At 61.2% G+C, this 57,671-nt stretch carries 47 protein-coding genes (2 of these 47 only partly in view); 15 read left to right on the top strand and 32 right to left on the bottom strand.

Features of this window, described 5'->3' with window-relative positions; genetic code table 11:
* The 3 genes from H4I99_RS21110 to H4I99_RS21100 form a co-directional block, all read right to left on the bottom strand.
* A protein-coding gene (locus tag H4I99_RS21110; protein WP_163901646.1) for a CynX/NimT family MFS transporter crosses the window boundary here: on the bottom strand, positions 1-819 show its 5' portion. It extends 465 nt beyond the left edge of the window; only the first 819 of its 1,284 coding nucleotides appear in the window; its start codon is at positions 817-819; its stop codon lies beyond the left edge, outside the window.
* Complete coding sequence (locus H4I99_RS21105; protein WP_163901644.1) at positions 819-1,493, bottom strand: FadR/GntR family transcriptional regulator; 675 nt, start codon at positions 1,491-1,493, stop codon at positions 819-821. Before H4I99_RS21105 ends, H4I99_RS21110 begins: the two co-directional genes overlap by 1 nt.
* A 72-nt stretch (positions 1,494-1,565) precedes the next feature.
* On the bottom strand, positions 1,566-2,498 hold the full coding sequence (locus tag H4I99_RS21100; protein WP_163901642.1) for a LysR family transcriptional regulator: 933 nt from the start codon (positions 2,496-2,498) through the stop codon (positions 1,566-1,568).
* A 106-nt stretch (positions 2,499-2,604) separates the two neighbouring features.
* Between H4I99_RS21100 and H4I99_RS21095 the strand changes: the two genes are divergently transcribed.
* Positions 2,605-3,783 (top strand): acyl-CoA dehydrogenase, encoded by a 1,179-nt coding sequence (locus tag H4I99_RS21095; protein ID WP_425314400.1) that lies wholly within the window; start codon positions 2,605-2,607, stop codon positions 3,781-3,783.
* A gap of 100 nt (positions 3,784-3,883) precedes the next feature.
* On the opposite strand, the gene H4I99_RS21090 is transcribed toward H4I99_RS21095, so the two are convergent.
* Entirely contained in the window at positions 3,884-4,273 is a 390-nt protein-coding gene (locus tag H4I99_RS21090; protein WP_163901640.1) for a hypothetical protein, read from the bottom strand.
* Between the two features lie 258 nt (positions 4,274-4,531).
* On the opposite strand from H4I99_RS21090, the gene H4I99_RS21085 reads away from it, so the two are divergent.
* Positions 4,532-4,927 carry a response regulator gene (locus H4I99_RS21085; RefSeq protein ID WP_163901638.1) on the top strand — a complete coding sequence of 132 codons (396 nt, stop codon included), beginning with the start codon at positions 4,532-4,534 and terminating at the stop codon, positions 4,925-4,927.
* 15 nt (positions 4,928-4,942) lie between these two features.
* Here H4I99_RS21085 and H4I99_RS21080 read toward each other — a convergent pair whose 3' ends face one another.
* Positions 4,943-5,569 (bottom strand): riboflavin synthase subunit alpha, encoded by a 627-nt coding sequence (locus H4I99_RS21080; RefSeq protein WP_163901636.1) that lies wholly within the window; start codon positions 5,567-5,569, stop codon positions 4,943-4,945.
* Positions 5,570-5,789: 220 nt separating this feature from the next.
* Here H4I99_RS21080 and H4I99_RS21075 point away from each other — a divergent pair, with 220 nt between their 5' ends.
* On the top strand, positions 5,790-6,482 hold the full coding sequence (locus tag H4I99_RS21075; RefSeq protein WP_163901634.1) for a phosphoribosyltransferase: 693 nt from the start codon (positions 5,790-5,792) through the stop codon (positions 6,480-6,482).
* Between the two features lie 108 nt (positions 6,483-6,590).
* The gene (locus H4I99_RS21070; RefSeq protein WP_163901632.1) at positions 6,591-7,514 is read left to right on the top strand and encodes a 1-phosphofructokinase family hexose kinase; all 924 of its coding nucleotides are present in this window, start codon (positions 6,591-6,593) and stop codon (positions 7,512-7,514) included.
* Positions 7,515-7,595: 81 nt separating this feature from the next.
* Here H4I99_RS21070 and ppsA read toward each other — a convergent pair whose 3' ends face one another.
* A complete protein-coding gene (gene ppsA, locus H4I99_RS21065; protein WP_163901630.1) occupies positions 7,596-9,989 on the bottom strand; it encodes a phosphoenolpyruvate synthase in 2,394 nt (797 codons plus the stop codon).
* 333 nt (positions 9,990-10,322) lie between these two features.
* Here ppsA and exbB point away from each other — a divergent pair, with 333 nt between their 5' ends.
* From exbB to H4I99_RS21045, 4 genes are all read left to right on the top strand, one after another.
* On the top strand, positions 10,323-11,471 hold the full coding sequence (gene exbB / locus H4I99_RS21060) for a tonB-system energizer ExbB (protein WP_425314397.1): 1,149 nt from the start codon (positions 10,323-10,325) through the stop codon (positions 11,469-11,471).
* A gap of 5 nt (positions 11,472-11,476) precedes the next feature.
* On the top strand, positions 11,477-11,968 hold the full coding sequence (gene exbD / locus H4I99_RS21055) for a TonB system transport protein ExbD (protein ID WP_163901628.1): 492 nt from the start codon (positions 11,477-11,479) through the stop codon (positions 11,966-11,968).
* Positions 11,965-12,909, top strand: coding sequence for an energy transducer TonB (locus tag H4I99_RS21050; protein WP_163901626.1), 945 nt, complete (start codon positions 11,965-11,967; stop codon positions 12,907-12,909). Before exbD ends, H4I99_RS21050 begins: the two co-directional genes overlap by 4 nt.
* A gap of 68 nt (positions 12,910-12,977) precedes the next feature.
* Positions 12,978-13,436 (top strand): hypothetical protein, encoded by a 459-nt coding sequence (locus tag H4I99_RS21045; RefSeq protein ID WP_163901624.1) that lies wholly within the window; start codon positions 12,978-12,980, stop codon positions 13,434-13,436.
* Between the two features lie 86 nt (positions 13,437-13,522).
* Here the strand turns inward: H4I99_RS21045 and H4I99_RS21040 are convergent, their stop codons facing one another.
* From H4I99_RS21040 to H4I99_RS21030, 3 genes are all read right to left on the bottom strand, one after another.
* Positions 13,523-15,064 (bottom strand): bifunctional aminoglycoside phosphotransferase/ATP-binding protein, encoded by a 1,542-nt coding sequence (locus H4I99_RS21040; protein WP_163901622.1) that lies wholly within the window; start codon positions 15,062-15,064, stop codon positions 13,523-13,525.
* A 175-nt stretch (positions 15,065-15,239) separates the two neighbouring features.
* Positions 15,240-16,781 carry an L-piperidine-6-carboxylate dehydrogenase gene (gene amaB / locus H4I99_RS21035; protein WP_163901620.1) on the bottom strand — a complete coding sequence of 514 codons (1,542 nt, stop codon included), beginning with the start codon at positions 16,779-16,781 and terminating at the stop codon, positions 15,240-15,242.
* Positions 16,782-16,844: 63 nt separating this feature from the next.
* Positions 16,845-18,128 (bottom strand): NAD(P)/FAD-dependent oxidoreductase, encoded by a 1,284-nt coding sequence (locus H4I99_RS21030; protein ID WP_163901618.1) that lies wholly within the window; start codon positions 18,126-18,128, stop codon positions 16,845-16,847.
* Between the two features lie 205 nt (positions 18,129-18,333).
* Here H4I99_RS21030 and H4I99_RS21025 point away from each other — a divergent pair, with 205 nt between their 5' ends.
* A complete protein-coding gene (locus tag H4I99_RS21025) occupies positions 18,334-19,233 on the top strand; it encodes a LysR family transcriptional regulator (protein WP_163901616.1) in 900 nt (299 codons plus the stop codon).
* A 71-nt stretch (positions 19,234-19,304) separates the two neighbouring features.
* Here the strand turns inward: H4I99_RS21025 and H4I99_RS21020 are convergent, their stop codons facing one another.
* The 9 genes from H4I99_RS21020 to H4I99_RS20980 form a co-directional block, all read right to left on the bottom strand.
* Complete coding sequence (locus tag H4I99_RS21020) at positions 19,305-19,712, bottom strand: DUF3307 domain-containing protein (RefSeq protein ID WP_244625218.1); 408 nt, start codon at positions 19,710-19,712, stop codon at positions 19,305-19,307.
* Positions 19,713-19,883: 171 nt separating this feature from the next.
* On the bottom strand, positions 19,884-22,808 hold the full coding sequence (locus H4I99_RS21015) for an aminotransferase (protein ID WP_164490837.1): 2,925 nt from the start codon (positions 22,806-22,808) through the stop codon (positions 19,884-19,886).
* Positions 22,809-22,917: 109 nt separating this feature from the next.
* Entirely contained in the window at positions 22,918-23,802 is an 885-nt protein-coding gene (purU, locus tag H4I99_RS21010; protein ID WP_163901614.1) for a formyltetrahydrofolate deformylase, read from the bottom strand.
* Between the two features lie 126 nt (positions 23,803-23,928).
* On the bottom strand, positions 23,929-25,236 hold the full coding sequence (glnT, locus tag H4I99_RS21005) for a type III glutamate--ammonia ligase (protein WP_163901612.1): 1,308 nt from the start codon (positions 25,234-25,236) through the stop codon (positions 23,929-23,931).
* A 63-nt stretch (positions 25,237-25,299) separates the two neighbouring features.
* Positions 25,300-26,628, bottom strand: coding sequence for an FMN-binding glutamate synthase family protein (locus H4I99_RS21000; RefSeq protein WP_163901610.1), 1,329 nt, complete (start codon positions 26,626-26,628; stop codon positions 25,300-25,302).
* A gap of 14 nt (positions 26,629-26,642) precedes the next feature.
* Positions 26,643-27,329 (bottom strand): GltB/FmdC/FwdC-like GXGXG domain-containing protein, encoded by a 687-nt coding sequence (locus H4I99_RS20995; RefSeq protein WP_163901608.1) that lies wholly within the window; start codon positions 27,327-27,329, stop codon positions 26,643-26,645.
* A 3-nt stretch (positions 27,330-27,332) separates the two neighbouring features.
* Positions 27,333-28,238, bottom strand: a complete 906-nt coding sequence (locus tag H4I99_RS20990; protein WP_163901606.1) for a class II glutamine amidotransferase — start codon at positions 28,236-28,238, stop codon at positions 27,333-27,335.
* A 128-nt stretch (positions 28,239-28,366) separates the two neighbouring features.
* Positions 28,367-29,326, bottom strand: a complete 960-nt coding sequence (locus tag H4I99_RS20985) for a GlxA family transcriptional regulator (RefSeq protein ID WP_163901604.1) — start codon at positions 29,324-29,326, stop codon at positions 28,367-28,369.
* Positions 29,327-29,423: 97 nt separating this feature from the next.
* On the bottom strand, positions 29,424-31,376 hold the full coding sequence (locus H4I99_RS20980) for a GumC family protein (RefSeq protein WP_163901602.1): 1,953 nt from the start codon (positions 31,374-31,376) through the stop codon (positions 29,424-29,426).
* Between the two features lie 400 nt (positions 31,377-31,776).
* On the opposite strand from H4I99_RS20980, the gene H4I99_RS20975 reads away from it, so the two are divergent.
* The 4 genes from H4I99_RS20975 (at position 31,777) to H4I99_RS20960 (ending at position 37,569) form a co-directional block, all read left to right on the top strand.
* The gene (locus H4I99_RS20975) at positions 31,777-32,964 is read left to right on the top strand and encodes a glycosyltransferase family 4 protein (RefSeq protein WP_163901600.1); all 1,188 of its coding nucleotides are present in this window, start codon (positions 31,777-31,779) and stop codon (positions 32,962-32,964) included.
* Between the two features lie 19 nt (positions 32,965-32,983).
* Positions 32,984-34,099, top strand: coding sequence for a GumK N-terminal domain-containing glycosyltransferase (locus H4I99_RS20970; RefSeq protein ID WP_163901598.1), 1,116 nt, complete (start codon positions 32,984-32,986; stop codon positions 34,097-34,099).
* 89 nt (positions 34,100-34,188) lie between these two features.
* Positions 34,189-35,748, top strand: coding sequence for a lipopolysaccharide biosynthesis protein (locus H4I99_RS20965; RefSeq protein WP_244625216.1), 1,560 nt, complete (start codon positions 34,189-34,191; stop codon positions 35,746-35,748).
* Positions 35,749-35,778: 30 nt separating this feature from the next.
* Positions 35,779-37,569 carry an alpha/beta fold hydrolase gene (locus tag H4I99_RS20960; RefSeq protein WP_244625214.1) on the top strand — a complete coding sequence of 597 codons (1,791 nt, stop codon included), beginning with the start codon at positions 35,779-35,781 and terminating at the stop codon, positions 37,567-37,569.
* Here the strand turns inward: H4I99_RS20960 and H4I99_RS20955 are convergent.
* The 7 genes from H4I99_RS20955 to epmA all read right to left on the bottom strand — a co-directional run bounded on the left by H4I99_RS20955 (position 37,559) and on the right by epmA (position 45,697).
* Positions 37,559-40,021, bottom strand: coding sequence for a glycosyl hydrolase 2 galactose-binding domain-containing protein (locus H4I99_RS20955; RefSeq protein WP_163905896.1), 2,463 nt, complete (start codon positions 40,019-40,021; stop codon positions 37,559-37,561). The two genes, H4I99_RS20960 and H4I99_RS20955, sit on opposite strands and share 11 nt — an antisense overlap.
* A gap of 64 nt (positions 40,022-40,085) precedes the next feature.
* Positions 40,086-41,051 carry a DUF1839 family protein gene (locus H4I99_RS20950; protein WP_521705699.1) on the bottom strand — a complete coding sequence of 322 codons (966 nt, stop codon included), beginning with the start codon at positions 41,049-41,051 and terminating at the stop codon, positions 40,086-40,088.
* Between the two features lie 8 nt (positions 41,052-41,059).
* A complete protein-coding gene (locus tag H4I99_RS20945; protein WP_163901594.1) occupies positions 41,060-41,968 on the bottom strand; it encodes an amino acid--[acyl-carrier-protein] ligase in 909 nt (302 codons plus the stop codon).
* Between the two features lie 5 nt (positions 41,969-41,973).
* Positions 41,974-43,155: an acyl-CoA dehydrogenase family protein gene (locus H4I99_RS20940; protein ID WP_163901592.1), complete on the bottom strand. Its 1,182-nt coding sequence runs from the start codon at positions 43,153-43,155 to the stop codon at positions 41,974-41,976.
* Positions 43,155-43,406 carry an acyl carrier protein gene (locus H4I99_RS20935; RefSeq protein ID WP_099059314.1) on the bottom strand — a complete coding sequence of 84 codons (252 nt, stop codon included), beginning with the start codon at positions 43,404-43,406 and terminating at the stop codon, positions 43,155-43,157. Before H4I99_RS20935 ends, H4I99_RS20940 begins: the two co-directional genes overlap by 1 nt.
* Positions 43,407-43,574: 168 nt before the next feature.
* Positions 43,575-44,636: a lysine-2,3-aminomutase-like protein gene (locus H4I99_RS20930; protein ID WP_163901590.1), complete on the bottom strand. Its 1,062-nt coding sequence runs from the start codon at positions 44,634-44,636 to the stop codon at positions 43,575-43,577.
* On the bottom strand, positions 44,633-45,697 hold the full coding sequence (gene epmA / locus H4I99_RS20925) for an EF-P lysine aminoacylase EpmA (protein ID WP_163901588.1): 1,065 nt from the start codon (positions 45,695-45,697) through the stop codon (positions 44,633-44,635). Before epmA ends, H4I99_RS20930 begins: the two co-directional genes overlap by 4 nt.
* A gap of 141 nt (positions 45,698-45,838) precedes the next feature.
* Between epmA and efp the strand changes: the two genes are divergently transcribed.
* Entirely contained in the window at positions 45,839-46,408 is a 570-nt protein-coding gene (gene efp, locus H4I99_RS20920; RefSeq protein ID WP_163901586.1) for an elongation factor P, read from the top strand.
* Between the two features lie 120 nt (positions 46,409-46,528).
* Here efp and H4I99_RS20915 read toward each other — a convergent pair whose 3' ends face one another.
* Positions 46,529-48,013: an NAD-dependent succinate-semialdehyde dehydrogenase gene (locus tag H4I99_RS20915; protein WP_163901584.1), complete on the bottom strand. Its 1,485-nt coding sequence runs from the start codon at positions 48,011-48,013 to the stop codon at positions 46,529-46,531.
* Entirely contained in the window at positions 48,010-49,296 is a 1,287-nt protein-coding gene (locus tag H4I99_RS20910; protein WP_163901582.1) for a 4-aminobutyrate--2-oxoglutarate transaminase, read from the bottom strand. Before H4I99_RS20910 ends, H4I99_RS20915 begins: the two co-directional genes overlap by 4 nt.
* 156 nt (positions 49,297-49,452) lie before the next feature.
* Between H4I99_RS20910 and H4I99_RS20905 the strand changes: the two genes are divergently transcribed.
* Positions 49,453-50,286: a MerR family transcriptional regulator gene (locus tag H4I99_RS20905; protein WP_163901580.1), complete on the top strand. Its 834-nt coding sequence runs from the start codon at positions 49,453-49,455 to the stop codon at positions 50,284-50,286.
* A gap of 104 nt (positions 50,287-50,390) precedes the next feature.
* Here the strand turns inward: H4I99_RS20905 and H4I99_RS20900 are convergent, their stop codons facing one another.
* The 5 genes from H4I99_RS20900 to H4I99_RS20880 all read right to left on the bottom strand — a co-directional run.
* A complete protein-coding gene (locus H4I99_RS20900; protein WP_163905892.1) occupies positions 50,391-51,797 on the bottom strand; it encodes an efflux transporter outer membrane subunit in 1,407 nt (468 codons plus the stop codon).
* A gap of 130 nt (positions 51,798-51,927) precedes the next feature.
* On the bottom strand, positions 51,928-55,041 hold the full coding sequence (locus tag H4I99_RS20895; protein WP_163901578.1) for an efflux RND transporter permease subunit: 3,114 nt from the start codon (positions 55,039-55,041) through the stop codon (positions 51,928-51,930).
* Positions 55,042-55,085: 44 nt separating this feature from the next.
* Positions 55,086-56,297: an efflux RND transporter periplasmic adaptor subunit gene (locus H4I99_RS20890; protein WP_163901576.1), complete on the bottom strand. Its 1,212-nt coding sequence runs from the start codon at positions 56,295-56,297 to the stop codon at positions 55,086-55,088.
* 173 nt (positions 56,298-56,470) lie between these two features.
* The gene (locus H4I99_RS20885) at positions 56,471-57,139 is read right to left on the bottom strand and encodes a TetR/AcrR family transcriptional regulator (RefSeq protein WP_281357668.1); all 669 of its coding nucleotides are present in this window, start codon (positions 57,137-57,139) and stop codon (positions 56,471-56,473) included.
* A gap of 7 nt (positions 57,140-57,146) precedes the next feature.
* A protein-coding gene (locus H4I99_RS20880; protein ID WP_163901574.1) for a phosphoribosylaminoimidazolesuccinocarboxamide synthase crosses the window boundary here: on the bottom strand, positions 57,147-57,671 show its 3' portion. The gene runs 426 nt beyond the window's last position; 525 of the gene's 951 nt are visible here — the last part of the coding sequence; its start codon lies off the right edge, out of view — the gene reads right to left on this strand; it ends in the stop codon at positions 57,147-57,149.

Below are 57,671 nucleotides of genomic sequence, written 5' to 3'. Positions count from 1 at the left end.
TGCGGTCACCCCGTCGATGCCACGTTCGCGCAGGATGGGGACCAGCCAGCCGAAGACGCAATAGGCGAGCGCCGATTGCAGCCCCATGAACAGCGTGACCTGCCAGGCTAGCCTGTCGCGCCAGAGACCTTCGATGCGGATGCCGCTGCCCTTGGCGGGTTTGGCGCTTCGCAATGCCTGCGGCAGCCAGATCAGTGCCACCACGAAGGCGGGCAGGGCCCAGAAGGCAAGCGCCGCGCCGAGCGAGCCGCCCAAGGCTTTTTCCACCGGTAGGCTCAAGCCCGCAGCACCTGCGGCCCCGGCACAGAGCGCCATGGTGTAGAAGCCGGTCATCAGCGCCGTGCGATCGGGAAAATCCCGCTTGACCAGACCCGGCAGGAGGACATTGCCGATAGCGATGCAGGCGCCGGCAAGGGCGGTGCCGAAGAAGAGCAGCGGAAGCGAGGAAAGGCCCCGTAAGGCGGTTCCGGTTGCCAGCAGGAAGACGGCGAGGAGTAGGGTTCTTTCCGCACCGATCCTCTGGGCAAGGCGAGGCGCCAGCGGAGAGAAGAGACCGAGGCAGATGACGGGAATAGTGGTGAGCAGGCTGGTGCCGAAGGCGGAAAGCCCGAGTTCGGAACGGATTTCAGGCAGCAGGGCCGATGCACTGGAGAAAACCGGGCGAAGGTTGAAGGCAATCAGTACGAGGCTGACGGCCAGCAGCCAGCGAGTGGCCGGACCTGTGGTCTCGCTGACGGGGGTAGCGAAAGGCGCGTCCTCGGCGTCGATCAGAAGCTCGTCCGCGAGGTCGAGCGTATGGCTATCGGCGTTGTCGGTCATCAGTCGTCCCGCCGGTCGAGATAGGCGAAGACCGGGGCCATGAAACGGCGCACGGCGGCGTCCGCCTCGTCGGGTTCGCCGGTTTCGATCGCATCGACGATTGCCATGTGCGCGGCCATGTCGGGTTCGGGCAGGTCGCCCATAGTCGTGGCCTCGATAGTTTCGGCGATGGTGGCGGAGAAGAAGTCGTAGAGCTCGACCATGGCCCGATTGTTGGAGGCAGCGACGACGGCCCGGTGGAAGGCGAAATCACGCGCGATGAAGGCGGCGCGGTCGCCCTTGTCCGAGTTGCCGCGCTGGGCGAGCAGGGCGCGCAGGCGGACGATGGTTGTGGCGTTGGCGCGAAGTGCGGCAAGGCGGGCTGCCTCGACATCGAGGGCGCAGCGTGCCTCGAAGCGATCGCGCAGGCTGGCGCGCCGAGCGAGATCCAGCGCGCCATCGGTTTCCACAAGGGAGCGCACATAGGTTCCTGAACCGTGGCGCACGTCGAGAAGTCCCTGCGAAGCCAGAACCCGAACGGCCTCGCGAATGGTGCCACGGCTGACGCCGAGCGTTTCCGAAAGGGAAGCTTCGTTGGGAACGCGGGAGCCGACCGCCCAGCGACCGCTGCGGATTTCCGCGCGCAGCGCTTCGGCAGCGGTATCGGCGAGACTGGTTTTTTGAAGTGCCTTCATTGCATGATGATTAAGTCATCGGATGACTTTGGTCAAGTTTGCGATTTCGGGATATCTGCAGAGGCTTCTAAATCAGAATGTCGATTTGCTCCGACCGGCCTGACGGGAGTTGAACTCGCGTACCTGTTCCAGAAGCCATTGCGAAAAGGCAGTGGCGGGTGGGTAGGCCATCTTCGAAAGGGGCCTGACAAGGTAATAGGCGCTGGCGCTCCTGACCTCATGGTTCCAGGCGCGAACCAGTTGGCCGCTGGAAAGCTCGGGTTCGATCAGGAACGTCGGGACAAGGGCGATGCCGAGACCGGCGAGGCAGGCCTGCACCACGTTGGAAATCTGTTCGAAGCGCATGCCGCCACCGCGGCCGTTTGGTATGTCCAGACTTGCGAACCAGTGCTCCCAGGCGCGGGGTCGCGACGCGAGATCGAAGAGCGGCATGGAGAGCAGGTCTTGCGCATTCGTGACCGGGTGATCGCGCAGAAAGGCGGGGCTGCAGACGGGTGCCACCATCTCCTGCATCAGGAACTGGCAATCGGTGCCGGGCCAGTTCGGATCACCGATATGAATGGCGGCGTCCAGCCCGGAGCTTTCGAAATCGAACTGCCCGATGCGGGTGGCGAAATCGATGATGATAGAGGGATTGCGGGCGAGGAAATCGGGTATGCGCGGCATCAGCCAACGGGTGCCGAACGTCGGCAGCATCGCAAGGCGCAGATGGGTGTCGCCCGCCTTGGCCATTGCCTCCAGCGAAAGCGTACGGATCGTCGCCAGCGCGTCGCCGATGCCCTTGGCGTAATCGCGGCCGATGGGCGTCAATTGGACGCCGCGATTGTTGCGCTCGAAGAGCTTGACGCCGAGCTGATCTTCCAGAAGGGATATTTGCCGGCTGATGGCCCCTTGCGTCAGCGCCAGTTCGTTGGCTGCGGCGGAAAAGCTTCCAAGCTTGGCCACGGAATCGAAGGCCGCGAGCGCGCTGGTGGAGGGCAGGAAACGGCGTTGATGGGTCAGCATCCGATATGAATAGACCTGATGGCAGCATGAGTAAACATGGCTTGCGCAAGGGGCCGGATTCGTCAATCTGGCCTAAAATCTAAAGAGGATATGAGTGATGAGCGATATGCGGCCTTTTTCCTGGAGCGATCCTTTCCTGATGGCGGAGGTTCTTTCCGAAGACGAGCGGATGATCCAGTCGGCGGCAGCGTCCTTTGCCGAAAGCGAGCTTTTGCCGCGCGTGAACGAGGCATATCTCGGGGAAACGGTCGAGCCGGAAATCTTCCGCCTCATGGGGCAGGCCGGTTTGCTCGGCCTGACGCTGCCGGAAAAATACGGCGCAGCCGGTGCGAACTATGTCTCCTACGGCCTCGTTGCCCGTGAAGTCGAGCGCATCGATTCCGGCTATCGCTCGATGATGAGCGTCCAGTCCTCGCTGGTCATCCATCCGATCTATGCCTATGGCTCCGAAGAGCAGAAGGACAAATATCTCCCCGGCCTCGTTTCTGGCGAACTGATCGGTTGCTTCGGCTTGACCGAGCCGGATGCCGGCTCCGATCCGGGCGGCATGAAGACACGCGCCGAAAAGATCGAAGGCGGCTATCGCCTGCGCGGCTCCAAGATGTGGATTTCCAACGCGCCGATCGCCGATGTCTTCGTGGTTTGGGCGAAGTCGGAAGCGCATGGTGGCGAGATCCGCGGCTTCGTACTGGAAAAGGGAATGAAGGGCCTGTCTGCTCCGAAGATCGGCGGCAAGCTTTCCCTGCGTGCCTCGGTGACCGGCGAGATCGTGCTCGATGGTGTCGAGGTCGGTGAGGACGCATTGCTGCCGGGAGTTTCAGGCCTCAAGGGGCCGTTCGGCTGCCTCAACCGCGCCCGCTACGGCATTTCCTGGGGTGTGCTTGGCGCGGCGGAAGATTGCTGGTTCCGTGCCCGTCAGTACGGTCTCGACCGCAAGCAGTTCGGCAAGCCGCTGGCCGGAACGCAGCTTTACCAGAAGAAGCTTGCCGACATGCAGACGGAAATCACGCTTGGCCTTTTTGCCTCGCTACGCGTCGGTCGGCTGATGGACGAGCACCAGTTCGCGCCGGAAATGATCTCGCTCGTCAAGCGCAACAATTGCGGCAAGGCGCTGGATATCGCCCGCATGGCCCGCGACATGCACGGAGGCAATGGTATCCAGATCGAATACCATGTCATGCGCCACGCCCAGAACCTCGAGACGGTCAATACCTATGAGGGGACCCATGACGTGCATGCGCTGATCCTGGGTCGCGCCCAGACCGGCATTCAGGCGTTCTTCTGAGTCTTCTGCCGACTGCCCGTCGGATCGTATCTCATGCAAAAGGCCCATCCGATGATGGGCCTTTTGTTTTTCCTGCTTCACCCTAAGCGTTCGAACTGCCTCAATGCCGTCCGGTCCGTCCGGGGGTGGAGGAATAGGTCGCGGACACCGGATCGCTGGCCGGGAAGGAATCTTCCAGACCTTCTTCGAGCTGGGTTTCCAGTTCTTCGGCATCCTGCGAGCGGCGCGCGCTCAGCACGGCATCCGACAAACCTGTCTCATCCGTTCCGAGACGGTCGTGCACGGCGGACCGGTCGTCGGCGCCAGCAAACGAACCGACCTCAAGCAGGAATGCCCGGGCCTTTTCCAGCGCGTTATGGCGATTGATACCGTTCACTTCGGTCTGCTTCATGTGAACCGAAACGATCTCGCCTCCATCGCAGACGAATTCGACCGTGAAGCCCGGTTTGCGGCCCGCATCTTCATGAACCTGTGTACTTATGACCTGCATCGCCTTTCTCCCTTCTGGAGCGCCTCGGCGAAAATGGAAACGCCGAAGCGGCTCTCATCGTTGTGAAGATATTCCGGAGTTAAACCTAGGAGCTTTTCCGGAAGAACTTTTCCCAAGAACTACAACGTTTGAAGGTCCTCAATGTTCCGAGGAGAGAAGCTTGGAAAAGAAGGGATTCATTAACCAAAAACGACATGAATTTATGGAAAACCGAACAATACCGGGCGAACTGCGTTCTGTCGCAAAAGGAGACAAACGATGCAGCTAAACGCAGAAGCACTAGAGGCCGATACTGTCCTGATTGTCGAGGACGATGTGTTGATTTCCATGGACGCCGCTGAAAGCGTTGCCCGCGCGGGCGTGAACGTGATGACCGTGGAAACGGTGGCAGATGCACTCGATGTGCTGGATCACGAGCGGATCTCGGCGGCTATCCTCGATTTCCATGTCCGCGATGGCGCCGTCACACCTGTCGTGGAGCGATTGCAGCGATCGGGCGTTCCCTTCCGCATCGTGTCGGGTTCGCCGCTGTCGGAAATTGCGGCAAAAGGCATTCCGCTTCACCTCTGTGCGCAAAAGCCGGCGGATTATCTGAAGGTTCTGATTTCGCTGATCGGCGACCGGCCCTGGTTCTCCCTGAGGGCCAGTCACTAGGGATCGGCGTGAGGATCAGGCCGGACGGCGCTGATCCAGGAGACGGGTCAGAGTCCGCTCCACTACGTCGACCATCACCATGGTCTGGTGATCGACCTCGATGTTCAGTTCGTCGCCCGGCTTGTAGCGCGGGAATGTGGTCTGGCGCAGCGTTTCGGGAATGAGGTTGATGGTGAACTCGTTCCGGTCTGCATCGGCAACTGTCAGGCTTGCGCCGTTGACCGCGAGAAAACCACGCGGAAAGACGTATTTCGCCCATTCCTCCGGAACGGCAAAGCGGATGAAGGCGCCGGGCATTTCCATCTTCGCATCCACCAGCTTCGCGGTCGTCGCGATATGACCGGCGATGGCGTGTCCACCGTTCTCATCGGTCGGCTTGGCCGAGCGCTCGATGTTGACGTCATCGCCCTGATGCAGTGTGCCGAGATTGGTGCGCGAGAGGGTCGCATCCATGGCGTCGAAGGTCACGGTGTTGCCGCTGATCGAGGTTGCCGAGAGGCAGACGCCTTCCACCGAAACGCTGCCGCCGATCTGCAGGTCCTCGAGCAGGTGTTCGGGAAGTTCGACGGAGAGCGTGGTGTAACCGTCATGTCGGATGATGTCGGTGACGGGGGCCACGGTCTGAACGATACCGGTATACATTGCCAATCCTGTGTGTTTCCTCGGCACGACCGCCGGAACTTTCGCGAAATCCTCACAAACGTAATGTCTGCTCGCTCAAAGACAACTGCGAAATCGGGACGCTGCGTCAAGATTTTCTGAACGGTCCCGTTGGAGCCCTTTGCGAATTGCAAATCGGGGCCTGCTTTGCGATGAAGCGAAAGAAGGCCCGGCGACCGAACCACATGGAAGGACATCTCCGATGCAGCCCCACGACTTTTGGCAGGACATTCATGCGGCCCGCAGTTTCGATCCTTCCGGGCCGCATGAGGCGCGCTTTCCAGCTACGCTCGACGATGGCCGGCAGATGCTCCTGCCGATACGCGCGCTTGCGGACGGGCGGTACGGGATTGCCTCACTGATAGTCAATCAGGCAAGCTTTGCCGTGTTGCGCGCCCTTGCCGGAGATCTCGCCACCAAGCTCGAAGCCTATCGGCCGGAAGTTATAGTCGGACTTCCGACGCTCGGCCTGACACTTGCCGCTGCCGTTGCTGAGGCCCTCGGGCATACGCGTTATGTGCCGCTCGGGACCTCGCGCAAGTTCTGGTACGAGGACGAGTTGTCCGTTCCGCTGACCTCGATCACCACGCCGAACCAGCAGAAGCGGCTTTATGTTGATCCCCGCATGTTGCCTCTCATCCAGGGGGGCCGGGTCGTGCTGATCGACGACGTGATGTCGAGCGGCGCTTCCATGGCTGCGGGGCTTTCCCTGCTTGCGGCGGTCGGCGTCGAGCCGGTTGCGGTCGGGGCGGCCATGCTGCAGACGGACCGCTGGCGAAGCGCCATAGCGGCGGTTGGTGCTCAATGGCCCGAGCGCGTGGTCGGTGCATTCTCGACGCCGCTTCTGGTTCGAAGCGGCGATGGCGGCTGGGTTGCTTCTCCCCCCAGTCTTTAGAAGCGTTGAACGAGGCGTGCTGGGCGGTTATACCGGATCGGCCGGGCAAGCGTTTTATCGTCCGGGTTGTTTTATTTGATTTGTCATATTGGAACGGTAGATTCGGGCATGTCGAAAATTCTCTCCATCGCACTCAATCCCGCTATCGATATTTCCAGCGATGCGGACGAAGTGCGTCACACGCACAAGACCCGTACGCATAACCAGCGCCAGCATGCGGGCGGTGGTGGCATCAATGTCGCGCGCATCATCGTCGAACTCGGCGGTCGTTGCGAACTGCTTTATCTTTCCGGCGGAGCGACGGGGGAACTGCTGGAAACCATGCTGCGGCCGCTCGGCATCCGGCAGCATGTGATGAAGATCCATGATCCGGTACGGGTCGCCTACAATGTGCATGAGCTTTCGACCAATCTCGAATACCGCTTCGTGCCCGAGGGGCCGCTGGTCAGCGAAGCGGAGCTGGCGCCGGTCTTCGATCTGCTCGAAACCACCGATGCGGATTACATCGTCGCCAGCGGCAGCCTGCCGCGCGGTGTGCCGATGGATACCTATCTTCGCATGGCCGAGATCGCCCAGCGGAAGGGCCAGCGCTTCGTGCTGGATACATCGGGCGATGCGCTTCGCGAAACACTTGCAAGCTGCCATGTCTTTCTGGTGAAACCGAGCCTTGGCGAGCTGGAAGGGCTCGTCGGACGCAAGCTGGATCACGAAAGCGTTGGCCCCGCGGCTCAGGAAGTCATCCATCGCGGTGCCGCGCAGTATATCGCCGTAACACTCGGTGCCGACGGGGCGGTTCTGGTCAGTGCTGACAGCATCACGCGCGTTCCCGCAATCAAGGTCACGGTGCAATCGGCCGTCGGCGCGGGCGATAGCTTCGTGGCGGGCATGACATGGTCGTTGTCCGAGGGGCGTGATATCGTCGACGCCTTCCGTCTCGGCATGGCGGCTGGTGCCGCGGCGGTGATGACATCGGGCACCGAGCTCTGCCGGCAGGCGGATATTCTGGGTCTCTACGACGCCCACAGGGGCTGACGTCCCCCGTAAGTGCTCGCGAGCCCTGTTAATGAGACGGACGGAAATACTTCCGTCCGTTCTATTTGATCAGAGGCCCACTCAACGAAGTCCGAGAGCGGCTTCGGTTTCCGCTACCTTGCGCTTCACCTCCATGAAGCTGTCCGGGCTCACGGACATGGAGTCGATGCCGCATTTCACCAGAAACTCGGCGAATTCCGGATGGTCGCTCGGAGCCTGACCGCAAAGGCCTATCTTGGCCCCGGCCTTGTTGGCTTCCGCAATGACCTTCTCGATCATCCATTTCACGGCTTCGTCCTGCTCATCGAACAGATCGGCCAGTTCGCCGGAATCGCGATCGACACCGAGGGTCAGCTGGGTGAGGTCGTTCGAGCCGATGGAGAAGCCGTCGAAGCGGTCGGCAAACTTGGCGGCCAGGATGACGTTGGAGGGGATCTCGCACATCACATAGACCTGCAAGCCGTTTTCACCGCGCTTCAGGCCATTCTCCTCCATCACGGCAAGCACCTTGTCCGCTTCTCCGACCGAGCGGCAGAATGGGATCATGACGACGACATTGGTGAAGCCCATCTCGTCGCGCAGCCGCCTGATTGCCTTGCACTCGAGCGAGAAGCCCTCCCGGTACCGCGGCGAATAATAGCGTGATGCCCCGCGAAAGCCGATCATCGGGTTTTCCTCGTCCGGCTCGAATTCCGCACCGCCCAGAAGACCGGCATATTCGTTGGTCTTGAAGTCGCTCATGCGAACGATCACCGGCTTCGGGTAGACAGCGGCTGCAAGGCGGGCAAGGCCACGGGCGAGCTTGTCGACGAAGTAATCGGTCTTGTCGTCGTAGCCGGCGGTCAGCGCGGCGATTTCGGCCTTGGCTGCCTCGTCCTTCAGGCGGTCGAAATGGACGAGCGCCATGGGATGGACCCGGATTGCATTGCTGACGACGAATTCCATGCGGGCAAGACCGATGCCATCGGAGGGCATACGCCACCAGCGGAAGGCGGAGCCGGGATTGGCGAGATTGAGCATGACCTGCGTGCGGGTTGCGGGCAGATCGCTGACATCGAGTTCCCTGACCGCATAGTCCGCAATGCCCTCGTAGACGAAGCCTTCATCGCCTTCGGCGCAGGAGATCGTTACCTCCTCGCCGCTGTGAAGCAATTCAGTGGCGTTGCCCGTGCCGACCACGGCCGGCAGGCCGAGTTCGCGGCTGACGATAGCCGCATGCGAGGTGCGCCCGCCGTGATCCGTCACGATTGCCGCGGCCCGTTTCATGATCGGCACCCAGTCGGGGTCGGTGGTCTGGGTGACGAGAATGGAGCCATCGATGAACTGGTCGATGTCCCTGACGCTTTCGATGAGGCAAACCTGTCCGCTGGCCACCGCATCGCCGATCGAAAGTCCCTTCGCCAGCACCTTGCCCTTGTTGTTGATGCTGTAGGACTTGAAGACGCCGGCGCCACGCCGAGCCTGAACGGTTTCCGGGCGGGCCTGAACGATGAACATCTCGCCCGTCTTTCCGTCGCGCGCCCATTCCATATCCATGGGGCAGCCGTAATGCGCCTCGATGATGACGGCCCAGCGGGCGAGATCGAGGATTTCCGGTTCGCTCAGCACATAGGCCGCGCGTTCGGCCTTGGATGTCGGCACGTTGCGCGTCGGTTTCTCGCCGGTCGCGTAGATCATCTTGATCGCCTTGGCGCCCTTCTTCTTCTCGATCAGCGGCTTCAACGCGGCGTCGGCCAGCAGAGGCTTGAATACCTGGTATTCGTCCGGATCGACGGCGCCCTGCACGACGTTTTCACCCAGACCCCAGGCGGCGTTGATCAGCACCACCTTGTCGAAGCCGGTTTCGGTATCGATGGAGAACATGACGCCCGAGCCGCCAATATCGGAGCGGACCATGCGCTGCACGCCGATGGAAAGCGCGACCTTCATGTGGTCGAAACCCTTGGCCTTGCGGTAGCTGATGGCGCGGTCGGTAAACAGCGAGGCATAGCAGCGGCGGCAGGCATCGATCAGAGCAGCCTCGCCCTTGATGTTCAGGAAGGTTTCCTGTTGGCCGGCGAAGCTCGCATCCGGCAGGTCTTCTGCCGTGGCACTGGAGCGCACGGCAACCTCGACCTCATCGAGCCCGGCACGTTTCGAAAGCTCGCGATAGGCGGCACGGATCGCGGCTTCGGTTTCACCGGGCCAATCGCCCTTCAGGAAGATATTGCGGATCGCCTGGCCGGTTTCGGCAAGCGTCGCCTTGCCCGCCTCCCATTCCGCGAGAAGCGCGGTCATCCGGTCCCTCAGCTTGTTGGCCTCGACATAGTCCCAATAGGCGTCAGCCGTGGTGGCAAATCCCGGAGGCACCCGGATGCCCTTTGCGGCCAGGGTCCGGACCATCTCTCCTAGTGAAGCGTTCTTGCCGCCCACTTTGGGGACATCCCCGCGATTGAGGTTTTCGAACCATGCAATGGTTTGCAACTTTGCGGACATGAAGGCCTCCCGTGCCACAATAGCTTCCATAATTGCCAGAAACGCTCTGGATGTTGTGCAGCATAATCATCTCGGCAATCGCTGCCTTGATAACGATCAAATCGACGTATGGCTCGCGGCTGGCGTCTATCGGCGCCCTCATGCCACGCGGAGAGATTTTGTGTGCGCGCCTTCGATTTCCTGTGTCTTTTTGTCCGGTTTTTTCCGCAGAACTTGGTTTATTACTTGTCAAAAGAAGTCAAGTTTACTATCGAAGACGAAGTCGCAGCCCACCCGATCCCAAGCGGGCAGGGCTGTCTCGCCCTGTTCAGTCATTGCCAAAAGGAGTTCCCAGTGTTTCTTCGTCATTCGGGACCTTCCGCCGCTGCCGCCTTTGCGGCCTGCATGATGATCCTCGCCGCGCAGCCGGTCGTTGCTCAGGAGACGGCTCCCGTTGTTGCGGCTCCGGAAGCCCCCGCTGCAACTCAGGTTGCTCCAGCGCCTGTCCCCGCCGCGCCTGTTGCAAGCGTCGATACTTCTGCTCCGAGCCCGTCGGATGCACGGGAGACTCCGGTTTCTGCCGCTCCGGACACCCCGGTCGCTTCCGATGCCGCGCCCGTTGCTACTGCTGAACAAGCTGCTCCTGTTGCCGCCCAACCGGTTAGAGCCGAGCAGCCGACGACCCCGCAGCCTGTCGCTCAGGATGCTACCCCAGCGGCTGTCGAGCCGACGGCGTCGGCTCCGGTTGAAGCTACCCCCGTTGAAGCCGCTCCGCGCGCAGATCTCCCGCACAATCTTTCGCCTTTCGGCATGTTCATGGCTGCCGACTGGGTGGTCAAGTCCGTGATGATCGCGCTGGCGCTTGCCTCGCTGGCCACCTGGACGGTCTGGCTGGTCAAGACGCTGCAGCTTGCCGGCGCGCGCATCCGTGCGAAGAAGGGTCTGCGCGCAGTTATCAAGGCCGCAACGCTTGGGCAGGCACTCTTGCATGTCGAAAGACGCGGTGGAGTTGTGGCCGGCATGGTACGCGCTGCCAACCACGAGGTCCGGCTTTCGGATGCCGCCATCGATTATGCCGGCGGCGAGGGCGTGAAGGAACGCGTTTCCTCCGCTCTGGCGCGGATCGAGGTCGGCGCGGGCCGCAACATGGCCAAGGGTACGGGCGTTCTTGCGACCATCGGTTCGGTTGCTCCGTTTGTCGGCCTGTTCGGTACGGTCTGGGGCATCATGAATTCCTTCATCGGCATTTCCCAGTCCAACACGACCAACCTTGCCGTCGTCGCGCCCGGTATCGCTGAAGCGCTTCTGGCCACCGCGATCGGCCTTGTCGCCGCTATCCCCGCGGTCATCATCTACAACATGTTCGCACGCTCCGTGACAGCCTATCGCCAGCTTCTGGCCGATGCTGCGGCCGGCATCGAACGGCTCGTCAGCCGCGACCTCGATTTCCGCAAGGTGCCGAATGACGGTCACAATGCCAGCGTGAAGTTTGCTGCGGAGTAAGAACGATGGCAGGCGGCATTCGCGAGAACCACTCCGGCGACGAACTCCAGGAAAGCCACGAGATCAACGTCACGCCGTTCATCGACGTCATGCTCGTGCTGCTGATCATCTTCATGGTGGCGGCGCCGCTCGCCACCGTCGATGTCAGCGTCGACCTGCCTGCCTCCACCGCCAAGCCGGCGGAGCGTCCCGATGAGCCGGTTTATGTGACGCTCAAGGAAGACATGTCGCTGGCGCTCGGCAACGAGACCGTAGTGCGCGAAGCTCTTGGCACGAACCTGGACCGTTTGACTGAAGGCGACAAGGATGCGCGCATCTTCCTGCGCGCCGACAAGGCCGTCGATTACGGCGCGTTCATGGAGGTGATGAACCTCCTGCGTGACGCCGGATACCTGAAGATCGCCTTGGTCGGCCTTGAAACGCTCCCAGCGGCACAGGCGCCCGCTGCATCGAACCCGGCCGCACCGACTGTTCCTGCCGAAGGCCAGACCCCATGACAGGCCCTGGCGGATTTAGGTCTCGGTTCGCTGTCGGTGAACTGCTGCTGTGGACGTCCGCCGCCGTGCTGGTGGCGAGCGCCCATGCGGGCGCTGTCGCCTTTCTGATGCGGTCGACGCCGGAACCCCTGGGCGATCCGGCTCCTCCGGCTGCGATCATGATCGAGATGGCGCCAGAGCCGGAAGCCGCAAATATTGAGGAAGAGGATGTCGTCGACGATCAGGTGGATGCCGAAGAAGTCAAATCGGCCGCAATCACGCCTCCACCGGAACCTGCTGTAGAGCCTCCTCCGGAACCCGAGCCGGAGCCGACACCCGAACCGGTGGAAGAAGTGGTTGAAGAACTGCCGCCGCCGGAACCGGAACCCCTGCCGGAGCCTGTTGAAGAGCCGCCGCCGGAAGTCGTGGAAGAGATAGATCCGATCGAGCAGCAGGTCTTGGCGCAACTCGAAAACGTTGCCGTGCCGATCCCCGTCGTTCGTCCTCCGGAGCCGAAGAAGCTCGAGGATCAGCCCAAGAAAAAGCCGGAAAAGAAGGTCGAGAAGAAGAAGCAGGCCCCGGAACCACCGGCGTCGAAGGCCGCGCGGCAGGCCAGTATCGATGCGACGCAGTCCAACCGTACGGCGGCCCAGCAGACGAGCACCGGCGGTAACAGCAGCGTCTCTCCGGCCAAATGGCAATCGCGTCTGATGTCGCATCTGGAGCGGCGCAAGCGTTATCCATCCGAATCCCGCAGCAACCGTGAAGAAGGCACTGCGTATGTACGATTCCGGATCGATGATTCCGGCAACGTGCTATCGGTGTCGCTGTCTCGCTCCTCGGGATACCCCCGGCTCGATCAGGAAGTGGTTGAGATGGTCCGTCGCGCATCTCCGGTGCCGGCCCCGCCGCCGGGTGTCAACAAGACTATCACTGCACCGGTTCGGTTCAATCTCCGGTAAGCAGTAAACCCCTTGCCATGTTGCGCTGCGTCGTACAGGTTAGCTGTCGACGGAGCCCGAGGGATTTCATGGAATTGCTGCAGGCCTACGAGGCGGAATATGCGTTGATCGAGTCCTGGCTCGATATGGTTCTGCCTCAGGCCTGTGTCGATGCCGGTCTCGAAGTCATGGCGTCTAAACCGCCCGAGCATGTGAGCATCATTGCTCGCGACGAACGCTGGCTGCGTGTGTCGCAGGAGGATTGTGTCGATGCGCTCCTCAACGTTTACACCAACACGACCCGCTGCAATGTGGTGATTATCGCCGATCCGTCGACGCCGGCGGATTTCCTCGCCGAAAAGGTCAGGGCGACGACTGTCGGCGCCAAGCAGATCGGCTGGACGTTTCTTGCGGTGGACGACCACCGCCTTGTCTGTTTTTTCGAGGATATGGATCTTACGGCCTCCTCAGGCCGCAATTCCGGCTGGGTGGCACGCGATCTCGCCCGGATGTTGCGCTGGCTGTTGTCGCGGGGAACGGCTTTCTGAGGCCGACCTACGCCGAAGCGTGGAGCTCCCTTCGAGACAATGAATTCTGTCAGGAAATGCTTACGCTCGTCCCGCCAGATGATATCTCAGGCGCAGACGGATTCGGATTTTGCGGCGAGGGCTAACACCCTCTCCACGAGTTCAGGGGTCGGCACCGTTGTTGCGAGCCGGATCCAGTTCATTTCACCGATATTCTTCGCAAGCTGGCGTTCCAGAATATCCGTCGTCGCATCCGACTGTCCCTGCGGGCGGGCGGCGATCCTGGCTTTCAGGGTTTCGGCATCCGCTTCCAGCCAGATGCCGGTGAAGGCTATTCCGGCCTCGGCTGCAACAGCCTCGATGTGCCTGCGCTCTTCCGGCCGGTCGAACACGGCATCCACCACGACCGCGCCGTTGCCGGCGATGATTTTCGCGGCGCGGGTGGCGAGGCTGTCATAAACCTTTTGCGAGACTTCGGGCCGGTAGGCTTCAACCGGTAGACGCTCGTCGACGGCTATGCCGAACATCGCCTTGCGTAAGCGGTCGCTTTCCAGAAGCCGGGCTCCGGGGGCAGTTCCAAGCCTTGGCGCAAGGGCATCTGCCAGCGTCGACTTGCCGGAACCGCTGAGGCCACCGATGGCGATCAGCCGAGGTATGCCGGGCTTCAGCAGTTCGGCTGCGAAGTCGAAGTAGCCTCTGGCGCTTTTCGTCAGGCTACCATCGGCATCGCCTGCTTCCTCGATCTGGGTTCCCGTCACATGCGCGCGCACGGCGGCCCGCACGGCCATGAAGAACGGCAGCAGAGCGTAGCCTTCCTCGTCGCCGGTGCGGTCGAGATAGCGATTCATCACGATGTTGGCAAAGTCCGAGAAACCGCGGTGCCAGAGATCCATCAACAGAAAGGCAAGATCGTAGAGTACGTCGACGGTGGCGATCTGGTCGTTGAAGTCGATGCAATCGAACATGCGCGGACCCGCAGCGCTCATGAAAAGGTTCCGGAGGTGGAGGTCGCCGTGACAGAGACGCACCTTGTCCTGCTCTTCGCGGCTGTCCATCAGCGATGCATGACCTTGCCAGGCAGCGCGGAAGGCCTTGGCCAGACGCGCGATTTCTTCCGGCGGAAAGATATGGCTGGTGGCAAAGCCTGCCTCGTTGATGTCGAGAACACCAGCCAGATTGCCAGAGCCACTGCCGGCGTGAACGACGGGCGCCTTGACATGGAAGCTAGCGACGAGACCGGCGGTCTCCTCCATGATCCGGGTCGTCAGCCTTCCTTTCTGCGCCATGCGATCGAAGAGGTCGTGCTGGGCAAAGCGGGTCATCTCGACGATCACGTCCACCGGGTCCCCGGTTCCGTCGAATGCAAGCCGGCCATCGGCTTCGCGGGTGATCCGGCGGATGCCGAGATAGAGATCCGGTGTCGCACGGCCGTTCAGTTCGACCTCGCGCTGGCAGTAATAAAGTCTCAGATCGTAGGTGGAAAAGTCGACATAGGGCAGCTTCACCGCCCGCTTCAGCTTGAAGGCGCGGCCATCAATCAGGAAGACGAAGGAGATATGGGTCTCGATGACCTCGACCTGTCCGGAGAAACCGTAGCTTTCGGCGCGGCTTAGGAATTCGATGGCCGCCGACTGATCGTGAATATCCATTCGCCCTCCGCGGGAGCCGTCCATATCACTTCCGGTACCTTGTCCGATTCCGAAAGGGAAGGCCAGTCTCTCGCGCTCGACCTTGGTCGCAGACTGACGAGAGAAAGCCTGCAATGAGAGAGGCCGCGCGGTCCCTGCGGATCGCGCGGCCTTTGAAGAAGCGAGGGGCCGATTATTAGCCCACGTCGAATTTGACACCCTGGGCGAGCGGTAGGGTGCGGCCGTAATTCACGGTGTTGGTCGCGCGGCGCATATAGGCCTTCCAGGCATCCGAACCGCTCTCGCGGCCGCCGCCGGTTTCCTTTTCGCCGCCGAAGGCGCCACCGATTTCAGCGCCGGAAGGGCCGATGTTGACGTTGGCGATGCCGCAATCCGAACCGCGATCCGAAACGAAGGCTTCCGCCTCGCGCAGGTCGTTCGTGAAGATCGAGGACGACAGGCCCTGCGGCACGTCGTTGTTCAGCGCGAGTGCTTCGTCGAAGTCACTATACTTGATGACGTAGAGGATCGGGGCGAAGGTTTCCTCGACGACCGGGCCGGTCTGGGCCGGCATCTCGACGAGAGCCGGGCGCACGTAGAAGGCGTCGGCGGCTTCGTCCGTATTGACGCGGTCACCGCCCGCTACCTTGCCGCCGGCTGCCTTTGCGGCTTCAAGGGCCGTCTGCATACGGTCGAAAGCGCCCTTGTCGATCAGCGGGCCGATCAGGGTGCCGGCTTCGAGCGGGTTACCGATCGAAACGGAGCCGTAGGCCTTGATGAGGCGCGGAACCAGCGTGTCGTAAACGCTGTCATGGACAAACAGACGACGCAGGCTGGTGCAGCGCTGGCCGGCGGTGCCCATGGCGGCGAAGGCGACGCCGCGCAGCGTCAGGTCGAGGTCGGCGGTCGGGCAGACGATCGCGGCGTTGTTGCCACCAAGTTCAAGGATCGAGCGGCCGAAGCGGCTTGCGACCCGCGGACCGACGGCGCGGCCCATGGCGGTGGATCCGGTTGCTGAGATTAGCGGAACCTTCGGATTGTCGACGAGGATCTCGCCGATGTCACGGCCGCCGATCAGAAGCGTCGACAGGTTTGCCGGAGCCTTGTTGCCGTCTGCGACATAGCGGGTGACAGCCTTTTCGAAGATCGCCTGGGTGGCGATGGCGGTGAGCGGGGTTTTTTCCGACGGCTTCCAGATGGTCGAATTGCCGCAGACGAGCGCCAGCGCCGAGTTCCACGACCAGACGGCGACCGGGAAATTGAAGGCGGAGATGATGCCTGTAACGCCGAGCGGATGCCAGCTTTCCATCATGCGGTGTTCGGAGCGCTCGGTGGCGATCGTCAGGCCGTAAAGTTGACGGGAAAGGCCGACTGCGAAATCGCAGATGTCGATCATTTCCTGAACTTCGCCGAGACCTTCCGAGGTAATCTTGCCGACTTCGATGGAGACGAGACGGCCGAGATCAGCCTTGGCAGTGCGCAGTTCCTCGCCGAGCAGGCGAATGAGTTCGCCACGCTTAGGGGCCGGTACGAGGCGCCACTCGAGGAAGGCCTGGTGGGCGGCTTCGATTGCAGCCTTGGTGCCGGCGGCGTCGATCTCGCTGAGGGCGGCGATCTGTTCGCCGTTGATCGGGGAGCGGACAGTCAGCGAGCCGCCGGTCAGGGCAGAGGCGGGTACGCCGAGCTTGGCCATGATGGAGGTGACTTCTGCTGCGAAATTCTGTTTGGCAAGGGTCATGGAGTTCCTTCCGGTATCCTGTTGTGTTCCGTTGTCGTCTTGTGGTTCGGCGCGTTTCCGTATTCAGAAACGTTCGCCGGCAAAATGGGCGATCTGAGCGCCAGCCTCGTAATAGGCGCCCTTGAGGTTGCGAAGAGGGACCTCCTTCACCGCCGAAACCGGCAATGGCATTTCCTCCTCGGACAGTTCGCCAAGAATATGGCGTGCTAGGGTCTTACCGAAAACCGTACCAGGCGCAATGCCGCGGCCGTTATAGCCGGAGAAGCCGATGACATTCGGTGCGAACTTGTGGAAGCGCGGAATGGCGTCGTCGGTCATGCCGATGCGGCCAAACCATTCGGCCTCGAAGGCGACATCCCCAAGTTCCGGGAAGAGCCTCTTCAACGAGCGCTTGGCCCAGGAGCGGTGAATGGCGGCGCCAGTGTTGCGCAGCGCGCCGACGCTGCCGAACACCAGCCGGCCGGCCTTGTCCATACGGAAGGAGGAAAGGATTTCCTTGGTGTCCCAGCACCCCTCGCGACCGGGCAGGATCTTTTCAAGCTGGGCTTTCGACAGCGGCGCTGTGGCGAAGTTGAAGTAGGGCAGCAGCACCTGCTCGTTGCGAATCTGCTCCCAGGGGCCAGTCGAATAGAATTCCGAAGCGACGATGATCCAGTTGGCCGTGACGGAGCCGTTCTTCGTTCTGACGACCCAGCGGCTGCCGTTGCGCTCGGTCGAAATGGCGGCGCTGCCGGTATGGATCGTTGCGCCAGCTGCAATTGCTGCCTTGGCAAGGCCGCGTACATAGGCGAGCGGCTGCAACGTGCCGGCGCGCATGTCGAGAAGCGAGCCGCTATAGGCCTTCGTTCCAATGCGCTTTGCCGTTTCCTCTGCTGAAAGGACACGGACATCGGCGCCCCGGGCTGCCCATTGCGCGCAGCGTTCCTTGATCTCCTTCAGGCCTTCTTCGCCGACGGCGCAATGCAGGGTGCCGTTCTTCTCGATCTCGCATTCAATGTTATGCTTTTCGACCAGTTCGCGCACGAGCAGGGGCGCATTGCCGAGCAGATCGAGCACACGTTCGCCATAGACCGGGCCGAGCACGCCCGGGATTTCCAGAGGCATGACCCACATGCCGCCGTTGATCAGGCCGACATTGCGGCCCGCGCCGCCGAAACCGATTTCCGTCGCCTCAAGCAGGACGACCTTCGTGCCCGCCTGAGCAAGATGAAGGGCGGCGGAAATGCCAGTGTAGCCACCGCCGACGATCACGACGTCCGCATCGACATTACCGGACAGAGCTGGAGTCGAAGGGGCTTTGGGGGCGGTTTTTTCCCATAGACCGTGGGAGCGGGGGTCGTTCAGCATGATGCCATCCTCTGACGTGGCCGTGACAACTGGCCTCAAAGACGCGTTCCGGGCGGGATGGCACGGCGGCTGCCTCGTCCCTCCCCAGAGGAAGCAGCGTTCGTCGGCGCGTCATTCCGAAACGTAAAGTCTTGCGGAATCTAGAAGACGAAACTAACCCGTTCCAACGATAATTTCTCAAGAGTTCATTCCGGAGGCGCATGACATGCTGGCGGCCAGACGCTTTCTTCCGTCCCTCTCCCTCTTGGCTGCCTTCGAGGCTGCGGCGCGCACCGGCAGCATCACGGCGGCGGCGCGCGAACTCGATCTCACCCAGAGCGCGGTCAGCCGCCAGATCAAGGCACTGGAAACCCAGCTTGGTGTGGAGCTCTTCCTGCGCGAACGCCAGACGATCCGCCTCACTGTTGCCGGCGACGGCTATGCGCGAGAGATCCGCGAGGCCCTGCGCCGCATCTCCAGCGCCTCGCTCAACCTTCGGGCAAACCCTGATGGCGGCTCGCTCAATCTCGCCATCCTGCCCACCTTCGGCGCACGGTGGCTCGCCCCACGGCTGGGCAAATTTCTGTCCGCCCATCCCGGCATCACCATCAACATGGTCACGCGTCTCTCGTCTTTCGATTTCCGCCTGGATTCCATCGATGCGGCCATTCATTTCGGCGACCCGGTCTGGCCGGGAGCCGAGCTCGACTTCCTGATGCGGGAGACGACGCTGCCGATGTGTAGTCCGGCGTTCAAGGCTGGTCACAGACCGGAAGAGCCGGCGGATATTCTTGACATGCCCCTGCTGCACCTGACGACGCGGCCGGATGCCTGGGAGCGCTGGCTGACGGGCCGCGGGGTGGCTTTCGAAAGTGTCCATGGCATGCTGTTCGACCAGTTTGCTACCGTGGCGCAGGCCGCAATTGGTGGGCTTGGCGTTGCGCTTCTGCCCGTTTTCCTGTTTCGCGACGAACTGGACCGGGGTGAACTAGTGCCGGCAATCGACGGTGAGGTCGAGAGCGCCGAGCGCTATTATCTCGCCTTCCCACCTGAGAGAGCAGACTATCCGCCGCTTGCCGCGTTTCGTAAGTGGATGGTCGCGGAAGTCCGTGATGCGATCGATTGAGTCTGGAGCGCCTTTTGTGACGCTTCCTTCTACGCAGAACCGTTTCAGGCTTTGCCGCAATGCCTCGGCGGTCAGAGCGTCTGACTTGTAGCCAGAACGATTGCGAAGACCAGATGGGTGATATGATGCAGCGTCTGGTCGGTGCCGAGAAGCCACCAGAAACCGGTTTTCGTCGTGGTCAAGGCGTAGTGCTGCTGGATGATGGCCTTTGAACGATCGATGGTGAAGTGAATGGCAAAGTCGACGGCGCCGATCCATGCCAGCGGCGGTGCAAATACGGCAAAGATCGCGGTGGTCAGGGCGCCATGGACGGCGGCATGGATGGTGAGCGGCACCAGCCAGCCCCGAGCCCGTTCCTTGCCGAGTGCCATCCACTTGGTCTGCAACAGGAAGTCCGCAAGCAGATGCTTGGCCAGAAACAACGCGATACCGTTCATCATCCACGTTGTGGAGATCTGGTCAGGCAACGTTAACATCATACTCCCTTCGGCAGGACAGGCTGCGGACCAAGGATAAACCAGCTCGGAAAGCAATGGGAAGATGGATTCTGAAGGAGCTGGTGTTGCGATGTGTGAAACGTTGACAACATCGGAAAAGATCCGATGTGGCGGTTGTTGTGAATTAAGATCTTTCGTGGATGCTGAAATATTCTACCAGCCTTCGGAAAGCACCTTTTCGAGCATGTCGGCAAAGAAATCGGCGCTCTCACGGCTCAGGCACAGAGGCGGTTTTATTTTCAAAACGTTAAGATGGTCGCCGGTCGGCTGCATGATGACGCCGAGATCGAGCAGCCTGTCGCAGATTGCCGCGGTCTCTTCCGTTGCTGGCTCCAGCGTTTCCCGGTCACGGATGAATTCCAGCCCGAGATAGAGCCCCATGCCATGGACAGCGCCGACCAGCGGAAAGCGCTGACCGAGCGCCTGAAGCCGGGATTTCAGGTAATCGCCGGTATCACGCGCGTTTTCCTGGAGTGCTTCGTCGCGCATGATATCGAGCACCGTCATGCCGACGACGCAACTGACGGGGCTGCCGCCGGCAGAGGAGAAGAAGTAGCCTTCCTTTTCCAGGCTGTCGGCGATTTCCCGGCGGGTGATGACAGCGCCGAGTGGCTGGCCGTTGCCCATCCCCTTGGCGATGGTGATGATGTCGGGAACGACGCCCTGTTCCTCGAAACCCCAGAAATAATGGCCGAGACGCCCGTAGCCGACCTGAACCTCGTCGGCAATGCACACGCCGCCGCGTTCGCGCACCTTGGCATAGACTTCGCTGAGATAACCGGGGGGCAGGGGAATGCCGCCGGCATTGCCGTAGACGCTTTCGCAGATGAAGCCCGCGAGGCCTTCGCCCACCAGATCGAGTGCCTCCAGTGCCGCTTCGACGCGCGCAACGTATTCTGTGGTCGATGCGGCGCCCCGGAACGGGCCACGATAGGTGTTCGGCGCGGTGACAGGGTGCACCCAGCCGGGACGCGTTTCCAGCGCTTTCGGGTTGTCGGCGATGGAGGTGGAAACGGCGTCGCTCGCCACTGTCCAGCCGTGATATGCCTCGAGCAGGCTGATGATGTTTCGGGCTCCGCTTTGGGCCCAGGCAAGGCGCAGTGCGAGATCAACCGCTTCGGAACCGCTGTTGACAAGGAAGACCGTATCGAGGCCCTCGGGCGCAAGCGAAGCCAGACGGTCGGAAAATTCCGCGACGGCCGCATAATGGAAGCGTGAGTTGGTGTTGAGCAGCGACCACTGACGGCCGACAGCGCGCGCGAGCCGCGGATGGCCATGGCCGAGGATCGTGACGTTGTTGACCATGTCGAGATAGGCGCGGCCGGTCACATCATACATGTGCTCCTTCCAGCCCCGCTCGATCTGCGGCGGTTCGGCGTAATAATTCTTCTGCGGCCTGGCGAAGCTTTTGTGTCGCTTTTCCAGCAGTTCGCCGCTCGTGGGGGCGGGTGCATCGAGATCGACGCCAAGGAGCGGCGATGGCGACGGAGCAAGCCTCGACCACGCGGCCGCGTGTACTGGCCGGGCAAAGAGCGGCGGTACGAGGTTGGCGTCGCGGCAAAGCTGCAGCCTGAGACCGCCGACGGAGCCCGGATGACCCGAGACGACGCCGATCGGATCGCCGGCGGAGACTGCCGTCTCATGTTCTAGTGGGGTTTCCAGTCCGTCGAGATGCAGGCGAATATCCGGGGAAGAAAGGATGAGGTGATGGCCATCCTTGAGCAGCGTTCCGTCGAAGGGGGCGACGGCCTGTGCTTCGGCCGGCACGCAGGCATCGACATGCAGCGCGAAAGTCGCAGGCGCGCGGGGGGAGAGCGGCTGCGTGTAGGAGAGCCGGTATTCGCCGTAGCGGGTCGAGGCTGCGCCGGTTTCGGCGGCGGCCCGGGCGAGAACGCGCCAGTCGATTTCCGGGTCGGACCAGTTGTTTTCCGCAAGCTCCGTACTCAGTACCGAGAGATCGGTCAGGTGAACGGTTTCCGGGGCGATGTCTGGCAATAGGCGGCCGATCGCCGGCAGTGCCTTGTCGGCGATGCCGGCAAGCTGGAGGATTGCGGCTTCCATCAGCACGAAGGGAACCGAGGTCGCAACCTCGAACATCTCACGCTCATGATCCGCATTGCCGATGACGTATTCGTTGTCCGGATCGATGGCGAGCTGCTGCTCGGTGCTGGCAACGAGTACACCGGCGCGGGCGACGACCAGCGGCCAGAGTGCCCGCAGCTCTGCTTCGTTGAGCGGATGGATATCCTGAAATGCACGAATGGCGGGCAGAATGAAGAAGGGGTCGCCGTCGGCATGGTGCAGCAGGGCGGTGCAGGTCACTGCAAGGTCGGCCACCAGCCAGCCGGAGATGACATCACCGAAGTCGATCACGCCATCGGGCAGCAGCCGGCCGCCGGCATCTGGCCGGGCCACGACGTTGTCGTCGGTAATGTCGTGATGGATCGCCTGGGTGCGGAGCGCCGGAGCGAGAGGCTGGATGCGCTTGACCGCTGAAATCATCGCCTTGGCGATGCGGTCGCGGCGATCCTGATCGGTCACGGATTTGAGAAGATGCAGGGCGACAGGGCCGGCGCGGCGAAGATCCCACTGCAAATCGCGCTGAAGGCCAGCGTGGCTGAAACCTTCCAGCCCCTTGGCGATGCGGGCGGAAACCGCGCCGAGTTCGGCAACCACGGAGGGGGCCAGATACTTGCGGCGGGTCAGGGATTCGCCTTCGAGGAAAGTCAGGAGCCGGACCTGATAGTCTTCGCCTTCCAGCGAGAGGAAGAGGATGTCCTCGCCGGTTTCCGGCGCGGCAACCGGCTGGGGAATGCGCGGCATGCCGGGCAGCGAGCCGAGATGGCGCATCGCGGCATTCTGGGCTTCCAGCTCTACGGTCGCATATTCGGCGCGGCAGATCTTGAGAACGAAACGGGCTTCGCCGGTGTCGATCAGGTAGTTGCGGTCCTGCTGGCTCCCCAGTTCGCGGATCGCGCCTTCCAGCCGGTAATGGTCCTTCAGGATTTCCCGGGCCTGCGTCTCCGACACATTTGGTCTCGGCAGCTCGGTGCGCTGAAGAAGAGCGGAGTCCGGCATGCTTGTTTCCCCTCGTGAATCACAGTTGTGACATTATCAGAGGAAGTGGGCGCGTCCATACCGCGCTGGATAGGGACGGCGGGTCGCCGTCCCTCGTGTCGAGCTGCTGTCAGCCCATGCGCTCGGAAGCGTAGGAACCCGGGCTTGCCGGGAAGACGACGGTGCGGTTGCCGTTGATGAAGGTGCGATGGTGGATATGGGCGTGGATAGCGCGGGCGAGAACCTGACTTTCCACATCGCGACCGATCGAAACATAGTCATCCGCGGACTGGGCATGGGTGATGCGGGCAACGTCCTGCTCGATGATCGGGCCTTCGTCGAGGTCCGCGGTGACGTAGTGGGCGGTTGCGCCGATCAGTTTCACGCCACGTTCGAAGGCCTGCTTGTAGGGGTTTGCGCCCTTGAAGCTCGGCAGGAAGGAGTGGTGAATGTTGATGATCTTGCCGGACATCTTCTTGCAGAGGCTGTCGGACAGCACCTGCATGTAGCGGGCGAGCACGATCAGTTCCGTGCCGGTCTGCTCGACGAGGTCCAGAAGCTGCGCTTCCGCCTGCGGTTTGTTCTCCTTCGTTACCTTGATGTGGTAGAAGGGGATGTCGTGATTGACCACGACCTTCTGGTAATCGAAATGGTTCGACACCACGCCGACGATGTCGATCGGCAGCGCGCCGATCTTCCAACGATAGAGAAGGTCGTTCAGGCAGTGGCCGAAGCGCGATACCATCAGCAGCACCTTCATGCGCTGTGCGGCGTCGTGGAATTCGCAGTCCATGCCGAACTTCTCGGCAATCGGGGCGAAGCCTTCCACCAGCGTGTCGCGCTTTGCGCCTTCCTCGGAAATGAAGCTAACGCGCATGAAGAACTTGCCCGTGCCGAGGTCATCGAACTGGGAGCTGTCGACGATGTTGCAACCCGCGCCGGCCAGATAGCCGGAAATGGCGGCGACGATGCCTCTCGTGGACTTGCAGGAAACCGTCAGTACATAGCTCGTCATGTTCTCATCCTCTACTCGCTCGGCAAACCGCGCGGGTTGTCTCTACTCTAATCAAAAGGCGTCGGATAGATCCGACGCCATGATTGGGAATGGCGAATTGTCGCCCGAACGGATGTTCCGGCTGCCCTAGATATCGAGTGTGGTGGTGCGTTCCCACTCGGTAAAATGGGCGGCGTAGGCGTTCCATTCATTATGCTTGAGCTTAAGATAGGCGGCGGAAAACTCCGTTCCCATTGCGTCTTTCAAAAGCGTATCCCCGTCGTATTCACGCAGCGCATCGAGAAGATTGAGCGGAAGACGCGGCGCGTCCTTCACCAAATGACCTTCCTGATACATGTCGATGTCATAGTGCGGGCCGGGATCGGCCTTGCTGCGAACGCCGTTGATACCGCAGGCGATGATGACGGCTTGCAGGAGATAGGGGTTCACGGCGCCATCCGGCAGTCGAAGTTCGAAACGGCCGGGGCCGGGCACGCGCACCATGTGGGTGCGGTTGTTGCCGGTCCAGGTGACAGTGTTCGGCGACCATGTCGCGCCGGAGAGGGTGCGCGGCGCGTTGATGCGCTTGTAGGAGTTGACTGTGGGGTTGGTGATGGCGGCGATTGCCGAGGCGTGCGCCATGATGCCGCCGAGGAAATTCCTGCCCTTGGCCGACAGGCCGAAGTCCGCGTCGCCATCTGCAAAGACGTTGACCTTGCCGTGGGCATCCCAGACCGAGATGTGGCAATGGCAGCCGTTGCCGGTCAGGCCCTTGAAGGGTTTCGGCATGAAGGTGGCGCGCAGACCGTGTTTCTCCGCAACCGATTTCACCATGAACTTGAAAAAGGAGTGCTTGTCGGCGGTCTTCAGTGCGTCGTCGAATTCCCAGTTCATCTCGAACTGGCCGTTCGCATCCTCGTGGTCGTTCTGGTAGGGGCCCCAGCCCAGCTCCAGCATGTAGTCGCAGATCTCGGAAATCACATCATAGCGCCGCAGCAGCGCCTGCTGGTCGTAGCAGGGTTTCTCGGCGGTATCGGCGCCGTCGGAAATTTCCGAGCCGTCGGCGGAAATCAGGAAAAATTCCGCTTCCACGCCTGTCTTCACCCGCATGCCTTCGGCTGCCGCTTCCGCGATCAGCCGTTTCAATACGTTGCGCGGGGCCTGCTCGACCGGCTTTCCTTCCATGTAGCAGTCGGCCGCCACCCAGGCGACTTCCTTCTTCCAGGGCAGCTGGATGACGGAAGAGGCGTCCGGCAGGGCGAAAAGGTCCGGATGGGCGGGTGTCATGTCGAGCCAGGTGGCAAAGCCGGCAAAGCCCGCCCCTTCCTCCTGCATGCCCTTGATCGCCGCGGCGGGAACGAGCTTGGCCCGTTGTCCGCCGAAGAGATCGGTATAGCTGATCATGAAATACTTGACGCCATGCTCCTTGGCATAGCTTTCGAGATCCAGTGTCACTTCGTTCCCCTTTTGGATTTTATGAAGACACTTCTGGCGATGTATGCTGAGTTGTCGGGAGGGTCAGAACCCTCCCTTGCCGGGGTACCAGCTGGTGCCGGCAAGCGGCACCTGCGCCATGGCGGCGGCTTCCATCGTGAGAGCGCAGAGGTCTTCCGGCTCCAGGTTATGAAGCTTGTTCTTGCCGCAGGCGCGGGCGATGGTCTGGGCCTCGAGCGTCATGACCTTGAGGTAGTTGGCGAGCCTGCGGCCGGCGATCTCCGGATCGAGCCGCCTGGCGAGTTCCGGGTCCTGCGTGGTGATGCCGGCGGGGTCCTTGCCCTCGTGCCAGTCGTCATAGGCGCCGGCCGTTGTGCCGAGCTTCTGGTATTCAGCCTCCCAATGGGGATCGTTGTCGCCGATGGCGACGAGTGCCGCCGTGCCGATGGAGACCGCATCGGCGCCGAGTGCGAGCGCCTTGGCGACATCGGCGCCCGAGCGGATGCCGCCGGAGACGACGAGTTGGACCTTGCGGTGCATGCCGAGATCCTGAAGCGCCTGAACGGCCGGGCGGATGCAGGCGAGCGTCGGCATGCCGACATTTTCGATGAAGACGTCCTGCGTTGCCGCCGTGCCGCCCTGCATGCCGTCGAGAACCACGACATCGGCCCCGGCTTTCACGGCCAGTGCAGTGTCGTAATAGGGGCGTGCGCCGCCGACCTTGATATAGATGGGCTTTTCCCAGTCGGTGATTTCACGCAGTTCGAGGATCTTGATTTCCAGATCGTCGGGTCCGGTCCAATCGGGATGACGGCAGGCCGAGCGCTGGTCGATGCCCTTGGGCAGCGTGCGCATTTCGGCGACGCGGTCGGAAATCTTCTGGCCAAGCAGCATGCCGCCGCCGCCGGGCTTGGCGCCCTGTCCGACAACGACCTCGATCGCATCGGCGCGGCGCAGGTCCTTCGGGTTCATGCCGTAACGGGAGGGCAGGTACTGATAGACGAGCTTTTCCGAGTGGCCTCGCTCCTCGTCGGTCATGCCGCCGTCGCCCGTCGTGGTGGAGGTCCCGGCGAGCGTCGCGCCGCGTCCCAGCGCTTCCTTGGCATTGCCGGAAAGGGCGCCGAAGCTCATGCCGGCAATGGTGATCGGGATTTTCAGCTCGATCGGCTTCCTGGCAAAGCGGGTGCCGAGAACGACCGAGGTGTCGCATTTCTCGCGGTAGCCTTCGAGCGGGTAGCGGGAGATCGATGCCCCGAGGAACAGGAGATCGTCGAAGTGGGGCACCTTGCGCTTGGTGCCGCCGCCGCGAATGTCATAGATGCCGGTGGCCGCGGCGCGGCGGATTTCGGCAAGCGTATAGTCGTCAAAGGTGGCTGACTTGCGCGGCGGGGTGTAGGGATTCTGATAGCTCATGGCTGTTCCTCGCCTCAGTACGCGTCGGCGTTGTCGATGTTGAAATTGTAGAGCTTGCGGGCGGAGCCGTAGCGCTTGAACTCTTCCGGCTTGACGTCCTTGACGCCTGCCTTCTCCAGGAGAGCGGCGAGCTTTTCGAGATGCTTCGGCTTCATCTGTTTTTCGACGCAATCCGCGCCGAGGCTTTTCACCGTGCCGCGCACAAAGAGTTTCGCTTCGTAAAGACTGTCGCCCAGGGCCTCGCCGGCATCGCCGAGCACCACCAAATGGCCTGATTGCCCCATGAAGGCGGACATGTGGCCGATGTTGCCATGGACGACGATGTCGATGCCCTTCATCGAGATGCCGCAGCGCGAGGCGGCATTGCCCTTGATGACGAGCAGCCCGCCGCGGCCTGTCGCGCCGGCATATTGCGAGGCGTCGCCCTCGATGACGACGGTGCCGGACATCATGTTCTCGGCGACGCCGGGTCCGGCCGAACCGTGCACGGTGACCGTGCCGCCGTCGTTCATTCCGGCGCAGTAGTAACCGACGGAGCCCTTCACTTCGACGGTGACGGGGCTGTCGATGCCGACAGCGACGGCGTGGCTGCCGCGCGGGTTCACCACTTCGAAGACGATGTCGTTGGCACCCTTCTCTATCTGGTGAAGGGCGCTGTTGAGTTCGCGGAGCGGCGTTTGGGAGAGGTCAAAAACTGGCATGGTTCAGGCGGCTTTCTCGTGATCCCAGAAATAGACGGTCGCCGGTTCCGGCTCCCAGATCCTGGCGTTTTCGATGCCGGGCAGTCCGACGAGTGCGCGATATTCGGAGCCGAAGGCGACGTACTGGTCGGTCTCAGCCATTACCGCAGGCTTGCAGGCAATGGGATCGCGCAGCACGCCGAAGCCGGATTTCGTGCCGACGACGAAGGTGAAGAAGCCGTCGAGATCGTCGAGGGCGCTTTCGAGTGCCTTGCCGAGATCCTTGCCCTTGGCCATTTCCGCGGTGAGATAGGCGGCTGCAACCTCGGAGTCATTGTCGGTCTCGAAGCTCATGCCTTCCCGCTTCAGTTCGCGGCGCAGGTTGTTGTGGTTCGAAAGCGAACCGTTGTGCACGAGGCACTGGTCGGGGCCGGTGGAGAAGGGGTGCGCGCCGAGCGTCGTGACCGCGCTTTCCGTTGCCATGCGGGTGTGGCCGATGCCGTGGGTGCCGCCCATGGCGCGCACGTCGAAACGGGATACCACATCTTTCGGCAGGCCCGTTTCCTTGTAGATCTCGACGCTTTCGCCCGACCCCATGATCCGGATGTCGGGACGGATTTCGGCAAGCACGGCGCGGATCTCGCCAAGCTTGCCTTCATCGATCTCGATGACGGCATGGGTGCTCTTCAGCGTCACGCTTGCCGGAATTCCCGCCTTGGCGAGATCCGCTTCCAGACCTGAGAATTCCTGTTCCGGCTCTGCGGATTGTACCGTGATCTTGGCCTTGCCCGCGGGCGCGCCGCCATAGATCGCGATGCCGGCCGAATCCGGTCCGCGGTCGGTCATGGTGATCAACATGTCCGAGAGCAGGGCGCCAAGTTGGGGTTCAAGGCTCTTGTCCTTGAGAAACAGGCCGACGATTCCGCACATCGCTCTTCTCCTTGCCAGTGTGCAACTGCACAATGGCTAGCAAAGGAAAAACGGCAAATCAACCCAAGAGAAATTTAATTTCCTGTAGTGAAATTTATGTTGAATGTGGCGAAGGTTCCGCCATCAATTCACAGGCTGCGGCCCTTTTTCGGCGTGGTGCCGTAGAGTTCCCGGTAGCGGCGGGCGAAATGTGCGGGGCTGGCAAAGCCGCAGGCGAAGGCGATTTCCGATACGGAAAGGGCGCTCTGCTGCAGCAGCTTGCGGGCGTGTTCGAGCCTGAGGCGACGATATTCCTGCAGGAAGGTCGAGGCGAGGTGTTCGGCGAACAGCCGGTCGAGGTGACGGGGCGTGATACCGGCAAAACGGGCCATGGCATCCCGGTCGAGCGGATGCTCGATGGTCGCCTCCATTTTCTCAAGTACGGCAAGCAGGGCCGGATGATGCAGGCCGTGGCGTTCGGCGAGTGAAGCCCGCTGAGGTTCGGCGGATGAGGCGACATGGGTATGCAGGTACCAGTCACTGACGCGGGTGGCGAAGGCGGGGCCGAAGCGGGCGGATATCAGCGCATGCATCATGTCGAGAGGCGCCACACCGCCGCCGCAGGTCAGGAGATTGCGGTCGAAGATGTAGCGCGCCTGCTCTGGCTTCAATCCCGGAAAGTCCTCGATAAGAGCCGGTGCATGTTCCCAGTGGATGGTGAAGCGGTGATCGGTCAGGAGGCCGGCGGCGGCGAGCAAGTAGGGTCCGCCCGATATCCCGCCGATCGACACGCCATCGCGCTCGAAAGCGCGCAGGCTGGCGTGAACGGCCGGCCATTGCCAGCCGGAGGGATGGCCGCCGGCGATGACGAAGAGCGAATGCAGACGGTCCCGTTTCGCTGCCACCAGCGGTTCGGCGGGGACGACGGCGCCCGAAGAGGAGGGAACAGGTTCACCCGACGGCGAATAGACGTGGACGCGATAGAGTTCGCGCCCGGCAAGCAGGTTGACCGCCCGCAACGGCTCGACGGCGGAGGCGTAGCACATCAGGGCAAAGCCGGGGATCAGGATGAAGCCCACATCCTGTACATTGTTGTCGGTTTCCCGCATGCTGCTTCGCGTCCCGGACTTTCGATGCCAATTGCCGTGGGATCAGAAAACATGAGCACGTGAAAGCTTGCAAGGGCGATGCCGGCTGGATGCCTTTTCAGGTCGATTCCACGAGAACGATGCCGAGTACGATGTCACGGCTGTAGCCCAATGTTTCGAGGAGATCGTCGACATCGGAACCGCTTGTCCGGCCGATCTCCATCAGAACGACGATCGTATCAGCTTCATGAACGAGTTGGGGAAGACATTTCGCCGCCGGTGTTCCGCAGGCATTGATGACCACCATGTCGGCGTTCGAAGGGTGAGAAATGCTGTCATAGCGGGAGAACGTGCGACCGATGCCGGCGAAAGCCGTCACTTTCGCCGCCGAGGGAAGATGTTCGTATTTCAGGAGATCAGCGAGCGGGGCTGACCCTTCCGTTGCCGCGTCGGCAAGGCCCGTTACTCCCTGTCGGGGTGCTGTGCCAAGGCGTGTCACCTTCGGCTTCAATGCCCCGGGGGCGTAGAGAATATCACGGCCAGTATCGATCAGTGCCTGCACTATGTCTGCGGCTACCCCGCGCGGCTCGTCGAGATCGCCGATGCCGATGAGCAGAACCGTTCCGCGGCGTCCTGTCGGCATTGCCGCCTGCAGCCGATCCGCCACATTGCGAATGCCGTCGTTGGCGGCCCGGGGCAATGCCGTGCGGGTTGACCGGCCAATCCGCAGGAACCGGACGAGGCCGGAGGATTTCGGCGTTGTCTGTGCCGCGGAAGAGACACGGCCAAGGATCGCGAAGCCTGTCTGTTTTACAAGGGTCTGTTCTGTCAACCGTCTGGAGACAGGCAGGCCAGTCAGGAAGGTGAGGCCGCTGCCAATGGCGAGGCCGCCAAGCAGGACGGCCCCCAGAAGAGGCCATGTCCTGACGGGTGGTTGCCTTTCAACCGGAACGGCGGCAGTGAGGATGCGTGAATTGAGCGTCACAAGGGATTGCTGCCGGCTGTATTCTTCCGCCCGGTCTGTTGCTTCCCTGTAGGCCGTGCGCGGGGCTTCAGCTTCGGTCTCCAGCTGGCGCAGCCTGCTCCGGACGGCAGCGTTTTCAATGCTTGCTTTGGTCAAGGTCTCCAGCTGCCCGGAGAGTGAGCGGGTATTGGCGGTCGCGCGCTGATAGCTGGATTGCAGCGATTGCCTGAGACGATCGATTTCCGCCTGCATCGTCTGCTTCGCTCTGGTCATCTGCGTGTCGATGGCCCGCATCTGCGGATGGTCCGGGCCGAGATGGATGGCGAGTTCCGAATATCTCTCCTGCAAGGCATCAAAACGTTCGCGCAAGCGCGCGATGGCGCCGGATTGAAGGACCTCGGGAATGGTTCCCTGTTCCAGCGAACCGACCGTCAGGTTGCGCGCCTGTTCGTATATGGTGCGCTGTTGTTCCTCGGCATTGCGTGCATTGAGCAGTTGCTGGTTGAGGCTCGAAAGTTGCTGGTCGGCCAGTTGTCCCACCTGCTCGCTACTGACAAGGCCGTTTTCCGCCTTGAACGTCTCCACGGCGAGATCGGCCTTGCGGAGGCTCTCACGCAGTTCGTCCGCCTTTGCGGTGAGGGCATTGGCGGTGCGCTTCGTCTCCTGCTCGTGCGCGTCTTTCAATTGCCGGAGATAGACGTTTGCCGCGGTGTCGGCGATCTGTGCTGCGCGCGGTCCATCCGTATGTCGGGCGGTGATCTTAAAGACGCTGGATTTTCCGGCCCGGGCAATGGTCAGGCGTGATCGCAAGCTTTCAGCTACGGCGTTCTGCGCTGCGGGGGCCGTCCGGTCCAATGAGGTTCGCTGAGGGGCGAAAGCCGGGTCGCCTGCAAGGTCGAGTTCGGTAACGATGGCGTCGAGAACCCGGCGCGATTGCATCACGTAGACCTGGCTGTCGAGACTTGACGGGTCGGGGCGAGCGCGTCCGGTCCCGCCATCCATGCTCGTCGTTACCAGATCGGCCGGGTCTACCAGCAGTTCCGTGGTCGCGGCAAAGCTCGACTGTTGGCGGAAGACATGGATTGCAGCCAGGAGAGCACAGCACACGACGGCGCAGGCTACAAGGAGTAGCCAACGTCTCAGTAGCCCTGTCTGTTGCAAAATGCCGATACCCGTTCTCCCGTCAGAAGGACCGTAACGCGAACTTTCGCCTCACCAGGCGTTTTCCGCGTCGATCCTGTTTCCAAGCCCGTGTCCGGTTCCATCGCATTCGGCCGCAAACCTGTCTCCGGCCGAGGGCGATTTCGGATAAATCCTCTCAACTCCACACTTAACCAAGCCTGAATACAAGCTATTGCAAGTATTAACCTTGCTCGCAAGCAAGTGCCATAAGGAAGGCGGCGCCACACCTGATGTTAAGAGTTGGCGGCGTTGAGAATAGGCCATCGCGAGGCATTCTCCCGGAGTTGCAGATCTTCTCCGGAGACGCAAACCAGGCAGGTGAAAAATGGCGTTCAGCTCTTCCACAGCCGGATCGATTCCGCTCGGCACGTCAGGCTCTCCCCTCGTCGTGCAGGTCGTCCGACAGTATCCGCCAAGTCGCGGCGGGCTGGAAGACGTCGTTTCCAATCTCAGCCGGCTGCTGTTGAAACGGGGTTTCCGCGTGCGCGTCGTCACGCTCGATCGTCTCTTCGTGGATCCCGGTACGACGCTGCCGGCGCATGACGTGATCGACGGTGTCGAGGTGGTGCGTATCCCGTGGAAGGGAAGCTCCCGTTATCCCGTCGCTCCGCAGGTGTTCCGTCATATCGCCGATGCCGACCTCGTGCATGTGCATGCGATCGACTTCTTCTTCGACGCACTGGCCTGGACGCGCCCGTTCCACGGCAAGCCGATGGTCGCGACCACCCATGGCGGTTTTTTCCACACGAAGAATTATGCGGCGATCAAGAATGTCTGGTTCAAGACGGTGACCCGGCTTTCGGCATCCGCCTATCGCTCCGTCGTCTGTTGCAGCCAGTCGGATCTCGACCTGTTTTCGCAAATCGCCGGCCGACGTTCCGTGCTTGTCGAAAACGGTGTCGACAATGAGAAGTTCGCCCGCCTTTCATCGCCGGTGCCGCAACGGCGCATCATCACCATCGGGCGCTTCTCCGTGAACAAGCGGCTGGACCGGCTGTTCGACACCATCTACGCGCTGAACAAGATTGAGCCCGGCTGGGCACTCGATGTCGTCGGTTCGGTTTCCGACCATAGCGAGGCGGATATCCGCAACGAAATCGCTCGGCGAGGACTGGAAGGGCAAGTCACCCTGCATGTGGGACTGGAGAATGCGGAGGTCCGCAAGTTGATCGGCCGTGCGTCGCTCTTCGCGTCCGCATCGGAATATGAGGGCTTCGGCCTCGTCGCCGTCGAGGCGATGAGCGCCGGTCTCGTGCCGGTTCTTCATACCAATGATGCTTACAATGCGCTCGGCAATCGGCATGGTGGTATCTTCCTTGCCGATTTCGCGCGTCCGGAAGAGGCCTCGGCGGTTGTTCGCAAGGCTTACCAGCACCTGTCGTCCGATCCGGAAGCCGTTCGCAACGCCATGATCGATGCGGCGGCGACCCATGCATGGGCGAGCGTTGCGGATCGTTATGCCGCAATTTACGAGGATGCGCTTCGCGGACGTCCCGTCCGGGCGAGTGCCTGAGCCGATGGCCGAGCCTCGCATGCCCCGCCGTGTGCTCATCGTTACCGGCCAGCATTTCGCTGCCGCACCACGCAAGGTAGACTTGCATTTCATGGCTGACGCCCTGCGGGCTCAGGGAGATCACGTCGATTTCCTCACCTGCCGGCTCAGCCTGATCAGTCGTTTCCTGAAGGACGGGCGTTACGCCTATGCCCGCAGTCGGGTGCTCAATCGCTGGGTGGAGATCGGGCCGGGGTTCGAGGAATTCATCTGGTTTGCGCCTTTCCACCCGATGAACCTGAAGAAGCCGTTCCTCAATCGGTTGTCGGGGCTGTTCTTCCGGCATTATGCGGATCTGCTGCCGAAAGCTGTACAAGATCGCTTGCCTGGCTATACCCACGTGCTGATCGAAAGCGGGCCTGCGCCGCTGCTAACGCCGCTCATTCGCCGAAAGGCGCCGGGTGCGCGGATCGTCTATCACGCGGCCGACCGGCTGAAGACTATCGGGGTGCATCCGGTGATCGAGCAGGTTTTGGCAGAAAATATCGGTCTCTATGACCTCGTCCACATCATGGCGGAGGCCATGCGGCCGGATTTCCCCGCAGATGCGCCGGTTCTCTATCTGCCGCACGGCATCAGCAAGGGGGTCTTCGATCAGGCAACGACGAACCCCTATGCAAAGCTGCTCAATGCCGTCAGCGTCGGCGACATGCTGTTCGATGCCAATGTGATTGATACGCTTTCGGCGGCCAATCCGGATTGGACGTTTCATCTCTTCGGCAAGAAGGCGCTGCCGGCGAAGCCGCGGGACAACATCGTCGTCCATGGCGAAGTCGCCTTCGAGACGATCGTGCCCTTCATCAAATTCGCCGATATCGGTCTCGCGCCTTATCGCCTGAGTGATGGTGCCGATTATCTCAGTCAGTCGAGCCTCAAGATGATCCAGTACAGCTATTCGAGGCTGCCGATCGTGGCGCCTGCGTTTGCGGCGGGGGGCCGAGAGCATGTCTGCGCCTACGATCCCGCGGACCCGGCATCCATTCGCGAGGCCTTCGGGCACGCTCAGGACTACGATCGCAGCAGGATCGACGTGTCCGGGATCAGAACCTGGGAAGAAGCAGTGCAGGTGATCTTCCCGTCAGACAGCTCAGGTTAACCACATTTGGAACTCATCCGCTCGCGCGGCGGTGCGGCATAACATTTCTCAATGATTTCCCCCTACAAGCGCTGGATATGCGCGCCCGCATGAAGCAGGGCCTGGATAGAGGCAAGATGGTAAAGCGGATCGTCGCAAACTCAGCTCTGAATGCTGCCGCAGGCATGTCCCTGCTGATGATCGGATTTGTCTGCTCCATCATCACTGCGCGTCTTCTCGGGCCGGAAGCCAACGGCATCATCGCATTCTCGCTCTGGCTTGCCGCCACGGCGGCGCTCATCGCCGAACTCGGTACCGGCATTACCCTTCTCCGGTTACTTCCCCAGCTTCGCGCGCAAGGGTATGGTGATGACGCCCGACGTGGATTTGCGGTCTATCTGCTTCGCCCGGTCGTCCTTGCGACCATTGCCATCACCATACTCTACGGCGGCATTTACTGGCTTGCGGAACACGAACACTGGGCCACGAATACGCCCGTCGTCCTGATCTTTACCGGTGTCCTGCTGTTCGTGCAGTCTATCGGTTCCTTCACCAAGAACGTGATGCTGGGGGAGCAGAACGTTGCTGCCTTCTTCCGCATATCGGTTGTGGCAGGTACATTGCAGTTTGCGGGCGTTCTGCTTGGCGCGATCTTCTTCGGCATACCCGGAGCGCTCTGCGGCTATATCCTCGGTTTCATTGTCCAGTTCTTCTATTCTCTCGGCCTGCTCCGTAGCCCGGCCGATCTCTGCGGTGTCGCGCCACGCTATCTGGTGACGTCGTCGGCCATGCTTTCGGTGCAGTACATCATCGAGTCGATCTTTCTAACTCGCGTCGAAATCTACTTCCTCGAACGCTCCCACGGCGTCGAGATGGTGGGTTATTATGCGGCGGCGTTGTCGCTCGCCAACCTCGCCCTGCAATTGCCCGTCCAGCTGACCGGCAGCCTCGTCCCCTATTATTCGGAGAAGATTCACGCCAACGGTCATGGGCGCCTGCCGGTCGAGGTTTTTGAGAGCGTCGTCCGCAGCCTGTCCTACATCACCTTGCCGATGAGCTTCGGTCTTGCCGTTATCGCGCCGCGTCTGGTGACGACCGTGTTCGGCGAAGCCTTTTCGGAAAGTGGCCCAATGCTTACCGTTCTCGCTCTGGTGACGCCGATCTATGTCTTCGGACTTGTCTGCTCTCAATATCTGCTGTCGCTCGACCGGGTACGTGCGCGCCTCGTCATATGCTTCATCGGGGCTGTCATCATGGTTGGCGGGGCCTTGCTGGTAGTACCGGAATTCTCCGGCGAGGGAGCAGCATCCGTCCGCTTCGTCGTTTTCCTGGTCATGGCGATCCTGACGCTGCGCCAGTTGGAGTTCGTGGGATCGCTGCGCGGCATGTATGTGACACTCGTTAAAGTGACGATTGCTGCAACGTTCTGCGCAGGTGCTGCCTATGGCGTACTCCACGTCGTTCCGGGCTTGGCGGGCCTCGTTCTGTCGATCGGCTGTGGTGCGCTCGTCTATGTTGCCGCTCTCAGGCTGTTCGGCGCCATTCCGGCGGAAGATCTCGCGGCGATCGAAACCATTGTGGTGCGTCTGCCCGGACCGGCAGCAGCGCTGGCCAACAGGCTGCTCGGTCTTCTTGTCGCCAAGCCGCGTGTCTTCGAGGGGAGTAACTGACGCGAGGTTGCGCGCGGTGAAGGGGGAGCCATGAACGCCTTGTCGAAGTTACCAATGGAAAACCCAGGACCTGCCCTGAAGCCGGTCGTGTCGGCGGCGCGGCCGTTGACGTTCTCCGGTAAGGTTGGCCTTTTCATGCCGTCGGCCGCCCCGGCCCACGATCTCGCAGTGCTGTTCGTCAGCCCGTGGGGGCTGGAAGAGCTTTGCGTTCACAAGTTCTGGAGGGTGCTTGCCGATGCGCTTTCCGCAAGCGGCATCGCCAGTCTTCGCTTCGACTATTCAGGAACCGGTGACGCGTTGGACATTGCAGATGGGTCGCCTTCCGGGCTCGCTCTCTGGGAAAACGATATCGTCGAGGCTACGGCGCAGTTGCGGACCCTGTCCGGCTGCAAAACCATTGCCGTCGTGAGTCACGGGCTTGGCTCCATGCTTGCTCTGCGGGTGCTGGAGCGGCTGGGTGACGTCACGGGCATTGCCTGCCTTGCGCCCGTAACTTCGGGACGTGCCTATCTCAGGGAATTGCAGATCTGGTCGCGCATGGTGGATGAAGGGCTCGGCATACCGGAAAAGGACCGCATTCGCGATCAGGTCTCGATAGCCGGGCTGCGCATGCCGGAGGCAATTGCAGCTGATATCCGCAAGATCTCGGTGGCGCGCGCCGCCGTTCGTAAAGCTTTTGTTGCGTTCCGCCCGGACCGGCCGGGAGACAGGGAACTTGCCGAGACGCTCCGGCGCGATGGCGCCGATGTTTTTGAGGTCAATTATACCGGCTATGATGCGTTCGTTTCCAACCCGCTGATTTCGGTCATGCCGGAGAGCGTTGGCGAGAAGCTGGTGTCGTGGGTTTCAGGTTTGCCGGGTCTTCAGCCTGCCATCGAAAACCGTGTATCATCGACTGTCGGCGTGCCGAACGAGTTGCGTGGTCCTGAGTTCCGGGAACTGCCGGTAACCTTCGGCAACAGCGGCAGGCTGTATGGCGTCCTCTGCCGGCCGCTCGGTGAGCGGAAGGGGGCGACGACGATCATTCTCGGAACGGCCTATGACCGACATGCCGGCTGGGGACGATCCGGTGTCGAGATGGCGAGGCGGCTTGCGGGCGAGGGGATCGCGTCGCTGCGGTTCGATGCCGCCAATGTCGGCGACAGTCCGCCGGTGCCGGGTGGGCCGGAGCAGATCCTCTACAATCCCTCGCAGCTCGATGATGTCGCGGCCGCTGTCGATTTTCTTGAAAAAAGCGAACTGTTGCCGGCGGTCATCTGCGGTCGTTGCAGCGGCAGCTATCTCGGATTTCGCAGCGTCGTCGCCGATACGCGGCTTCAGGGCGCGGTGATCGCCAATCCCTATGCATTCCAGTGGGATCCGGCGCTCGATGTCGATGTGGTCATCCATTCCGCCCCGCGCCAACTTCACGAATATCGCAGCCGGATGCTGAAGCTCGAGACATTCCGTCGTCTGGCGAAGGGGGAGGTTGATGTCGTGGGGGCGGCAACGAACATGGTGCGGGCCGTCGCGCGCCGGCTGAAGCGTTATCTGCTGCCGGTTCTCAACCGCTTTTCAGGCAGCGGTTCGCTGCACTCCCAGATTGTTGGCGAGTTCCAGGCGTTGCAGGATCGCGATGCCGCGATCGGCTTGATCTACAGCGAAGACGATGTCGGCCTTGTGCATCTCGCCGAGCATTTCGGCGAGGGTGGGCGCGGCCTTTCCCGTTATTCCAATGTCCGGATGACGATCCTGCCGGATGCGGATCACAATCTCACGCCGGTTGCCGCACGCGAAGCCTATCTTCGCGCGGTACAGGACATGGCGGTTCTCAAAAACTGAAACGGCGCTGCGAGCCGAGGTGGGAGACTGTTCCCGCCGGCTTGCCTTCCTCGGACGCGCCCGTCGGGCGAAGGCGGATGCGTCGGCTTGTACCCGGTGCAAGATGGAACCAGTTTTCCTCCGCGTCGTGGGTCTCTGTCGCGATATGGACGGACTGGGCGAAGGCGCTCGTGGATATCTCAAGCATCCAGCCTTCATCGGTCTCGTGCAGGGTAAGTGTCAATTCTGCCGGGTGAAGGGCGGTCTTACGGCCCTGCGGGAAATGAAAGGCTTCCGCGAGTACGGCACCCGTTTCACCATCCAGAAGGCGTGCGACGGTTATGTCATGGGACGGCGGGCCGAAACGGAAGGCATAGGTGGTATCGAAGAAAGCGCCGAACAGATCGGTGCAGGCGATCGTTTCCCCGGAATGGGGCGCAAGTACCATCTCGCGCTTGCCGCTGACGACGGGCTGTACACCTTCCCGAAGGCAAGCGACCTCGACGACGATTTCCCTTGCGGCTGTGGTGTCGTTGAGAAGATGAACGTCGAGGCCGTTGGTGCCTTCATCGGTCAATGCGACCTGCAATGGGCGAAAGGCTCGCTTCAGGGCATGCCAGACGGACTTGGGCTTGCCGGTAGAATCGATGACGCCCCAGCCGGCGCCGGGCTGCAGATCCTGCAGGGTCCAGACAAGTGCGCCGTTACAGGTCGATTTCGGCCTGCGCCATTCGGCATAGGTCTCTGCTACGATCTCGGCGACGGCGGCGCGGGAGAAATCGAGATAACGGCCGGCATCCTCGCGGCGCAGGCGGGCGGGGTCTAAGCCGTAGAGATCGCCGAGATAGTGGTCGCGGACATCCTCGAAATCCCAGGATGCCCCACGGTCGCGCGGCACACACGCCTTCCAGCGGGGATCATGAACGGGTGCGACCGGAAGGTGCCGGTCGAGGGTTTCCTGTTCGGGCACATTGGCGAAGGCGAGGCTCTCTGCGGCGAAACGCACGCCGGCGCGACGGGCATCCTCCAGCGGGCGGCAATAGGCGCCGACGCCGTAATAATGGGTGACGCCTGAGTTCGGCGAGAAGGGCATGGCCCCGCCGGAAGGCGCGTTCTCGACATAGGCAACGCTTGGCCGTGCATCGGAAACGATACGAGCAAGGACTTCCGCGAAAAACGGCGTTTTCCAGATCCGTTCCGGCAGGCCCAGCATGGCGGCCTGCTGGTAGACCTCGCTGCCACCGCAGACGACGGCGAGCGATGGCGACACCTGTGTTGCCGACAGCAATTGCCGGATTTCGGTGTCAATCGAAGCGAGGAAAGCTTCGTCTGCAACGGGATAGTCGAAATTCGCGAACATCAGGTCCTGCCAGACCAGGATGCCGAGCCGGTCGCAGAGGCGGAAGAAATCGGCGCTCTCATAGCTCATGGTGCCGCCGATGCGGATCATGTTCATGTTCGCCTCGGCCGCCTTTGCAAGCCATGGAGCGTAATCCTCCGCCGCGCCGGGCAGGCGAAGGATATCGGCATTGGTCCAGACGGCGCCGCGGCAGAAGATACGCGTGCCGTTGACGAAAAGAGCGAAATCCTGTCCGTCGGTTTCACGGTCGATCTCGATCCGCCTGAAGCCGGTGAGGCCGAGCGAATGGCGCTTGCCGTCGATGTCGAGGGTTATGTCATGCAGCTTCGGTTCGCCGTGGGTACGTGGCCACCAGGGTTGCACCTCGGGCAGGGAAAGCTTCGCTTGCCAGCGTCCCGCAGCGGTGAGAGTGAATGCCGTTTCCCGGCCATCGCAGCCGAGGCGAAGGTCTTTGGCGTCTTCCGGCAGGATCAGCGAAACCAAGAGGCTTCCCGTTCCGTCTTCCGCAAGGCTGCTGCGGATCGAGAGATCCTTGATCCCGTCACTTTCCGTCCTGATCAGGCTGATCGGGCGAAAGGGGCCGACAGGGTGAATTTCCGGGCACCAGCCGGGCATGCGCCCGAGCGGCGTGGTCCGGACGAGCCTGAGACCCTGATTGTCCATCAGGCCGGGACGCCAGCGGGCGCGGGGGCCACGTCGGGCAAGTTCACCTTCCAGCGCGCGGAAGCATATGGCGATTTCGTCCTTGCCTGTCAGGACAAGTTCGAGGTCGTGCGCCTGATACATGCTTGAGGAGGAGAGCCTGATCTCGCCGTTCAGATAGATCTCTGCAATGGTCGCAAGGCCGGCGAACCGCAGCACGGCCGGTCCCGGCTCCTCACCTTCCAGGGAGCGGAAATACCAGGCGTCCTTGTCATGGAGCGAGTGGGGCTTTTCGGGATCGAAGAGACCGGCGCCGGCAAGCGCAGAGGCGACGGTTCCGGGAACCGGTGCGGGAATGCGCGCCGCCGGCCGATGCACGTCGCGCGCGGTGGCATAGCGACCCGCCTCGGTGACGAGCATCGTCCAGCCGTTTTCGAGCGGCCGCTCCTCAGCGCCGAGATAGGTCGTCATGCCGGTCATCTGTCAGCCCCCGCGAAATTGCAGCCGGTTCTTGTCCTTAGGCCGGATCGTGACGTCAGGAAAGCGTCTTGCCAAGTTCACCCATCATTCTGTCCCAGGCTTCGGCGGCCGGGTCGAGGGCCGAAACAAGGGGGTCGAACTTCTTCCGGGTTACGGCGCGGGCAAGCTGGAACTGCACCGATTTCGCCACTTCCGAAATCCTCAGCGCCTGCTCGACGACCGGAACGTAGCTTTCCCCGGAAAGCCAGGTGAGATGGCTTGCCAGAAGCTCGAAATTGGCGCCGAACTGGCGGAGCGTGTTGAAGGCGTATTTGTGGAAATAGCCGGACGGACGTTCCGCGATCGCTTCAACCTGCGCCGGGAAGACGGCAGCAAAGGCCGCAATCGGGTTGGCGTGAGGCCGGCGGTCGTAGTGACGGCGGAGCAGTTTTGCGGCGACCGTGCGCTTGTGTTCGCGGGGAACCGGTTTTGCCGGAAACTTGGCGAATTCCGTGTAAGGCAGGAAGGGCAGGGTGCCTTCCGGGGCGTTCAGCTGGAAAAGGCCGTCGAAGTCCTCGCCGTCGACACGGAAGAAGCCGCCGTTGTGGAAATAGTCCATGGATCGGCCGGCCATGTCGAGCCGGTTGATCGCGACCGTCGTCTTGCCATGGTCCTGCCGGTAGCCGACGCCACGGGTGTCGGGCATGTAGAAGCTGTCCATCTCTACGAGACAGATGCGGCCGCGCCGGATCTGTTCCGTGACATGGGCCTGGACGCTGTCGAAGATCGCCAGTTCCGTGACGCGGATGCCATAGAGTTCCTCTAGATCCTCCAGTGGCACCTTGAAGAAGGTGAACTGGTCGCCTTCGAAATCCTGCGTCAGGGTGAAGCCCAGCATGGCTTCAGGCGCGACGTGATGGCTTGCCAGCACCTCGATCCAGAGGTCGACATAGCAGTTGGTTTCCGGCCACATCCGGTCGCTCGCATGCAGGGCATGGGCTACGTATGTGGCCGGCTCGATGCCGGGAAAAACTGCGTTCATCTGTCGGCTCAGCCCCAGAGTGCTGCGCGGACCGATGCCGGCCATGCCTCGGTGTCGAGGCCATGGTGATGGAAGAGCGCAAGCGCGATGCGCTCGAGGCCGAAGCCGACGCAGGCCGTGTGCGCGACGGCTCCGTCCGCAAGATTGAGGCCCCATTTCGTGCCGAAGGCATCCTGATGGTAGTTGAAGCTCATGCAAGCGGTGGGCTTGGCGACTGATGTGATCGGGATCAGCAGTTCGAACTTCAGGTTTTGGTCGCGCTGGTTGTTGGCTAGCATCTTGCCGGCGCGGCCGAAGAAGGGATCGTTGGCCACGTCGATTTCGACCGGGAGTTCGACCTCGGCCATCATCTTGACGCCGCGGTCCATCCAGGTCTGGCGGAACTCGGTGACGTCGGCCTGCGTACCCATGCGGACATATTCGCGCATGCGGAAAAGCTGCTGACGGGCCGGATCGTTCGACGGCTCATGGCGGAAGCAATACGACTGCAGGTCGTATAGACCGCCGGCTTCCGGCAGGTTGCCGCGCTTGGCGACGGTCGGATAGAGCGGATAGCAGGCGGCGGGCGTCAGTACGATGTCGGTCGCCTTTTGCTCGGCCGTCCAATCGTTGCCCTCATCCATGCATTTCAGGAGGCTGACGTGATCCAGTTCGCAGCCGCAGAAGCTGTGGACCGTGCCCGCAAGCTGCGGGAAGCTCTTCATGTAGCCGCTTTTTTCGAAAAAGGCGCGGTTCATGCCGGGCGGAAAGCGGATCGCTTCCGCGCCGTCGGCAGCGCCGTAGCGGTCGATGAGGCGTTCGAACGCGGCGATCACGTCCTCGAAGCGGCCGCTGCGGCCATAGAGTCCTTCGACGCCGGTTTCGATCAGGAGACCGCTTTCGAAGAGGCGGTCGAGAAAGCTTACCTGCATATCCATGGTTCTTACCCCAGCAATCCGGTTTCCTGCTTGTGAACGAGCAGCATGGTGGAGGTGTTGGCGAGAATGCGATCGTTGGAGATCATCAGTTCCGCCGAGTGAGCGTCGCGCAGATGGCGACCGAGACTATAGGGCGTACCGTTCTTGTAGCCCATGATGCCGCAGATCCGCATGGCCTGGTTGATGACCGGCAGGATCATCTCGGAAGAGGCAATCTTGACGTTGTTCATCGCAACAGCGAAGCCCATCGAGGACAGCCGGTCGGAATCCTTGCGCGCGGTTTCGAAGGTTTCAAGGCCGGTCACGATGTTGGCGCGGATCACCTGCAGCTGGCTCGACATTTCCGCAAGCTGCACGAGGCCCGGAGGCTGTGTGCCCGGCGCCTTGCGGGCGGCGGCGCGGACGAAGTTCTGGGCGCGGGCGAAAGCATCGACGGCAATGCCATACCAGAGCGCGCTCCACAGAAGATGGGCGTTCGCCAGCATCGACTGCGCGGCGATTTCAGCGAAAGGCAGCGGCAGGATCTGTTCGGCCGGCGCTTCCCCGCGGAAGATGAAGCCGTCGGAGCAGGTGCCGCGCATGCCGAGCGTATCCCAGGTCTGGGTGTGTTCGAGCGTGTACTGGTCCCTTGTGAAGACGGTCATCACCTGATCGGTGGACGCCGCATCCTTGTGGCTGCGGGAGGTAATGAGGATCGCGTCGGAATCGGCACCGTAGGAGATGACGGTCGCGTCCTTCTCCAGGCGGCAGACGCCGTCCTTGACCTCGATGGCGCAGATGCTGTTGCGCATGTTGCCGCCGATGCCTGCTTCCGTGGTTGCGGAGCCGAGCAAAAGCTGTTCGGCGACGACGCGGCGCATGAAGCCGCGGTGCCATTCGGCCTCTCCCCCGTGGGAGACGAGGCTCGATGTCTTGATCTGGTGCATGGCGAAGATCATCGCGCTCGACGCGCAGGACTGCGCCAGCAGGGTGCAGGTCTCTGCGATCTCGGCGTGGGAGAGCCCCTCGCCACCGTACTCGACCGGGATCATGATGCCCATCAGCCGTTCGGCTTTCATGGCGTCGATCGCCTCGCGCGGGAAGCGACCCGCCTTGTCGACTTCGTCCGCATAGGCCGCGGCTACCGCCGCCACGCGTGTCACCCTGCTTTTCAGGCTCTTGTCGATAGATCTTGCCGAGAGGTCCATTATGCGACCTTTCTGTCTTCCAGGATCGTCGAGAGAGTGGTCTCGATAGCGGCGATGCTGGCGAAGGATTTGCGGTTGAGCAGATGGTCCGGGAATTCCAGATCGAAGGCCTCTTCAAGGCCGAGCATCAGCTGCACGGAGGCGAAAGAAGAAAGACCGGCGGCGTAAAGATCGGCCTCATCGGAAATCGCCTCGACGGATGTTGACAGTCCACCAACCTTGGCCAGCAGAGAACGAATTGTTTCGTTCATGTTTCTCCCCTTCATGTAGATGAATTTCCATTTCGGAGAGATTTCTACTGCGGGAAGGCATAAGATTCCGCTAAGTCGCGTAGTTAAACAAAGGTGATTGCTTCCCGTCAATTTGCGCGTATCGTGAGGGATACGCGGGAAATGCCTTCTTGGGCGGGATATTTGTCCTCACGATTCCGTGATCGTCGTTCCGGGGTAGCGATGACTTGTCCCGTTTCGGTCCAGTATTTCGTAAGTGCCTTCATTCGTTTCGTGGATGGCGCCTTCGCCGACTGCGACCTTGCCGTAACCACCCGGCAGGTCGAGAATATAGGCCGGAATGCAGAGGCCGGAGACCCGGGCGCGAAGCTCGCGCATGATGGCCTGCCCCTCGGCGATGGTGAGGCGGAAGTGTCCTGTTCCGGGCGCCATGTCGGGATGATGCAAATAATAAGGCTTTACCCGAGCTTCGACGAAAGCACGCATCAGTTCGGCAAGGATCGCGGCATCGTCGTTGATGCCGCGCAGCAGCACGGACTGGCTGACCATCATGATGCCCGCATCGACAAGCCGTCCGCAGGCATTCCGCGCTGCCTTTGTCATCTCGCGCGGATGATTGGCGTGGAGCGCAAGATAGACCGTCTTCTCTCCAGCTTTCAGCGCGTCGATCATCTCGTTGGTGATGCTGTCGGGATCGACGACCGGCACGCGGCTGTGAATGCGGACGATCTTCACATGGGCCATTGAGGCAAGCTCGACCATGATGGCACGGAGTCGGCGGGGCGACATGACCAGCGGGTCGCCGCCGGTTAGGATCACTTCCCAGATCGCGTCATGGCTGCGGATATAGTCGAGTGCGGCTGCGAGCTTCTCCGAGCTCAGGTTGCCGTCGCCCTGCGGTCCCACCATTTCGCGGCGGAAACAGAAACGACAGTAGACCGGACAGACATGCACGGCCTTCAGAAGAACCCGGTCGGGATAACGGTGAACGATGCCCTCGACAGGAGTGTAGACGTGATCACCGATCGGATCGTCCCGCTCTCCTTCGGCTTCCACCAGTTCGGCGGGTGTTGGCACGAACTGGGCGGCTATCGGGTCTGCAGGATCCGTCCGGTCGATCAGCCCGGCGACCGTCGGCGTGAGCGCGACGGCGTAGCGTTCCGCGACCTGTCGAATGCCGGTGGTGCCGGACGTCGGCAGGAGTCCCGAGGCGACGAGATCATCGATGGTGCGCAGGGTGCTTGCGCTCAACGGGTAACCTCCGCGACGGGAGCCCACATGACCTGTTCGATCCTCAGCGCGCCGGTTGCCAGCATCACGAGACGGTCGAAACCGAGTGCGATGCCGGAGGCTTCCGGCATGACCGCCAGCGCATCGAGAAAATCCTCGTCCAGCGGATAGGTCTCGCCGTAGATGCGCTGCTTTTCCGCCATCTCCCCCTGGAAGCGCGAGCGCTGTTCGGCTGCATCCGTGAGTTCCCCGAAAGCGTTGGCGAGTTCGACGCCGCAGGCATAGAGCTCGAAGCGCTCGGCAACGCGCGGGTCGCGGGCGGACGGACGTGCAAGGGCGGCTTCGGCAATCGGATATTCATCGAGAATGGTGGCGCGGCCGAAGCCGAGATGCGGCTCCACCTTCTCCACGATGACGCGGCTGAAGAGGTCGGCCCAGGTATCGTCGTCGGCAATGCGGATTCCGGCCTGCTTAAGCTCGGCGGCAAGGCGGTCACGATCGGTTGCGCCATTTGGCTCCACGGAGGAGAGAAGGTCGATCCCGGCGTGGCGCTCGAAGGCTCTCGCGACCGACAGTCTTTCCGGCTCGGCAAAGGGATCGCATTCGCCGTTGCGGAAGGCGAAGCGGCTGGTTTTCGTGGTTTCGGCCGCGAGTCGGAGGATCTCAGCACAATCTGCCATCAGCCGTTCATAGCTCTCGCCGGCCCGATACCATTCCAGCATGGTGAATTCGGGATGATGCAGCGGTCCGCGTTCGCGATTGCGGTAGACATGGGCAAAGCACGCGATCCGTTGTTCTCCCGCCGCAAGCAGCTTCTTGCAGGCGAATTCGGGCGAGGTGTGCAGGTAAAGCGGTGCCGCCTCGCCGTCATTGCCGATCGCCTCGGTGAAAAAGGCATGCAAATGTGCCTCGTTGCCGGGAGAAACCTGCAGAGTTGCGGTATCGACCTCGATGAAATCGCGAGTGGCGAAATAACCGCGCAACGCCGCCTGGATCGCGTTCCGCCCAAGCAGGAAGGGCCTGCGATCCGCATGGATCGAGGGCATCCACCAGGAGGGAGAGGCGGGTCTGCGATCGGTCATTCAGGCTTTCTCTGTCCTTGTTGCAACACGGGCTGGCTATTTCGCCGATTTTAGGTTAGTTGCGCCCAAGAAATTTGATGACGTCATACGGACGGCGGGTCGTCCTTTACGATGGCTCACAGGCAGATACAAGGAATTCCCATGGTCAAGATCATCGCTTCTTCCGTCCGCAAGGGCAACGTCCTCGAGGTTGACGGCAAGCTCTACGTCGTGCTTACCGCCCAGAATTTCCATCCGGGCAAGGGTACGCCGGTTACCCAGGTCGATATGCGCCGTATCGTCGATGGCGTGAAGGTTTCCGAACGCTGGCGCACGACCGAGCAGGTCGAGCGCGCTTTCGTTGAAGACCTGAACTTCCAGTTCCTCTACGAGGACGGCGAAGGCTTCCACTTCATGAACCCGGAAAGCTATGATCAGGTCGTCGTCGACGCGGAGACCATGGGCGACATGAAGGCCTATCTGCAGGAAGGCATGACCTGCGTCCTGTCGATCCATGAAGGCATTCCGCTTTCCGTCGAACTGCCGCGTCACGTCACGCTCGAGATCGTCGAGACCGAACCGGTCGTCAAAGGCCAGACCGCTTCGTCCTCCTACAAGCCGGCAATCCTTTCGAACGGCATCCGCACTCTGGTGCCGCCGCATATCGACGCCGGCACCCGCGTCGTCATCGCGACCGAAGACAACTCCTACGTTGAGCGTGCGAAGAACTGATCTTCCGCTCGATCCGGATATCGAAAAGCCCGGTGCCGATGGTGGCGGGCTTTTGTTATGGGGAATACAAAGATCCCCGGTCAAAGCCGGGGATCTTCGTTTCAGGATAGGTACTGCAGCTTATTCGATGCCGCCGAGGCACATGTACTTGATCTCGGTATAGTCATCGATCCCGTATTTGGAGCCTTCGCGACCGAGGCCGGACTGCTTGATGCCGCCGAAGGGGGCGGTCTCGGTGGAAATCAGGCCGGTGTTGATGCCGACCATGCCGTATTCCAGCGCTTCGGCGACCCGGAAGATCTTCGCCACGTCCTTCGAATAGAAGTAGGAGGCAAGACCGAACTCGGTGTTGTTGGCGAGTTCGATGACCTGCTCTTCGGTTTCGAACTTGAAGAGCGGTGCGACCGGGCCGAAGGTTTCCTCGGTGGAGACCCGCATGTCCGGGGTAACGCCGGTCAGGATGGTCGGTTCGAAGAACAGGCCGCCTTGGGGGGCCGGCTTACCACCGAGTTCGACCTTGGCGCCCTTGGAAACGGCGTCGGCGACGTGTTCCTCAACCTTCTTCAGGGCGTTCTTGTCGATGAGCGGGCCGGTTGTGACGCCTTCGGCAAAGCCGTCGCCGACCTTCATCTTGCCGACGCGTTCCGCAAGTTTCTTCGCAAAGGCGTCATAGACGTTGGCCTGAACGTAGAGACGGTTGGCGCAGACGCAGGTCTGGCCGGCGTTGCGGTACTTGGAGATCATCGCGCCTTCGACGGCCGCATCGAGATCGGCATCGTCGAAGACGATGAACGGAGCATTGCCGCCGAGTTCGAGGCCGAGCTTGAGGATCTGGTCCGCGCCCTGACGCATCAGGATCTTGCCGACATTGGTCGAGCCGGTGAAGGTGAGCTTGCGCACCTTGTCGTTTGCGCAGAGCTCCTGGCCGACCATGGCCGCATCGGTGGAAGTCAGCACCGAAAACACGCCGGCCGGTACGCCCGCACGCTCGGCAAGGATGGCGAGCGCGAGAGCCGAAAGCGGCGTCTGGGCCGCCGGTTTCGACACCATAGCGCAACCGACTGCGATGGCCGGAGCCATCTTGCGGGCAAGCATGGCGTTCGGGAAGTTCCACGGCGTGATCGCGCCGACGACGCCGACCGGCTGCTTGATCACGATGATCCGCTTGTCGGCCTGATGACCGGGGATCGTGTCGCCATAGACGCGCTTGGCTTCCTCGCCGAACCATTCGACATAGGACGCACCATAGAGAATTTCGCCGCGGGCTTCCGGCCATGGCTTGCCCATTTCCATGGTCAGGATGGTGGCGAGGTCATCGGCATTGGCAACCATAAGGTCGAAGAGCTTGCGAAGGACTGCTGCGCGCTCCTTGCCGGTCTTCTTCGCCCATGCCTTTTGCGCGATGTAGGCCGCGTCGATGGCGCGGGCGACTTCCACCTTGCCTAGATCCGGCAAGGTGGCGATGACTTCGCCCGTTGAGGGGTTGGTGACTTCGAAGGTCTTGCCGCTTTCGCTCGCGGACACCCATTCGGTGCCAACGAGCGTCTTGTCGGTGACGAGCGACGCGTCCTTCAGTTTCGATGTGAGAAGGGTCGAGACGGTCATGACTTGGCCTTTGCTGCGCATTCGCGGAGAGAGGTTTCGATGATATCGAGAGCTTCGTTGAAGACTTCGTCCTGAATGGTGATCGGGGACAGGAAGCGGATGACATTCCCGTAGACGCCGCAAGTCAGGAGAACCAGGCCCTTTTCCAGAGCCTTCAGGCGAACGGCGTTGGTGAAGTCCGCATCCGGCTTGATCGAGCCGGGATGGCCGAATTCGACGGCAACCATGAAACCGGGGCCGCGGATGTCGGAGATCTGCGGAATGTCGGCGCGCAGGCCTTCGAGGCGTTGCTTCAGGCGGCTGCCGAGCTGGTTGGCGCGGTCGCACAGCTTCTCTTCCTCGATGACATCGAGAACGGCGTGCGAGGCGGCAATCGCCAGCGGGTTGCCGGCATAGGTACCACCGAGACCGCCGGGGCCGGGAACGTCCATCAGTTCGGCGCGACCGGTGACGGCCGAAAGCGGGAAGCCGCCGGCAAGGCTCTTGGCCATTGTGACGAGATCCGGAGAAACGTCATGGTGCTCCATCGCGAACAGCTTGCCGGTTCGGGCAAAGCCGGTCTGGACTTCGTCCGCGATCATCAGCATCCCGTGTTCATCGCAGATCTGGCGAACGGCCTTCATCAGGGCGCGCGGAACTTCATAGAAGCCGCCTTCGCCCTGGATCGGCTCGAGAATAATGGCGGCGACGCGCTTCGGGTCGACGTCGGCCTTGAACAGCTTGTCGAGAACATCGAGCGATTCCTCGACGCTGATGCCGTGCATCTCGATCGGGAAGGGAACGTGGAATACGTCGCCCATCATCTGGCCAAAGCCGACCTTGTAGGGAACGACCTTGCCGGTCAGTGTCATGCCCATGAAGGTACGGCCGTGGAAAGCGCCGGTAAACGCGATAACAGCGTTGCGGCCGGTGGCGGCGCGGGCGATCTTTACGGCGTTTTCGACGGCTTCGGCACCCGTGGTGGTGAAGATTGTTTTCTTCGGGCCGGGAATCGGAACGAGCTTATTCAGGCGCTCGGCCAGGGCGACGTAGTTTTCGTACGGCATGACCTGGTGGCAGGTATGGGTGAAGGCATCAAGCTGCTTCTTTACGGCCTCGATGACCTTGGGATGGCGATGACCGGTGTTGAGAACGGCGATACCGCCTGCGAAGTCGATATAGCGATTGCCTTCGACATCCCAGATTTCCGCATTCTCTGCCTTGGCGGCATAGATCTGCGTCGTCATGCCGACGCCACGGGAAATGGCCGCGTCCTTGCGAGCTGCGATTTCGGAGTTTTTCATTCTCGGATTCCCTTTGGTAGCAGTTGACCTTCGGCGTCGGGCTTATTTTCGATCGCGAGGTTGCATATTTCCTACATTTTTTCTGTAGACTTGCAATATGGTTTGACGCATTTATCACGCATGGCAATGACAACGTGCTGACAGGGACCGGCCTCTATGGATGACGTCCACTTCAAGATTGCCGAAGCCGCCAGGATGGCGGGGGTTTCCGCTTCGACGCTCAGACTTTGGGAAACACAGGAGCTGATCCAGCCAGTCCGGACGCCTTCGGGTCAGCGGCTCTATGACCTTGCGCTTGTCGAGCGCTTGAAGACGATTGCATGGCTTCGCAGCGAAAAGGGTCTGAACCCGGCCGCTATCCGCGAAAGTCTTCGCGAAGATGTTTCTCCGACGGTGGCGGACGAGGTTGGGGAAATCCTTGATGAGGACGATACCGAGACCTCCGACATCGCCGTCGGGCAGAAGGTACGACGGCTTCGGCGGGACGCAGGCAAGACGCTTGAAGCCGTGGCGCAGGCGACTGGAGTATCCGTTTCGCAGCTTTCGACCTTCGAGCGTACTTCATACGGCCTGTCGTTTACGGCGCTGCATACGGTCGCAAGCTATCTCGGGACGACAGTCGCCAATCTCAGCGGGCAGGAGCAGGGGGATGGCGGGGAATCCCTCATCCGGGACGGCAAATGGCCGACATGGCCGACGACTTCATCCGGCGTGACGATCCAGGTGCTGGCGGAAGGGCGCAACCAGATGGAATGCAATCGCTTCCAACTTGCTCCCGGCGCATCGAGCGAAGGCGCCTATCAGCATGAGGGCGAGGAATTCATGCATGTGCTATCAGGCAGTCTGGAGATCATTCTGGACGGCGACCGGTTCTTCGAGCTCAATGCCGGCGACAGCTTTTATTTCGAAAGCCGCAGGCCGCATTCCTGGCACAATACGTCCGATGGAGAGACGGTGCTTATCTGGATCAATACGCCCGCCACTTTCTGATGGCTTCACGGCAAGCTTTGGCGCGGAGATCAATGACATACCGGAAATGAAAAACCCGGCAACTCTGGGAGTTGCCGGGTTCAATGCTTTACAGAAGGCTGACCTTAGTTGGTCTTTGCCTTCTTGCTGTCGAAGGCATAGCCGCCGCCGATGGCGACGTTCAGCGAGACGTAGTCGGCTGCCATCTGCTGCACGGCCTGGGCAAGGCTCGCCTGAGCGGTCGATACCGAGCGCTGAGCGTCCAGAACGTCGAGCAGCGAGGATGCGCCGTCGCGGTAGCTGGCAGTTGAAAGCTGCAGGGCCTCTTCGTAGGAGCGAACGGTTGCATTCAATGCTGCCACAGTCTGGCTATCGCGGTTGACGGCTGCCAGTGCGTTCTCGACTTCCTCCACGGCCTTCAGCACGGTCGACTTCCACGCCAGATAGGATTCGCGAGCCGAGGATTCCGCGATATCGACATTAGCCTTCAGACGTCCGCCATCGAGGATCGGCAGTGTCAGGCTGGGTCCGAAGGACCAGGAGGTAAAGGAACCCTTCAGCGGTTTTGTCGAGATGTAGGACGGCGTGATCGAGCCGCCCAGCGTGATCGTCGGATACAACTGGGCCTCGGCAACACCGATTTCGGCGACGGCGGAAGCGAGGTTGCGTTCAGCTCTCCGGATATCGGGGCGGTTACGAATCAGGTCGGCTGGGACGCCGGCATTGACGCTGCGGCGCGCGACTGGCTGGGGCGCGCCCTTCTGCAGTTCGGAAACCAGTGCGGAGGCCGGCTTGCCGAGCAGGGTTGCGATATGATGGGCCGACTGGCGGAAGTTGGTTTCCAGGCCGGGCAGGTCAGCCAGCGTGGAGTTCACCAGTCCCTCGGACTGCACCACATCGAGGCGCGACGCAGCCCCGGCTTCAAGCTGCAGCTTGGTGAGTTCCAGGGTTTCGCGACGCGATGCCAGGTTCTTCTTGGCGATGGCGATGCGCTCCTGATAGTAGCGGGCATTGATGTATGATGTCGTCAGATCCGAGAGATAGGACAGCTTGGCGACATCGGCGCTGGCATAAGCGCCATCGACGGCGGCAAGTGCGCCTTCCTTCGCGCGCTTGTACTGGCCGAACAGGTCGAGCAGCCAGGATACGCTAAGGCCGCCGCTTGTCGTCGATCGCGTGTCCTGCTTGTTGAAGCTTCCATCGGCGCCACTTACGGATTCGCTGGCGCTGCCATCCAGGCTCGGCAGGGCGCCTGCGCCGGCAACCGTCACGTTGGCTTCTGCAGCAGTGATGCGCTCGAGTGCCTGAAGAATGTCAAGATTCTGGTTCAAACCTTCATCGACATAGGCGTTGAGCCGCTTGTCGTTAAACGCCGTCCACCAGGGAGCGAGAGAAACGTCACCGGTGCTCTTGGAGCCGCCTTCGCCGAATTTCTCGGGGAGGGGCATTTCCGGAGCCTTGTGATCCGGGCCAGTGACGCAACCCGACAGCAGAAGCAGTGCGAGGGGGGCGGCTACGCGTATGGATACCATCATACTATCCTAGTTTTTGCTCGGTTGCGTCGCGCGGCAGGCGCATTGTCATCTGTTTGCCGCTGCGCCTATTGTTTCATGAGGAATCAATTATGGTAAATATCTTCTTAACGTAACGATATCCATATCCTCATGACAGCGCTTCTTTCGGTTTTGCACGGGTTGTGAGTTTCCTGACGACCACAAAGAACGACGGCACGAAGAAAATGCCGAGTGCCGTGGCCGCCAACATGCCGCCCAGAACGCCGATACCGATGGAGTTCTGGGCAGCTGAGCCAGCGCCGGTGGCGATGGCAAGCGGCACGACGCCGAGGATGAAGGCCAGCGACGTCATGATGATAGGGCGCAGGCGCAGGCGTGCAGCTTCCAGCGTCGCGTCTACCAGGCTTGTGCCACCGACCATGCGGTCCTTGGCGAATTCCACGATCAGGATCGCGTTCTTTGCCGCGAGGCCGATGGTCGTTAGCAGGCCAACCTTGAAGTAGACGTCGTTCGCCTGCCCGGTGTAGTAAGCTGCAGCAAGAGCGCCAAGCACGCCGACCGGCACCGCCATGATGACGGAGAACGGGATGGACCAGCTTTCATAAAGTGCAGCAAGGCAAAGGAACACGATCAGGACCGACAAGGCATAGAGCGCAGGCGCCTGTGAGCCGGACAGGCGTTCCTGATAGGAAATGCCCTGCCAGGCCACGGTGTAGCCGCCGTCGAGGCTTGCGGTCAGCCGTTCCATTTCATCCATGGCATCGCCCGAACTGACGCCTGCTCCGCCCGCGCCCTCCAGCGAAATAGCGCTGGTGCCGTTGAAGCGGGCGAGTGTCGGAGCGCCGCCGACCCATTCGACCCGGCTGAAGGCTGAGAAGGGAACCATCTCGCCGGTGGAGTTGCGAGCGTACCAGTGGGTCAGGTCGTCGGGCTGCATGCGATAGGGTGCATCGCCCTGTACATATACGGGCTTCAGCTCACTGTTCAGCGTAAAGTCGTTTACATCCCGGCCGGCGAAGATCGTCGACAGCATCGAATTGACCGAGGCGAGGTCGAGACCCATGGCGCCCATTTTTTCCTGATCGAGCAGGATCTTCAGCTGACTTTCGGCATCCGGGCTGTTGGAGCGCAGGGAACTTATCTTGGCATTGGAACTACCGAGGCCGATAAGCTTCTTGGATGCTTGGGTCAGTGCGTCTGTCCCGGTCTTGCCGCTATCCACGATGTACATCGAGAAGCCGCTGGAGTTGCCGAGGCCGGGAATAGCCGGTGGCTGCAGCGGGAATACCTGCGCATCCCGGATCGTGAAGAAGTAGCCCATGGCGCGCCGCACGATGGCGGATGCGGCCAGGTTGGGGTTCTTTCGTTCTTCGAAGTCCTTCAGCTTGGCGAAAACCATTGCGTAGTTCTGGCCCTGGCCGACGAAGCTGAAGCCGGAGACGGCAAAGACGTCCTTGACCGCATCTTTTTCCTTATCGAGATAATAGTTCTCGATCTTCTTGATGACTTGCTGCGTACGAGCTTCGGTGGCGCCGTTCGGGAGCTGGACGATGGTCATGAGCACGCCCTGATCTTCCTGCGGAAGGAAGGAACTGGGCAGGCGGGTGAAGATCCAGGCGCAGCCGCCAATCACGATTACGAACATCAGCATGACACGCATGGGACGTTTCAGGAGGTACCCGATCGTCGATACGTAGCCGTTGGTCGTACGGTCGAAGTTCCGGTTGAACCAGCCTGCCGGGCCTCGCTTCGGCTTCGTGTGATCCACCGGCTTCAGCATGGTGGCGCAGAGCGCTGGTGTCAGCACGATGGCAACCAAGGCCGACAGCAGCATTGCCGAAACGATAGTGATGGAGAACTGACGATAGATGATGCCCGTTGAGCCGCCGAAGAAGGCCATCGGGATGAACACGGCGGTGAGCACCAATGCGATGCCGATGATGGCGCCGGTGATTTCGCCCATCGATTTTTCCGTGGCTTCAAGCGGCGACAGGTGCTCCTCGGACATGATGCGCTCGACGTTTTCCACGACCACGATGGCGTCATCGACGAGCAGGCCGATTGCCAGCACCATGGCAAACATGGTGAGCGTATTGATCGAGTAGCCCGTTATCGCAAGGATGCCGAAGGTGCCAAGCAGAACAACCGGGACGGCAATCATCGGCACGAAGGTTGCGCGTAGATTCTGCAGGAAGATCAAGAGTACGAAGAAGACGAGCACGATCGCTTCTATCAGCGTGTGCACCACCTTCTCGATGGAGAGCTGGACAAAAGGCGTGGTGTCATAGGGATAGGTGATGACCACGTTTTCCGGCAGCGACGGAGCCACGGCTTCCAGCGCAGTCTTCACCCGCGCTGCGGTGTCGAGAGCATTTGCTCCGGTCGCGAGGTTGACGGCGAAGCCGGTAGCCGGATTGCGGTTTGAGCGGGTGTTGGTCGAATAGCTTTCCTGACCGATCTCGATACGCGCCACGTCGCTCAGGCGAACGGTCGCGCCGTCGGTCTCCACCTTCAGAATGATCGATTCGAAGTCGGAAACGGTCTGGAGCTGGCTCTGCGCCGTGACGGTCACGTTGAGCTGCTGCCCGGGAGCCACAGGCTGGGCGCCAAGTGAACCGACAGACACCTGCGTGTTCTGAGCCTGAATTGCAGTCGTGACATCCGTCGGAGTGAGCTGGAACTTATTCAGCTTGAATGGGTCGAGCCAGACACGCATGGCGTAACCCGTGCCGAAAACCTGAATGCTGCCGACGCCCTCAAGACGCTTGATCTGGTCTTCAATCTGGGTGGAGAAAATATCACCGAGCTCGACCGGCTTACGCTTGGCGTCTGTTGAAACCAGCGCGCCGACGAGAAGAATACTGGAGGTCGAACGGGTTACCTCGATGCCGGCGGTCTGCACGACGTCAGGAAGTTGCGACTGGACGAGCTGCAACTTGTTCTGCACCTGTACCTGGGCGATATCCGGTTCGATGCTGTTGCCGAATGTGAGCGTGACGGTCGCCCGGCCGGTGCTGGAGGACGAGGTCATGTAGGTGAGGTCATCGAGGCCGGTCATGCCGTCCTCGATGATCGTCGTCACCGACTTCTCGACCGTCTCGGCGCTCGCGCCGGTATACGTCGCGGAGATACGCACGGTGGTCGGCGCAATTTCGGGATACTGTGAAATTGAGAGAGTCGAGATCGCCAGAGCGCCGCCCAGCATGATCACGATCGCGATCACCCAGGCAAAGATCGGGCGATGGATGAAGAACTTGGCCATTTTTTATCCCTTTGCGCCTGGTTGCTGCCCGTAAAGCCGCGCTATCACGGCTTTGCTGCCGGGGCCGCTTCCGGCGCCTTGGGTGCTTCTACGACGAAGCCGTTTTCATCCACGGTCGCTTCCACAGGCGCGACGGTCGCGCCGTCACCAATCCATTGGAAGCCGTCCACGATCAACTTGTCGCCATCGGCAATACCATCGGCCACCAGCCAGTTGTTGCCGGAAACGCTGCTCTGTCCGAACACGCGCGTCTCGACGACGTTCTGGGCATTGACGAACTTGGCGGTAAGCTCTCCGCGAGCATTGCGGGTTGCTGCACGCTGGGGAATGAGGTAGCCGGTTTCCTTGCCTACCGTGACGCTTGCACGCACATACATGCCGGGCAGGATAAGGTTGTCGGGATTATCGAAAACGGCGCGGATAGAAAAAGTGCCGGTGGTCTCGCTGACGGCCATTTCCGACATGTCGAGCTTGCCAATGACCGGATATTGGGTGCCGTCTTCCATGGTCAGCCGGATATCGGCAATCTGGCCCCCGGGCTGGTTAACCCGACCGGCAGTAATGGCCTCACGCAGCCGCAGCAGGTTGGCACTGGACTCTGTCAGTACGATATAAATGGGATCAAGCCGGCGCAATGTGGTGAGCTTATCAGATTGATTGGCTGTGACCACGTTGCCGATGGAGAACGCCGAGACGCTAGTGACGCCCTCGAAGGGTGCCTTGATGTCTGTAAGTGCGAGATTGATTTCCGCAGCGTTGAGGGCAGCCTTCGCTTGCGCCACATCCGCCTCGGCCTGCAGCAGAGTCACCTTGGCGTTTTCATATTCGATCTGGGTTGCGCCGCTATTCACCAACCGCTCATAGCGGGCAAGGTTCGACTGAGCAGTGGGAACGCTCGCCTCTGCCTTGGCAAGGCTCGCTTCGGCCTGCGCCACTTCGGCGCGATACGTATCGTCCTCAATCTTGTAAAGGAGGTCGCCCTCATTGACTTCGCTGCCTTCCTTGAAGGCGATCTGCTTAATGATGCCGCTGACGCGTGGGCGGATATCCGCAGTCTGGAAGGCGTCGGCTCGTCCCGGCAGAAGACTTGTCAGCGGATACTCCGCCTTTTTCATCACGACGACGCTGACAGGTGACGGCGGGCGCTCAGTACCGGCGCCGCCCGCATTCTTACCTGATGAGCCGGAATCACTGCAGCCGGAGATAACAGCGGAGAGCAAAACGATAGCCGAGGTCAGCTGAATGCGTCGGTTCATGGGTTTTTCCACGTCAAGATTTAGGCAGTCCATGACGCATCGCTATAGCACGCAAGCGCAACCGTGAAATTAACTCTCGTTAATTTTTGTCATTGACGCTTTGTGTGACGAGATAGCCACAGGACTCGCCATTGCGGGCAGTCTCGCGAAGTGACGTAAGTTAAAATTCGTCACTAATCAAGGGTGGTTTGCAGCGCAGCATTGATGAGGCGAACAACTTCCTCGCAACGTGTTGCCAATATGTCAGGCTGCTCGTTGGCGATCATGACGGGGTGCAGAACGCAGGCAAGAGCATGAAAGGCGGCGTCGGCCGCTCGGCGACTGCGCTGCGGCGCGAATTCGCCGTCTTTAGCCCCGTCCACGATGATCGCTTCGAGAGCATTGCGCACGATATCGCGATATCGGTGTCCGCATTGGAGGTCGTCCTTTGCCGTCAACAGGATCATCTCAAAAATATAGGGATTTTCCTCAAGGTCGCGTCTGTGGCTGGCCATCAGGCGCTGGGCGAGTTCAAGCAACCTCTCGGGTGCTGGCCGATTCGTATCGACCGAAGCAAGGCCGGCGAACTTGACTTCCATATGACGCGCGGCGATCGCGTCAACCAAGCTCGCCTTGGAATGAAAATGCTTGAATACGTTGGCGGGAGACATGCCGAGGGCGTGTGCGATATCGGCGATGGCGGCGTTGGCATAACCTCGGGTCCGGAAGAGTTCTTCCGCCTTGTTGAGGATATCCTCCCGGGTTTCGCCAGCAGGTCGGCGCATGCGACGAGGTTGTCGCTCGGTGGGCAGGTCCGAGCGGTCGGCCGTCGTCGATTGGGGAGCCTCACCTGTTTCTGACACGGGTACCTCACCTCCGGGGAAAATACGCCGCCAGATTATCTTTCACGCGATCACGCGGCGTTTCTCCGCGATCATCCGGCGTGAATGTCTCGCCGGTGATTGCTTCATATGCCTTAATATAGACCTTGGAGGTCTGTTCGACCAGTTCCCTAGGGATCTCCGGGATGTCATCCTTGTAGGGGTCGCAGCGCTCGGCGACCCAGGCGCGGACGAAATCCTTGTCAAAGCTCTCCGGCCGCTTTCCGCTCTCGAAGCTTGCCGGATAACTCTCGGCGATCCAATAACGGCTGCTGTCCGGTGTATGAATTTCATCTGCAAGGAGAATATTGCCTTCCGCATCGGTACCGAATTCATACTTGGTATCGACGAGGATAAGGCCGCGTTCGCCGGCGAGTTTCTGGCCGCGAGCGAAAAGCGCGAGCGCATAAGCCGAGACGGTATCCCACTGGCTCTGGGTGAGTAGACCCTCGGAAATGATCTGTTCTGGTGTCAGCGGTTCGTCATGACCGCCATCGAAGGCCTTGCTCGTCGG

It is taken from the genome of Paenirhizobium daejeonense (assembly GCF_014280875.1).
Classification (GTDB): Bacteria; Pseudomonadota; Alphaproteobacteria; order Rhizobiales; family Rhizobiaceae; genus Allorhizobium; species Allorhizobium daejeonense.
The sequence above is the reverse complement of the archived record's forward strand: the minus strand, read 5'-3'. Positions and strand labels throughout refer to the sequence as shown.

Excerpts from the sequence above, each read along its gene's own strand:
- H4I99_RS20895 (WP_163901578.1), bottom strand. The coding sequence starts at position 55,041 with ATGGCCAAGTTCTTCATCCATCGCCCGATCTTTGCCTGGGTGATCGCG.
- H4I99_RS21105 (WP_163901644.1), bottom strand. The coding sequence starts at position 1,493 with ATGAAGGCACTTCAAAAAACCAGTCTCGCCGATACCGCTGCCGAAGCG.
- H4I99_RS20985 (WP_163901604.1), bottom strand. The coding sequence starts at position 29,326 with ATGCGGGAAACCGACAACAATGTACAGGATGTGGGCTTCATCCTGATC.
- exbD (WP_163901628.1), top strand. The coding sequence starts at position 11,477 with ATGGCAGGCGGCATTCGCGAGAACCACTCCGGCGACGAACTCCAGGAA.
- H4I99_RS20900 (WP_163905892.1), bottom strand. The coding sequence starts at position 51,797 with ATGGTATCCATACGCGTAGCCGCCCCCCTCGCACTGCTTCTGCTGTCG.
- H4I99_RS20990 (WP_163901606.1), bottom strand. The coding sequence starts at position 28,238 with ATGTGCGGAATCGTCGGCCTGTTTCTCAAGGACAAGAGCCTTGAACCC.
- H4I99_RS21070 (WP_163901632.1), top strand. The coding sequence starts at position 6,591 with ATGTCGAAAATTCTCTCCATCGCACTCAATCCCGCTATCGATATTTCC.
- H4I99_RS21030 (WP_163901618.1), bottom strand. The coding sequence starts at position 18,128 with ATGCTGAACGACCCCCGCTCCCACGGTCTATGGGAAAAAACCGCCCCC.
- H4I99_RS21075 (WP_163901634.1), top strand. The coding sequence starts at position 5,790 with ATGCAGCCCCACGACTTTTGGCAGGACATTCATGCGGCCCGCAGTTTC.
- H4I99_RS21050 (WP_163901626.1), top strand. The coding sequence starts at position 11,965 with ATGACAGGCCCTGGCGGATTTAGGTCTCGGTTCGCTGTCGGTGAACTG.
- H4I99_RS21090 (WP_163901640.1), bottom strand. The coding sequence starts at position 4,273 with ATGCAGGTCATAAGTACACAGGTTCATGAAGATGCGGGCCGCAAACCG.
- H4I99_RS20915 (WP_163901584.1), bottom strand. The coding sequence starts at position 48,013 with ATGACCGTCTCGACCCTTCTCACATCGAAACTGAAGGACGCGTCGCTC.
- H4I99_RS20945 (WP_163901594.1), bottom strand. The coding sequence starts at position 41,968 with ATGGATATGCAGGTAAGCTTTCTCGACCGCCTCTTCGAAAGCGGTCTC.
- H4I99_RS20910 (WP_163901582.1), bottom strand. The coding sequence starts at position 49,296 with ATGAAAAACTCCGAAATCGCAGCTCGCAAGGACGCGGCCATTTCCCGT.
- H4I99_RS20965 (WP_244625216.1), top strand. The coding sequence starts at position 34,189 with ATGAAGCAGGGCCTGGATAGAGGCAAGATGGTAAAGCGGATCGTCGCA.
- H4I99_RS21095 (WP_425314400.1), top strand. The coding sequence starts at position 2,605 with ATGCGGCCTTTTTCCTGGAGCGATCCTTTCCTGATGGCGGAGGTTCTT.
- H4I99_RS20970 (WP_163901598.1), top strand. The coding sequence starts at position 32,984 with ATGCCCCGCCGTGTGCTCATCGTTACCGGCCAGCATTTCGCTGCCGCA.
- ppsA (WP_163901630.1), bottom strand. The coding sequence starts at position 9,989 with ATGTCCGCAAAGTTGCAAACCATTGCATGGTTCGAAAACCTCAATCGC.
- H4I99_RS21040 (WP_163901622.1), bottom strand. The coding sequence starts at position 15,064 with ATGGATATTCACGATCAGTCGGCGGCCATCGAATTCCTAAGCCGCGCC.
- H4I99_RS21025 (WP_163901616.1), top strand. The coding sequence starts at position 18,334 with ATGCTGGCGGCCAGACGCTTTCTTCCGTCCCTCTCCCTCTTGGCTGCC.
- H4I99_RS20935 (WP_099059314.1), bottom strand. The coding sequence starts at position 43,406 with ATGAACGAAACAATTCGTTCTCTGCTGGCCAAGGTTGGTGGACTGTCA.
- H4I99_RS20905 (WP_163901580.1), top strand. The coding sequence starts at position 49,453 with ATGGATGACGTCCACTTCAAGATTGCCGAAGCCGCCAGGATGGCGGGG.
- H4I99_RS20890 (WP_163901576.1), bottom strand. The coding sequence starts at position 56,297 with ATGAACCGACGCATTCAGCTGACCTCGGCTATCGTTTTGCTCTCCGCT.
- H4I99_RS20995 (WP_163901608.1), bottom strand. The coding sequence starts at position 27,329 with ATGCCAGTTTTTGACCTCTCCCAAACGCCGCTCCGCGAACTCAACAGC.
- purU (WP_163901614.1), bottom strand. The coding sequence starts at position 23,802 with ATGACGAGCTATGTACTGACGGTTTCCTGCAAGTCCACGAGAGGCATC.
- H4I99_RS20960 (WP_244625214.1), top strand. The coding sequence starts at position 35,779 with ATGAACGCCTTGTCGAAGTTACCAATGGAAAACCCAGGACCTGCCCTG.
- H4I99_RS20975 (WP_163901600.1), top strand. The coding sequence starts at position 31,777 with ATGGCGTTCAGCTCTTCCACAGCCGGATCGATTCCGCTCGGCACGTCA.
- H4I99_RS21020 (WP_244625218.1), bottom strand. The coding sequence starts at position 19,712 with ATGATGTTAACGTTGCCTGACCAGATCTCCACAACGTGGATGATGAAC.
- efp (WP_163901586.1), top strand. The coding sequence starts at position 45,839 with ATGGTCAAGATCATCGCTTCTTCCGTCCGCAAGGGCAACGTCCTCGAG.
- H4I99_RS20940 (WP_163901592.1), bottom strand. The coding sequence starts at position 43,155 with ATGGACCTCTCGGCAAGATCTATCGACAAGAGCCTGAAAAGCAGGGTG.
- H4I99_RS21080 (WP_163901636.1), bottom strand. The coding sequence starts at position 5,569 with ATGTATACCGGTATCGTTCAGACCGTGGCCCCCGTCACCGACATCATC.
- H4I99_RS20955 (WP_163905896.1), bottom strand. The coding sequence starts at position 40,021 with ATGACGACCTATCTCGGCGCTGAGGAGCGGCCGCTCGAAAACGGCTGG.
- epmA (WP_163901588.1), bottom strand. The coding sequence starts at position 45,697 with ATGACCGATCGCAGACCCGCCTCTCCCTCCTGGTGGATGCCCTCGATC.
- H4I99_RS21100 (WP_163901642.1), bottom strand. The coding sequence starts at position 2,498 with ATGCTGACCCATCAACGCCGTTTCCTGCCCTCCACCAGCGCGCTCGCG.
- H4I99_RS20950 (WP_521705699.1), bottom strand. The coding sequence starts at position 41,051 with ATGAACGCAGTTTTTCCCGGCATCGAGCCGGCCACATACGTAGCCCAT.
- H4I99_RS21085 (WP_163901638.1), top strand. The coding sequence starts at position 4,532 with ATGCAGCTAAACGCAGAAGCACTAGAGGCCGATACTGTCCTGATTGTC.
- H4I99_RS21045 (WP_163901624.1), top strand. The coding sequence starts at position 12,978 with ATGGAATTGCTGCAGGCCTACGAGGCGGAATATGCGTTGATCGAGTCC.
- H4I99_RS21015 (WP_164490837.1), bottom strand. The coding sequence starts at position 22,808 with ATGCCGGACTCCGCTCTTCTTCAGCGCACCGAGCTGCCGAGACCAAAT.
- H4I99_RS21000 (WP_163901610.1), bottom strand. The coding sequence starts at position 26,628 with ATGAGCTATCAGAATCCCTACACCCCGCCGCGCAAGTCAGCCACCTTT.
- amaB (WP_163901620.1), bottom strand. The coding sequence starts at position 16,781 with ATGACCCTTGCCAAACAGAATTTCGCAGCAGAAGTCACCTCCATCATG.